Origin of the sequence: Pseudomonas sp. zfem004, assembly GCF_032621715.1 — a bacterium.
Classification (GTDB): domain Bacteria; phylum Pseudomonadota; class Gammaproteobacteria; order Pseudomonadales; family Pseudomonadaceae; genus Aquipseudomonas; species Aquipseudomonas sichuanensis.
This window is the reverse complement of sequence record NZ_JAVYJF010000015.1, coordinates 1-55204: the sequence shown is the minus strand read 5'-3', so window position 1 is coordinate 55204 and position 55204 is coordinate 1. Positions and strand designations below refer to the sequence as shown.

At 64.5% G+C, this 55204-nt stretch carries 58 protein-coding genes, 1 tRNA gene and 1 pseudogene (1 of these 60 cut by a window edge); 29 read left to right on the top strand and 31 right to left on the bottom strand.

The window, feature by feature from the left end:
- A protein-coding gene (locus RTH46_RS16950) for an amino acid permease (protein ID WP_125464526.1) crosses the window boundary here: on the bottom strand, window positions 1-199 show its beginning. 1211 nt of this gene lie to the left of the window's left edge; 199 of the gene's 1410 nt are visible here — the first part of the coding sequence; its start codon is at window positions 197-199; its stop codon lies off the left edge, out of view.
- Between the two features lie 440 nt (window positions 200-639).
- Here RTH46_RS16950 and RTH46_RS16945 point away from each other — a divergent pair, with 440 nt between their 5' ends.
- The gene (locus RTH46_RS16945; RefSeq protein ID WP_316906165.1) at window positions 640-2064 is read left to right on the top strand and encodes a PLP-dependent aminotransferase family protein; all 1425 of its coding nucleotides are present in this window, start codon (window positions 640-642) and stop codon (window positions 2062-2064) included.
- A gap of 187 nt (window positions 2065-2251) precedes the next feature.
- Here RTH46_RS16945 and RTH46_RS16940 read toward each other — a convergent pair whose 3' ends face one another.
- The 5 genes from RTH46_RS16940 to RTH46_RS16920 all read right to left on the bottom strand — a co-directional run bounded on the left by RTH46_RS16940 (window position 2252) and on the right by RTH46_RS16920 (window position 7153).
- Window positions 2252-2521, bottom strand: a complete 270-nt coding sequence (locus RTH46_RS16940) for a DUF3077 domain-containing protein (RefSeq protein WP_316906164.1) — start codon at window positions 2519-2521, stop codon at window positions 2252-2254.
- Window positions 2522-2585: 64 nt separating this feature from the next.
- On the bottom strand, window positions 2586-2828 hold the full coding sequence (locus RTH46_RS16935; protein ID WP_153787208.1) for a hypothetical protein: 243 nt from the start codon (window positions 2826-2828) through the stop codon (window positions 2586-2588).
- A gap of 729 nt (window positions 2829-3557) precedes the next feature.
- Window positions 3558-4580, bottom strand: coding sequence for a histone deacetylase family protein (locus tag RTH46_RS16930; protein WP_316906163.1), 1023 nt, complete (start codon window positions 4578-4580; stop codon window positions 3558-3560).
- On the bottom strand, window positions 4580-5821 hold the full coding sequence (locus tag RTH46_RS16925) for a Zn-dependent hydrolase (protein WP_316906162.1): 1242 nt from the start codon (window positions 5819-5821) through the stop codon (window positions 4580-4582). The genes RTH46_RS16930 and RTH46_RS16925 overlap by 1 nt, the downstream gene beginning before the upstream one ends.
- Window positions 5822-5848: 27 nt before the next feature.
- Window positions 5849-7153: an MFS transporter gene (locus RTH46_RS16920; protein ID WP_316906161.1), complete on the bottom strand. Its 1305-nt coding sequence runs from the start codon at window positions 7151-7153 to the stop codon at window positions 5849-5851.
- 285 nt (window positions 7154-7438) lie between these two features.
- Between RTH46_RS16920 and RTH46_RS16915 the strand changes: the two genes are divergently transcribed.
- Window positions 7439-8347 carry a LysR family transcriptional regulator gene (locus tag RTH46_RS16915; protein ID WP_279847945.1) on the top strand — a complete coding sequence of 303 codons (909 nt, stop codon included), beginning with the start codon at window positions 7439-7441 and terminating at the stop codon, window positions 8345-8347.
- Between the two features lie 23 nt (window positions 8348-8370).
- Here the strand turns inward: RTH46_RS16915 and RTH46_RS16910 are convergent, their stop codons facing one another.
- A complete protein-coding gene (locus tag RTH46_RS16910; protein ID WP_279847944.1) occupies window positions 8371-9531 on the bottom strand; it encodes a sensor domain-containing diguanylate cyclase in 1161 nt (386 codons plus the stop codon).
- Between the two features lie 248 nt (window positions 9532-9779).
- Here RTH46_RS16910 and RTH46_RS16905 point away from each other — a divergent pair, with 248 nt between their 5' ends.
- Window positions 9780-10736 (top strand): DMT family transporter, encoded by a 957-nt coding sequence (locus RTH46_RS16905; protein WP_279847942.1) that lies wholly within the window; start codon window positions 9780-9782, stop codon window positions 10734-10736.
- 13 nt (window positions 10737-10749) lie between these two features.
- Here RTH46_RS16905 and RTH46_RS16900 read toward each other — a convergent pair whose 3' ends face one another.
- The 4 genes and pseudogenes from RTH46_RS16900 to RTH46_RS16885 form a co-directional block, all read right to left on the bottom strand.
- Window positions 10750-11451: a DUF2063 domain-containing protein gene (locus tag RTH46_RS16900; protein WP_153787217.1), complete on the bottom strand. Its 702-nt coding sequence runs from the start codon at window positions 11449-11451 to the stop codon at window positions 10750-10752.
- On the bottom strand, window positions 11444-12277 hold the full coding sequence (locus RTH46_RS16895) for a DUF692 domain-containing protein (RefSeq protein ID WP_316906160.1): 834 nt from the start codon (window positions 12275-12277) through the stop codon (window positions 11444-11446). The genes RTH46_RS16900 and RTH46_RS16895 overlap by 8 nt, the downstream gene beginning before the upstream one ends.
- 81 nt (window positions 12278-12358) lie before the next feature.
- Window positions 12359-12613, bottom strand: a pseudogene (locus RTH46_RS16890) (EF-hand domain-containing protein); the annotation flags it as partial.
- Window positions 12614-12781: 168 nt separating this feature from the next.
- Window positions 12782-13345 (bottom strand): DUF4174 domain-containing protein, encoded by a 564-nt coding sequence (locus RTH46_RS16885; protein WP_153787219.1) that lies wholly within the window; start codon window positions 13343-13345, stop codon window positions 12782-12784.
- A gap of 242 nt (window positions 13346-13587) precedes the next feature.
- Here RTH46_RS16885 and RTH46_RS16880 point away from each other — a divergent pair, with 242 nt between their 5' ends.
- On the top strand, window positions 13588-13806 hold the full coding sequence (locus RTH46_RS16880; protein ID WP_153787220.1) for a hypothetical protein: 219 nt from the start codon (window positions 13588-13590) through the stop codon (window positions 13804-13806).
- 42 nt (window positions 13807-13848) lie between these two features.
- Here the strand turns inward: RTH46_RS16880 and RTH46_RS16875 are convergent, their stop codons facing one another.
- Window positions 13849-16209, bottom strand: a complete 2361-nt coding sequence (locus RTH46_RS16875) for a DNA polymerase II (RefSeq protein WP_316906159.1) — start codon at window positions 16207-16209, stop codon at window positions 13849-13851.
- A 54-nt stretch (window positions 16210-16263) separates the two neighbouring features.
- Complete coding sequence (locus RTH46_RS16870) at window positions 16264-17460, bottom strand: MFS transporter (RefSeq protein WP_316906158.1); 1197 nt, start codon at window positions 17458-17460, stop codon at window positions 16264-16266.
- Window positions 17461-17577: 117 nt separating this feature from the next.
- Between RTH46_RS16870 and RTH46_RS16865 the strand changes: the two genes are divergently transcribed.
- On the top strand, window positions 17578-18489 hold the full coding sequence (locus RTH46_RS16865) for a LysR family transcriptional regulator (RefSeq protein WP_279847938.1): 912 nt from the start codon (window positions 17578-17580) through the stop codon (window positions 18487-18489).
- Here RTH46_RS16865 and RTH46_RS16860 read toward each other — a convergent pair.
- The gene (locus RTH46_RS16860) at window positions 18470-19390 is read right to left on the bottom strand and encodes a LysR substrate-binding domain-containing protein (protein WP_316906157.1); all 921 of its coding nucleotides are present in this window, start codon (window positions 19388-19390) and stop codon (window positions 18470-18472) included. The genes RTH46_RS16865 and RTH46_RS16860 overlap by 20 nt on opposite strands.
- A gap of 170 nt (window positions 19391-19560) precedes the next feature.
- On the opposite strand from RTH46_RS16860, the gene RTH46_RS16855 reads away from it, so the two are divergent.
- From RTH46_RS16855 to RTH46_RS16820, 8 genes are all read left to right on the top strand, one after another.
- Window positions 19561-20337, top strand: a complete 777-nt coding sequence (locus RTH46_RS16855; RefSeq protein ID WP_316906156.1) for a YqcI/YcgG family protein — start codon at window positions 19561-19563, stop codon at window positions 20335-20337.
- A 2-nt stretch (window positions 20338-20339) separates the two neighbouring features.
- On the top strand, window positions 20340-20966 hold the full coding sequence (locus tag RTH46_RS16850; protein WP_153787226.1) for a LysE family translocator: 627 nt from the start codon (window positions 20340-20342) through the stop codon (window positions 20964-20966).
- A gap of 34 nt (window positions 20967-21000) precedes the next feature.
- Window positions 21001-22092, top strand: coding sequence for a hypothetical protein (locus tag RTH46_RS16845; RefSeq protein WP_316906155.1), 1092 nt, complete (start codon window positions 21001-21003; stop codon window positions 22090-22092).
- Between the two features lie 92 nt (window positions 22093-22184).
- Entirely contained in the window at window positions 22185-22904 is a 720-nt protein-coding gene (locus tag RTH46_RS16840) for a sel1 repeat family protein (protein WP_316906154.1), read from the top strand.
- Window positions 22905-22987: 83 nt separating this feature from the next.
- A complete protein-coding gene (locus tag RTH46_RS16835) occupies window positions 22988-23686 on the top strand; it encodes an AzlC family ABC transporter permease (protein ID WP_125859123.1) in 699 nt (232 codons plus the stop codon).
- The gene (locus RTH46_RS16830) at window positions 23683-23997 is read left to right on the top strand and encodes an AzlD domain-containing protein (RefSeq protein WP_011534512.1); all 315 of its coding nucleotides are present in this window, start codon (window positions 23683-23685) and stop codon (window positions 23995-23997) included. Before RTH46_RS16835 ends, RTH46_RS16830 begins: the two co-directional genes overlap by 4 nt.
- On the top strand, window positions 23994-24827 hold the full coding sequence (locus RTH46_RS16825) for an AraC family transcriptional regulator (protein WP_316906153.1): 834 nt from the start codon (window positions 23994-23996) through the stop codon (window positions 24825-24827). The genes RTH46_RS16830 and RTH46_RS16825 overlap by 4 nt, the downstream gene beginning before the upstream one ends.
- A 75-nt stretch (window positions 24828-24902) precedes the next feature.
- Window positions 24903-25130, top strand: coding sequence for a hypothetical protein (locus RTH46_RS16820; RefSeq protein ID WP_110996175.1), 228 nt, complete (start codon window positions 24903-24905; stop codon window positions 25128-25130).
- A 67-nt stretch (window positions 25131-25197) separates the two neighbouring features.
- Here the strand turns inward: RTH46_RS16820 and RTH46_RS16815 are convergent, their stop codons facing one another.
- The 6 genes from RTH46_RS16815 to RTH46_RS16790 all read right to left on the bottom strand — a co-directional run bounded on the left by RTH46_RS16815 (window position 25198) and on the right by RTH46_RS16790 (window position 31467).
- The gene (locus RTH46_RS16815) at window positions 25198-25680 is read right to left on the bottom strand and encodes a copper chaperone PCu(A)C (protein WP_279847928.1); all 483 of its coding nucleotides are present in this window, start codon (window positions 25678-25680) and stop codon (window positions 25198-25200) included.
- Complete coding sequence (locus RTH46_RS16810; RefSeq protein WP_110996177.1) at window positions 25681-26289, bottom strand: SCO family protein; 609 nt, start codon at window positions 26287-26289, stop codon at window positions 25681-25683.
- 188 nt (window positions 26290-26477) lie between these two features.
- On the bottom strand, window positions 26478-27182 hold the full coding sequence (locus tag RTH46_RS16805; RefSeq protein WP_316906152.1) for a hypothetical protein: 705 nt from the start codon (window positions 27180-27182) through the stop codon (window positions 26478-26480).
- Between the two features lie 119 nt (window positions 27183-27301).
- Entirely contained in the window at window positions 27302-27886 is a 585-nt protein-coding gene (gene nfuA, locus RTH46_RS16800; RefSeq protein WP_110996563.1) for a Fe-S biogenesis protein NfuA, read from the bottom strand.
- A 57-nt stretch (window positions 27887-27943) separates the two neighbouring features.
- Entirely contained in the window at window positions 27944-28978 is a 1035-nt protein-coding gene (locus RTH46_RS16795; protein WP_316906151.1) for an acyltransferase, read from the bottom strand.
- Window positions 28979-29166: 188 nt separating this feature from the next.
- Window positions 29167-31467: a fatty acid cis/trans isomerase gene (locus RTH46_RS16790; protein WP_316906150.1), complete on the bottom strand. Its 2301-nt coding sequence runs from the start codon at window positions 31465-31467 to the stop codon at window positions 29167-29169.
- A gap of 175 nt (window positions 31468-31642) precedes the next feature.
- Between RTH46_RS16790 and metH the strand changes: the two genes are divergently transcribed.
- Together metH and RTH46_RS16780 are read left to right on the top strand one after the other, a co-directional pair.
- Complete coding sequence (metH, locus tag RTH46_RS16785; RefSeq protein WP_316906149.1) at window positions 31643-35350, top strand: methionine synthase; 3708 nt, start codon at window positions 31643-31645, stop codon at window positions 35348-35350.
- A 91-nt stretch (window positions 35351-35441) separates the two neighbouring features.
- Window positions 35442-35660 (top strand): DUF2970 domain-containing protein, encoded by a 219-nt coding sequence (locus tag RTH46_RS16780; protein WP_316906148.1) that lies wholly within the window; start codon window positions 35442-35444, stop codon window positions 35658-35660.
- Window positions 35661-36060: 400 nt separating this feature from the next.
- Here RTH46_RS16780 and RTH46_RS16775 read toward each other — a convergent pair whose 3' ends face one another.
- Window positions 36061-37137, bottom strand: coding sequence for an ABC transporter substrate-binding protein (locus RTH46_RS16775; RefSeq protein ID WP_153787235.1), 1077 nt, complete (start codon window positions 37135-37137; stop codon window positions 36061-36063).
- 216 nt (window positions 37138-37353) lie between these two features.
- Here RTH46_RS16775 and RTH46_RS16770 point away from each other — a divergent pair, with 216 nt between their 5' ends.
- The 3 genes from RTH46_RS16770 (at window position 37354) to RTH46_RS16760 (ending at window position 41168) form a co-directional block, all read left to right on the top strand.
- A complete protein-coding gene (locus RTH46_RS16770; protein ID WP_153787236.1) occupies window positions 37354-39006 on the top strand; it encodes a nitrite/sulfite reductase in 1653 nt (550 codons plus the stop codon).
- Window positions 38990-39484, top strand: coding sequence for a DUF934 domain-containing protein (locus RTH46_RS16765; RefSeq protein WP_153787237.1), 495 nt, complete (start codon window positions 38990-38992; stop codon window positions 39482-39484). The genes RTH46_RS16770 and RTH46_RS16765 overlap by 17 nt, the downstream gene beginning before the upstream one ends.
- Before the next feature lie 124 nt (window positions 39485-39608).
- Window positions 39609-41168, top strand: a complete 1560-nt coding sequence (locus tag RTH46_RS16760; RefSeq protein WP_316906147.1) for a hypothetical protein — start codon at window positions 39609-39611, stop codon at window positions 41166-41168.
- Between the two features lie 76 nt (window positions 41169-41244).
- On the opposite strand, the gene RTH46_RS16755 is transcribed toward RTH46_RS16760, so the two are convergent.
- The 3 genes from RTH46_RS16755 to RTH46_RS16745 form a co-directional block, all read right to left on the bottom strand.
- Window positions 41245-42093, bottom strand: coding sequence for a c-type cytochrome (locus RTH46_RS16755; RefSeq protein ID WP_371923709.1), 849 nt, complete (start codon window positions 42091-42093; stop codon window positions 41245-41247).
- 62 nt (window positions 42094-42155) lie between these two features.
- A complete protein-coding gene (locus RTH46_RS16750; RefSeq protein WP_316906222.1) occupies window positions 42156-42818 on the bottom strand; it encodes a c-type cytochrome in 663 nt (220 codons plus the stop codon).
- 146 nt (window positions 42819-42964) lie between these two features.
- Entirely contained in the window at window positions 42965-43324 is a 360-nt protein-coding gene (locus RTH46_RS16745; RefSeq protein WP_153787240.1) for a hypothetical protein, read from the bottom strand.
- Between the two features lie 161 nt (window positions 43325-43485).
- Here RTH46_RS16745 and RTH46_RS16740 point away from each other — a divergent pair, with 161 nt between their 5' ends.
- The 8 genes from RTH46_RS16740 (at window position 43486) to csrA (ending at window position 49228) form a co-directional block, all read left to right on the top strand.
- Window positions 43486-43788, top strand: coding sequence for a DUF1883 domain-containing protein (locus RTH46_RS16740; protein ID WP_046855131.1), 303 nt, complete (start codon window positions 43486-43488; stop codon window positions 43786-43788).
- Window positions 43789-43795: 7 nt separating this feature from the next.
- Window positions 43796-43966, top strand: coding sequence for a hypothetical protein (locus tag RTH46_RS16735; RefSeq protein WP_167409850.1), 171 nt, complete (start codon window positions 43796-43798; stop codon window positions 43964-43966).
- A 36-nt stretch (window positions 43967-44002) separates the two neighbouring features.
- Window positions 44003-45088, top strand: coding sequence for a nitronate monooxygenase (locus RTH46_RS16730; protein ID WP_316906145.1), 1086 nt, complete (start codon window positions 44003-44005; stop codon window positions 45086-45088).
- An 83-nt stretch (window positions 45089-45171) separates the two neighbouring features.
- Window positions 45172-45930 carry a molybdate ABC transporter substrate-binding protein gene (modA, locus tag RTH46_RS16725; protein WP_153787242.1) on the top strand — a complete coding sequence of 253 codons (759 nt, stop codon included), beginning with the start codon at window positions 45172-45174 and terminating at the stop codon, window positions 45928-45930.
- Complete coding sequence (gene modB, locus RTH46_RS16720; protein ID WP_125859135.1) at window positions 45930-46610, top strand: molybdate ABC transporter permease subunit; 681 nt, start codon at window positions 45930-45932, stop codon at window positions 46608-46610. Before modA ends, modB begins: the two co-directional genes overlap by 1 nt.
- A 1-nt stretch (window position 46611) precedes the next feature.
- Window positions 46612-47703: a molybdenum ABC transporter ATP-binding protein gene (gene modC / locus RTH46_RS16715; protein WP_316906144.1), complete on the top strand. Its 1092-nt coding sequence runs from the start codon at window positions 46612-46614 to the stop codon at window positions 47701-47703.
- Window positions 47704-47759: 56 nt separating this feature from the next.
- Window positions 47760-48779 carry a DNA topoisomerase IB gene (locus RTH46_RS16710; protein ID WP_316906143.1) on the top strand — a complete coding sequence of 340 codons (1020 nt, stop codon included), beginning with the start codon at window positions 47760-47762 and terminating at the stop codon, window positions 48777-48779.
- A 251-nt stretch (window positions 48780-49030) separates the two neighbouring features.
- The gene (gene csrA, locus RTH46_RS16705) at window positions 49031-49228 is read left to right on the top strand and encodes a carbon storage regulator CsrA (RefSeq protein ID WP_110995367.1); all 198 of its coding nucleotides are present in this window, start codon (window positions 49031-49033) and stop codon (window positions 49226-49228) included.
- 71 nt (window positions 49229-49299) lie between these two features.
- Here the strand turns inward: csrA and RTH46_RS16700 are convergent, their stop codons facing one another.
- The 4 genes from RTH46_RS16700 to RTH46_RS16685 form a co-directional block, all read right to left on the bottom strand.
- Entirely contained in the window at window positions 49300-49671 is a 372-nt protein-coding gene (locus RTH46_RS16700; RefSeq protein WP_153787245.1) for a response regulator, read from the bottom strand.
- A 12-nt stretch (window positions 49672-49683) separates the two neighbouring features.
- Window positions 49684-51129, bottom strand: coding sequence for an ATPase domain-containing protein (locus RTH46_RS16695; RefSeq protein WP_316906142.1), 1446 nt, complete (start codon window positions 51127-51129; stop codon window positions 49684-49686).
- 6 nt (window positions 51130-51135) lie between these two features.
- The gene (locus RTH46_RS16690; RefSeq protein ID WP_256671366.1) at window positions 51136-52293 is read right to left on the bottom strand and encodes a two-component system sensor histidine kinase NtrB; all 1158 of its coding nucleotides are present in this window, start codon (window positions 52291-52293) and stop codon (window positions 51136-51138) included.
- A 62-nt stretch (window positions 52294-52355) separates the two neighbouring features.
- Entirely contained in the window at window positions 52356-52619 is a 264-nt protein-coding gene (locus RTH46_RS16685; protein WP_371923708.1) for a hypothetical protein, read from the bottom strand.
- A gap of 148 nt (window positions 52620-52767) precedes the next feature.
- Here RTH46_RS16685 and RTH46_RS16680 point away from each other — a divergent pair, with 148 nt between their 5' ends.
- From RTH46_RS16680 to RTH46_RS16670, 3 genes are all read left to right on the top strand, one after another.
- Entirely contained in the window at window positions 52768-52980 is a 213-nt protein-coding gene (locus RTH46_RS16680; RefSeq protein ID WP_153787247.1) for a hypothetical protein, read from the top strand.
- Window positions 52981-53073: 93 nt separating this feature from the next.
- A tRNA-Leu gene (locus RTH46_RS16675) sits at window positions 53074-53158 on the top strand.
- Window positions 53159-53263: 105 nt separating this feature from the next.
- On the top strand, window positions 53264-53677 hold the full coding sequence (locus RTH46_RS16670) for a DoxX family protein (RefSeq protein WP_110995371.1): 414 nt from the start codon (window positions 53264-53266) through the stop codon (window positions 53675-53677).
- A 30-nt stretch (window positions 53678-53707) separates the two neighbouring features.
- Here RTH46_RS16670 and RTH46_RS16665 read toward each other — a convergent pair whose 3' ends face one another.
- From RTH46_RS16665 to RTH46_RS16655, 3 genes are all read right to left on the bottom strand, one after another.
- Window positions 53708-53896 carry a hypothetical protein gene (locus RTH46_RS16665; protein WP_110995372.1) on the bottom strand — a complete coding sequence of 63 codons (189 nt, stop codon included), beginning with the start codon at window positions 53894-53896 and terminating at the stop codon, window positions 53708-53710.
- A gap of 399 nt (window positions 53897-54295) precedes the next feature.
- A complete protein-coding gene (locus tag RTH46_RS16660) occupies window positions 54296-54652 on the bottom strand; it encodes a VOC family protein (protein WP_153787248.1) in 357 nt (118 codons plus the stop codon).
- A 98-nt stretch (window positions 54653-54750) separates the two neighbouring features.
- Window positions 54751-55204, bottom strand: a 454-nt coding sequence (locus tag RTH46_RS16655) for a thiamine pyrophosphate-dependent enzyme (RefSeq protein WP_316906141.1), incomplete at its 5' end; no start/stop codon positions are given.

Below are 55204 nucleotides of genomic sequence, written 5' to 3'. Positions count from 1 at the left end.
CCACCAGGATGCCGCCTGCCAGGTAGGCCAGTACTGCGGCCGGGCCGGCGCTGTGGATGACACTGCCGGAACCGACGAACAGTGCGCCGCCGATCACCCCGGCGATGGACATCATCGTCAGGTGGCGCGACTTGAGCGAGGCACTGAGCTTGCTCTCGTGCCCGTCGTTCGCGGTGGTGGATGTGGATGTTGCGTCCATCAGTTATTTACCCCGTGCTTCTTTTTATCCAAGGAAAAACTGTGAAACCCCGATGGTTATCGGTCTCACCTGTACATCAGTGCTAAATGCGGGCAGGGAGGTGTGCGCGAGCACACGCAGGCCATCCGTGGCGGCCTGCTTACGCGGCCAGAGGTTGTCCTCTGAACGAACTGAACCATGCTGGGTCCGAACCAAAGGCGGCCGGCCGGGCAGAAAGAAGGTGCGAGGCGAACCCCGACGGTAAAGCAGCGAATTTATGATTATTCATGACGCTGGTTCGTGCTGTGTTGGCGATTTCTGACACGTAATGTAAAAATGTCGAACACTTTGAGCCATGCACAGCGGTGCGAAATCTGTACTGCACTGTACAGGCCGCCGATGCAATACACCCCGAATTCCCGGCCGGCGCTTGGCGTTACGCACCCCCGAAGGCACCCCGAATGCTCCAGCTACACCCGGACTCCTCCACCCCGCTGGTCAATCAGATCATCGACGGGCTGCGCGCGCTGATCGACAGCCAGGCGCTCAAGCCGGGGGCGAAGGTGCCATCCATTCGCGCCTTTGCCGCCACCTACTCGGTGAGCACCTTCACCGTGGTCGAGGCCTACGACCGGCTGGTGGCCCAGGGCCTGCTGGTGAGCAAGGGCAATGCGGGCTTCTTCGTCAATCGTGCGGCGAACGAGCTGGTGGATAAAGCCAACGTCGAGACGGACAGCGCCCGCCCGACGTTCAATTCCGAGTGGTACCTGCAGCAGATCTTCGAGACGCGCCAACTGCCCTTCAAGCCCGGTTGCGGCTGGCTGCCCAACGACTGGATGTACGAGGAAGGCCTGCGCCGCGGCATGCGTCAGGTGGCCGGCAGCCCGCTGGAACTGTCCGGTTACGGCGACCCGATGGGCCTGCCGGAGCTGCGCGCCCTGACCGCGCAGAACCTGCAGCAGGAACTGTCGATCGTCGCCAACCCGGCGCAACTGATGCTTACCCACGGCGCCAGCCAGGCCCTGGACCTTGCCGTGCGCACCCTGGTGCGCCCCGGCGATGTGGTGCTGGTGGACGACCCCGGCTACCCCAACCTGATGAGCATCCTGCGCACCCAGGGCGCAACGCTGGTGGGCGTGCCCCGCACCCCGGCCGGCTACGACCTCGACCATCTCGAGCGGCTGCTGGCACACCACCAGCCCACGGCGTTCTTCACCCAGCCGCACCTGCACAGCCCGACCTGCTCACGCACCCCGCTGGCCCAGCTGCACCGGCTGCTGCAACTGGCCAGCCGCCACGGCTTCCGGCTGGTGGAAAACAACCTGTACGCCGACATGATCACCGACCCGCTGCCATGCCTGGCCAGCCTCGACCACCTGCAGCAGGTGGTGTACGTCGGCAGTTATTCGAAGAGCATCTCGCCCAACGTGCGGGTCGGCTACCTGATGGCCAACCCCGAATTGATGCAGCAGTTGCTGCACTTGAAGATGCGTTCGGGCCTGACCACCTCGCAGGTAATGGAGCGGGTGGTGTACGCCGCGATCATCGACGGCCGCTGGCGCAAGCACCTCAAGCGCCTGCGCCAGCGCCTGGCCGAGGCGCACCAGGAAGTGGGGCGGCATCTGCATCGGCTGGGGTTCGAGCTGTTCATCGAGTCGGACGAAGGCATGTACATCTGGACCCGGCATCCGGCGATTCCGGACAGCGCGGCGTTGCTCGACGATGCGCTGGAGAAAGGCATCATGCTCGGGCCAGGGCAACTGTTCATGGTGGATGCCAAGGCCACTGGGTGGATGCGTTTCAATGTGGCGTTCAGCACCGATCCTGCGATGTGGGAGTTGCTGGAGAAGGTGTTGGTCAAACATGTGCGGCGGGGTGGGGTTTGAATCTGCCTCGCTTTCATCGCTGGTAGCGCTTCTACCGCCCCAATTGACGCAAGCTTGTACAGGGCTGCTGCGCAGCCCATCGCCGGCAAGCCGGCTCCCACAAGAGCAGCGCATGGCTGAGTTTGGTGCGGTAGGGGTGGGAGCCGGCTTGCCGGCGATGGGCCGCTCGGCGGCCCCTATTATCGGCTCAATGCGCCAAGCCCAGCTCGGCGTCATCGAGCAACGCCTTGGCCATGGCGCTCAGGTAATACGCCGCCCAGACCATGCGCGGGTCTTCCTCCATGACCCCGAGCAGGGTCAAGTGGCGCACGCATTCCAGCAGTTCAGAGGCCTGTTCGCGGGCGTGATCGCAGGGTATGCCCGGTTCGATGCGAAACAGCGGCTGGGGGCTGTCTTGCCCCTGGCAGAAGCGGGTTGTGCCGGCAGTTGTGGGGGGTGTTGGGTTGTTCGTGGTCATGCCGTAATCCTCGAAGTCATGGCGTTGGGTGTGGCGGCCCGTTCGCTGGCGAACGGGCTCGGCCTCAATGCAAGGGCTTTGGCATCACCGCCTGTTGCACCTGCGCCAGTGCAGATTCCAGCAGCGCGCGCAGCGTTTCCATCTCGTGCACGGCGGCCAGCATCAGCATCGAGCCGGGGGACTTGGAGCAGAGCAGGACGGATTGGTGGGCGACGGCCAGGGCGCAGTGCAGGTGTTCGCTGATCTGGACCAGGGTGTCTTCGAGGAAGGCGTGGGAATGGGGTGGGTCGGGGACGATCTTGAGCATTAACAGTTCCTCAAGTGGGCAACCGTCCACTCTGCTGTCAAACAGGTGGGTGGCCGCTGTACGTAGGTTGACAGACCGGAGGAACTGTTAAGACCGGCGCACGCGAGCGTGCCCTACGTACAGCCGCCATTGAGGACGACACCATACGCATTCAGTTCATCGCGGCCTGTCAAAGCCATGTCGCTGATGTGCAGCGACCCGGCGAGACTAGTAGGCGGAAATTGCCACCGCAACGGAAAAAATGCGCGGGCATTATCTTTGGGAAATGGACTACAGGGAAGGTGTGAAATCTGATTGATAGGCTGGGGCTGGCAAGGGCCTGTCTGAAGATTGCATGTGGGCGACAAGGTGCCAGGCGACAGATTTGCAGCGCCCTTGAGATCGAGCGCCGCCCGCGCGGCGCATCGCTGGCAAGTCGCAGCGGCGAACCGCAGCTCCCACATCTGTTTCGGGCCAGTCACTCCTGTGAATTCATCACTGTCCGCCTTGTTTGTACGACGCGGTATTGAGGTGGGCACCACTGGCGCCTCACATGACTTGAGACATGCACCAAGGCGGGCAGCGGTACCTTCACAGGCATAACTGGCCCGAAACAAACTGTGGGAGCTGGCTTGCCAGCGATGCGCCGCGCGGGCGGCGCTCGATCTCAAGAGCGCTGCAGATCTTTCGCCTGGCACCTGGTGGCCCACATGCGATTTCAAGACAGGCCATAGGATTTATCGACTGCCGCTAGCGCCAGTCTTCCTTCGCCGCAAAAAACGCCCGCGCATTCGCCTCCAGGCTCTCCAGGTGATACCCCCCCTCCTGCACAATCAAACACGGCAAGCGCAACCCACGAATCTGCTCACCCAAACGGGCAAAGCCTTCAGTGGTTACCGCTACCTTGCTCTGCGGGTCCAACTCATAGATATCGAAGCCCAACGACAACACCAGCACTTCGGCGCCAAAATCCTTCACCGCAGCCAACGCCACCTCCAACTGGCCCATGAAGTCAGCCTCACTGGCACCATGGGCCATGGGCAGGTTGAGGTTGTACCCCTCCCCCGCACCACTGCCGCGCTCGTCCGCAAAACCCGCAACGCCCGGGTAGAAATTGGTCGGATCGCCATGCACCGAGACATACAGCACATCACTGCGGTCGTAGAAGATCTCCTGAATGCCCTGCCCGTGGTGCATATCGGTATCGAGGACCGCCACCCGCCGATAACGGCTGCGCAGGGCCTGGGCGGCCACGGCAGCGTTGTTGATGTAGCAGAAGCCGCCTGCGGCGTCGAAGCGCGCATGGTGCCCCGGCGGGCGGCACAGGGCATAGGCAGCGGGCTCTCCGTCGAGAATCGCCTGGGCACCTGCGACGGCACTCTGCGCCGACCAGTAGGCCGCGTGCCAGGTCTGCTCGCCCACCGGGCAACTACCGTCGGCCAGGTAGCGCCCGGCCTGGGCGAGGATGCCGCGCAGGGCGTTGGGCTCGCGCACGAAGATGTTCGACATTACCTCGTCGCCCCAGTCTTCAGGCACTTCCTTCCAGCGCGCATGGGCCTCCTCGAGGAACGCCAGGTAAGCCTCGCCATGCACCGCCGCCAGCGGCGCAAGGCCTGCATCGTCAGGCTGGCGAATGTCGAAGCCCAGGCCCTTGGCGGCCTGCAGCAAACGCTGGGCGCGCTCGGGGACTTCCTGCGGGGTGCGCATGGCGCCGCGGGAATAGTAGCTGCGTGGATGGTGCAGCAATTGTTCGGGGTGGAAGTAGCAACGCATCAGGCTTCTCCTTGTTGCACACGGCCCGCGCGGGCCAGCACCGCGTTGAGCAGCACATCGGCGCCCTGGCGGGCATCTTCGGGCAGCACGTCTTCGGCCTCGTTGTGGCTCAACCCGCCTACGCAAGGGATGAACACCATGGCCGTCGGGCAATAACGGGCCAGCAGGATGGCGTCGTGGCCGGCGCCGCTGATGATCGACTGCTGGGCGTAACCCAGGCCGTCCACCGCCTGCTGCACAGCTGCCACGCAGTCGGCGTCGAAGGGCGTGGCCGGGCTCACCCAGTGGCGTTCGATACGCACTGCAAGGCCGCGCTGGGTGGCGATGGCTTGCAGCTTCAGGGCAAGGTCGCGCTCCATGGCTTCGATGGCCTCGTCGCGGTGATGGCGCAGGTCGACGGTAAAGCTCAGCACGCCGGGAATGGTGTTGCGCGAGGACTTGGCGATCGACAGTTCGCCGACCGTGGTCAAGCCTTGCGGGGCGAAATCCGCCGCCAGCTGCTCCACCGCCTGGATCATCCGCGCGGCGCCGTACAGGGCATCCTTGCGCAGTGGCATGGGCGTGGTGCCGGCGTGGGCGGCCATGCCTTCGACCGTCACGTCCAGCCAGCGAATGGCCTGGCCACCGCTGACCACACCGATGGCCTTGGCGTTGTCTTCCAGGATCGGGCCCTGCTCGATGTGCGCCTCAAAGTAGGCATCCACCGCGCCACCCAACGGGCGCTGGCCGGCATAGCCGGTGCGGCGCAGCTCATCGGCCACGCTGATGCCGTCGGCATCGCGGATCGCCAGGGCCTGCTCCAGCGCAAGGGTACCGGTGAACACCGCCGAGCCGAACATGGCCGGGGTGAAGCGGGCGCCCTCCTCGTTGGTCCACACCGCGATCTCCAGCGGCTTGCGGGTCTGGATGCCCAGGTCATTCAGGCGGCGCACCACTTCCAGGCCCGCCAGCACCCCGTAGACGCCATCGAAACGCCCGCCTTCGGGCTGGGTGTCGAGGTGACTGCCCATCATCACCGGCGCGGCATCCGCCTCGACGCCCTCGCGGCGGGCGAACAGGTTGCCGATGGCGTCCACGCTCAGGCTCAACCCGGCTTCGCGGCACCAGTGACCGAACAGTTCGCGGCCGGCCTTGTCCTCGTCGCTCAGGGCCAGGCGGCAACTGCCGCCACGGGCGGTGGCGCCGATTTCGGCCATGGCCATCAGGCTCGCCCACAGGCGTTCGCCGTTGCTTTTCAACATTGCAGGTACTCCAGGCAAATCAGGGATTCAGGCCAGTTCGAGCTGGCGGCTGCGGGCGTACTGGCGCGCCAGGCCCAGTACGCAGACCAGCGAAATGGTGGCAATCAGGGTGTAGAACAGCGCCATCGGCCACCATTGGCCGGTGAAGGTATGCGCAAGCCAGGTGCCGATCAGTGGCGTCAGGCCACCGGCGATGGCGCCGCACACCTGGTAGGCCAGAGAAATGGCGGTGTAGCGCACGCGGGTGTCGAACATGCCGCTGACGTAACCGGCGATCACCGCATAGAACGAGGCCATGCACGCCGCAGCCAACGCGATCCCGAGCACGATCAGCGGGCCCTGGCCAGTGCTGACCAGCACGAACATCGGGTACGGCGAGGCCATCGCCAACAGCGCCACCAGGGCCAGGAAGCGCGTGGCGCCGAGCTTTTCCGACAGCCAGGCAGCCAGCGGCTGCACGCAGAACTGGATGCACGCGACGAAGAACAGGCATTCCAGGATCAGCGAGCGCTCAAGGTGCAGTTGCTGGGTGGTGTAGCTGATCATGAAGGTGTTGGTGAAATAGACCCCGGCAATGCCCAGGGTGTTGGCGCCGATGCACAGCAGCAGCGGGCGCCAGGCGGTGCGCAGCACTTCCAGCACCGGTGCCTGTTCCTTGCGCTGGTCCTTGGCGGCCTGCTCGCGGCTGGCGATGAACTCGGGCGATTCATTGACCCCCAGGCGTATGGCCAGGCCCACCAGCAGCAACAGCGCGCTGGCCAGGAACGGCACACGCCAGCCCCAGCTCATCAGGTCTTCCTCGGGCAGGCGGGTCACCGCGCTGAACGCCAGCAGCGACAGGATCAACCCGGCCGGGCTGCCCAGCTGGGCGAACGAGGCGAAGAAGTTGCGCCGCCCCTTGGGGGCGTGCTCGCCGGCCATCAGCACCGCGCCGCCCCACTCACCGCCCACGGCGATGCCTTGCACCACCCGCAGCAGGATCAGCAGCACCGGCGCGGCGACGCCGATCTGCGCGTAGGTGGGCAGCAAGCCGATGCACACGGTGACCACGCCCATCATCAGCAAGGTGATGATCAGCGATTTCTTGCGCCCGATGCGGTCACCGATATGGCCGAACACGATGCCGCCCAAGGGCCGCGCAAAGAAGCCCACGGCGAAGGTGCCGAAAGCGGCCATGGTGCTGAACAGGCTGTTGTCGGAGGGGAAGAACAAGGCACCGAACACCAGGGCGGCGGCGGTGGCGTAGATGTAGAAGTCGTACCACTCGATCATGGTGCCGATGAACGCGGCGGCGGCGGCACGGCGCGGTTGGGGCGAAGCGGCGGGCTTCATGGGGTGGCTCCTTTGTTTGTTGTTCTGGCAGGAGTTGGGGACACGGTTTGCGCTCTTGTGGCGCTTCGCAGTGCGGACCTGAAAGATCAAGTTGCTTGCTTCGCGGGTAAACCCGCTCCCACAGGTCTTGCGCCTACCCTGTGGGAGCGGGTTTACCCGCGAAGCAAGCGACGCCGAACTGGCAGGCCTGCGCTTCAATGACTGTGATTTTTCGGCCCACCCCTATGATTAGTCAATTTTCTATTTATTATTCGAAGTATTAACCCTGCTTATACAGAGCCCACCATGCCCGACCGCCTGCTCAACGACCGCCTCGACTGGAATTTGCTGCGTACCTTCCGGGTAATCGGCCAGGAGCTGTCGATCAGCCGTGCAGCCGCCCGCCTTCACCTCACGCAACCGGCAGTAAGCCAGGCGCTCAAGCGCCTGGAAGAGCAACTCGGGCGCCAGCTCATCGCCCGCCGTGGGCCGCGCTTCGTGCTCACCGAGGTGGGCGAGCAATTGTTCGAACTGGCCGGCGAGGTGTACGGGCAGATGTCGCAGATCGGTGGGTTGCTGGAGCAACCGGCGGACGAACTGGTGGGCAAGGTGCGCCTGCTGATGATCAGCCGCATCGTCAGCGAGCGCTTCGACGACTTGCTTGCCGACTTCCATCGCCAGCACCCGCGGGTGGAGCTGGAGATCGACGTGATGCGCAGCTCGGACATCGTCGCGGCACTTCAGGAAAAGACCGCCACCGCCGGGCTCAGCCTCAATCGCCGGCCACAGCCGCGCCTGGAGCAGCAGCTGTTCCTGCGCCAGCGCTACGCGTTCTTCTGCGGCAAGCACCATGCCCTGTTCGGCCAGCACCAGAGCGACCTGCAGCGGGAGAATTTCGTCAGCTTCACCAGCGACCAGATCGGCGGGATGCTCTCGCCGCTGACCATCTTCCGTGACCAGCAAGGCTTTGCCGGGCGCATCGTCGCTTCGTCGCCGAGCCTGGAGGAAGTGCGGCGCCTGGTGATCGCCGGCTTCGGCATCGGCTGCCTGCCCGAGCATGTGGTGGCGGCGGATGTGGCGGCAGGCCTTTTGTGGAAGCTGCCGCCGCTGGAGGGGATCGCCGATGTGGATATCCACTTGCTATGGAACCGCGAGCAGCGGCTGAGCCGCGCAGAGAGTGCCTTCATCGAGGCACTGCAAAAAAGCCTGATCTGACCTTGGCCATGGGCCTTGCCTGGTCAGACAGTGCTGCGCGATCCATCCATCAACTGCACGCTGTTGCGCCCGGCACGCTTGGACGCGTACAGCAACCGGTCGCCCTGCTCGATCAGTGCCGCCAGGCTGGCCGGCGGGCGGTCGAACAGGTGGGCGCCGATGCTCAGGGTCACCGCTTCGGGGGTGGCGCAGGCGTGCGCGGCAGTGTGCTGGAATTGCTGGCGCAAGGCCTCGGCCAGGGCCTCGATCCGTACCCGTGACGCATCGACCAGCAGGATCACGAACTCGTCGCCGCCCAGGCGTGCGGCAATCGAGCGTTCCGGCAACAGCGCGCGAATCATCTCGCTGAGGGCGATCAACAGGCGGTCGCCGGCGGCATGGCCGTGCAGGTCGTTGACCAGTTTGAAGTGGTCGATGTCGATCAGCAGCAAGGCGCCGGGGCGCTCGGGTGAGACTTCCTTGAACAGCGCAGGCGCGCGCACTTCCAGGGCGCGGCGGTTGTATAGCGCGGTCAGTGGGTCGCGCGCGGCCAGGCGCTCGATGCGCTCTTCACGGCGATAGCGCACGGTGCCGGTCATCGACAGGGCGATCAGCATGATCGCCATCGCGCCTTCCACCAGGGAGATCTGGATGATCTGGCCACGGAAGGCAGTGAGGTCGATCAGTGTGCCCGGCAGCAGCGCCGGCAGGGTCTTGGCCAGGTAGAACAGGCCGTGGAACAGCAGGATGAAACGCAGCTGTACCGCGCCGACGCTGAACGATTTGCCATGGGGACGCAGCAGCCAGCTGGCCTGCAGGGTGAGCAGCGCGATCATGCTTGACTGCACCACCAGCAAGGTCTTCGACCACTGCGGCCAGTCCGGCAGCAGCAACATCGCCAGCCAGGCGGGGATGATCAGGTACCAGGCCCGTGACAGGCGCGTTTCGGTGAACCGCGACACCCCCAGCAGGAACAGCCAGTGAGCGCTGATCAACATGCCGTTGGCAAACCACACGCCGATGAACAGGTAGCCGCTGCTGCGCAGCAGAGCCAGGGAAGAACCAACGCTGATGATGGCGAAGCTGGCGCTCCAGCACAGCAGCGAAGACTCGCGCACGCTGCTCCACTCCACCGCCAGGTACAGGGCGGCGGCAGCCGCAAGGGCGATGGTGAGCGTGAGGATGGTGGAAGCGTCGAACGCCATGAACGGGGTAGCCTGTGTCTTACGTTTCTAAAGGAAGGATTGTATGCGTTCGTAGGGATTTTCACAGGAGGACTGCCATCCAAATGATGGCACTCATCCGATTCATGCATGCGAATGCAGGCCGCAGCAGACTGGATCAGTGTGCTTGCGTGCGGCGCAGGGTGATTTGTGCAGTTCGGCAGGTTATGGTCGCAACGGTCGTCGGCCGGCACATCGTTGGCCACTACTCATTTCGTTACGGACCCGCCATGCCCCGCCTGCCCGCCCCGCTCGACCGCGCCCTTGCCAATGGCAGCCTCTACGCCGTACTCGCGGCGCTGGGTTTCAGCTTCAAGGCGATCTTCGTCAAGCTCGCCTACGCCGCGGGGCCTGTGGATGCGATCAGCCTGCTGGCGCTGCGCATGGCCATGTCCTTGCCGTTGTTCGCTTGGCTTGTGTGGTTCAGCCGCAAGCAAGGCGGTAGCGCGCTCACGCCCGGGGACGGGCTGCGCGTGGCGCTGCTCGGGCTGTTCGGTTATTACCTGGCGAGCCTTTTCGACTTCTACGGTTTGCAGTACATCAGCGCCGGGCTGGAGCGGTTGATCCTGTTCACCTACCCCACCCTGGTACTGCTGATCCAGGCCGTTGCCCAACGCGAGCGCCCCACCCTGCGCACCCTGGCGGCCATGGGCCTGTGCTACCTGGGGCTGGGTGTCGCCTTTGTCCACGACATCAGCGTCGCGGGGGTGGGCAGCCAGGTGGTGCTTGGCGCGTTGTGGGTGTTTGCCAGCGCGGTGACCTATGCGCTGTATTACGCCGGGACCGGGGTGATGCTCAAGCGCATGGGCTCGATGCGCCTGGCGGGGTTGTGCGGCACGGCCTCGTCGCTGATGGTGCTGGCCCATTACCTGTCGGTAGCCGAGGTGGCGCCACTGTTCGAACTGCCCGCAGCGGTATGGGGGAATGCGGCGCTGATGGCGCTGTTCTCCACGGTGCTGCCGATCTACTGGGTGGCCTTGGCGATCCAGCGCCTGGGGCCTACCCACACCGCGGCAGTGGGCAACCTGGGGCCGGTACTGACGGTGCTGGCGTCATGGGCGATCCTGGGCGAGGCGATTTCGCTGTACCAGGTGATCGGGCTGGCCGTGGTGCTGTTCGCGGTGTCGCGCTTGAAGCCTGAAAAAAAAGCCGAGGCCGTAGCGCCGGGCAAGCAGACCGAGGTGTAGGTCGGCTGCCGGCTCAAAGCCTGGTCCCGACGATGACGCCCTGCCCGCGCAGCTGCTCCAGCAGCGCCAGGCCATCCGCCTCATCCTTGCCCAGCGCGCGCAGGCGTTGCCTTCCCGTGCCCGGCAAACCCACCAGCAACTGCCAGGCCAGTGGCGCCAGACGGGCGAAGCGAACCTGCAGGTCGATATCGCGGTACACCAGCAGCAAGGTCGGTGCCTCGGGCGCAACGCTCGGCTGGAAGTCCGGGCCGATACGCTCCACTGGCCAACGATAGGCCAGCACGCGGGCCACACAGGACAGCAACGGCTCGCCGGCCAGCAGGTCACCGTCGGGGTGATGGGGCGGGTCTTGCGCATCGCTCAGGTACAGCTGCGCCTCGACCCATTCGTAATGCGCCAGCTCCAGCTGCCAGGGCGTATCGAGGTCGATGCCTTGCAGGTAATCGATGAACGCCTCGGCGATTTCGGTGAACAGCGGCGTCTGGCTGCGGTAATTGGCGTAGAAGTCGTGGACCCGGGCATGCCAGCGTTGCTCGCCTAGGGTTTGCCGCAACACCGGGAAGCTGCCCGCCAGCAGACTTTCGATAGCACCGTAGAACAGCTCGCGATAGACCTTCAGGCGCCGCGCCTCGATACCTGGCGGTGGCGGGTTGGCGGCCGGGTCGCGCAGGTGCCGGGCCAGGGTGAACTGTTGCTCGCGCAGGGTTTCAGGCATGGCAGGGTGCTCCGTGGCGCTGTTGCAGGGCGCGGATGTGCGCCGTCTCGGCCAGCAGCTCGGCCAGCGGCGGGTAGTTGAAGTCGCGCTCGAGCACCGTGGGGTGGGCGCCGAAACGCTGGCAGGCGTTGGCGAACAAGGCCCACACATCCGCCTTGACCGGTGCGCCATGGGTGTCGACCTTGAGGTCCGGTGCCTCGTCGTAGTGCCCCGCCACATGCATGCCCACCACCCGCTCGCGGGGGATGCCGGCGAGGAACGCCTGGGCGTCATAGCGGTGGTTGCAGGCATTGACGAAGACGTTGTTGACGTCAAGCAGCAGGTCGCAATCGGCCTCGTCGAGCACCGCGCGGATAAACTGCAGTTCGCTCATGGCCTGGTAGGGGGCGGCGTAATAGCTGATGTTCTCGACCGCAATGCGCCGGCCCAGCAGGTCCTGGGCCTGGCGGATACGTGCCGCCACATGGCGCACGGCCTCGTCGGTGAACGGGATCGGCATCAGGTCGTAGAGATGGCCGTCGTCACTGCAGTAGCTCAGGTGCTCGCTGTACAGGCGCACTTGGTAACGGTCGAGGAACTGCCGGGTGCGGGCGAGAAAGGCGACGTCCAGCGGTGCGGTGCCGCCCAGCGACAATGACAGGCCGTGGCAGGCAATGGCGAAGCGCTCGGCCAACTGCGCCAGGCCCTGGCCGTAAACACCGCCGACCCCGATCCAGTTTTCCGGCGCGCATTCGAGAAAATCGACCGCGCCGGCCGGCATCGCCAGCAGCTCAGGCAGCAGACCGCGACGCAGGCCAAGGCCTGTGTGCAAGGGTTGCGAATTCATGGGTCAGCCTCCAGAAAGGTGCGCGGCGCCCCAGGGCGCCACGCTACAGCCAGGGGATCAGGCTTTGCCTTTGCCTTCGGCGCCGCACTTGCCTTCGCCGCACTTGCCCTCGGCCTTGTCGGCCTTGGCGTCAGCACCACACTTGCCTTCGGCCTGGCTGGCCTTGCCGTTGCCGCCACATTTGCCCTCGCCGCACTTGCCTTCACCGGCGGCCTTGGCCGCTGCCAACTGGTAGCCCTGGCTCAAGGGCTCAACGGCAAACGCGCTGTTGCCCAGCACCAGGCCACCGAGCAGGGTGGCGCCGAGCAGGCTGAGGGTCTTGGGGGTCGTTTTCATGGTGTCGCTCCACTTGTGGTTGGAAAGTGGAGCCATTGAAACGTCGCGCTGTGTCGTGGGTGTATCGCGATGAACGGCGTTTTGTATGCCAGTCGGTCGTGATGAGGTGCAGATACACAGTGATACAGAGAAGGCCCCCTGCTGGCGCAGAGGGCTGTGGCAGAGCGGTCAGTCTTCCAGAGGCTTGGGCGGTTCGGCAGGCTTGGCCGGTTTGGCGGGCTTGCCTGGCTTGCTGTCCTTGGCCTTGGGTTCGGCCGGTGCCACCGCCACCGGCTCAGGCGCGGTGACTGCCTTTTCACTGGCCGGCAGTTCGTCGACGGCCTTGAAGATCACCTGCGGGTCGATTTTTTCACCGCTTTCATCATCCTTGAGGACATGGCGTTCGCCATCCTTGCCCACCAGGATCACCTTGGTGCCCTTGCTGGCGCCGAGTTGCAGCTCGCGAATCAGGGCCATGGTGGTCTGCTGCTCGAGGTTCTTGTCCTCACGCTTGCCCATCATCTGGGCGACGCTGTACAGCACCAGCCCACGCTCCTTGAAACCGGCTTGCACGGCCGGGTCTTTCAAGGCCTCGTTGAGGCCGCGCAAAGTCGGGTCGGCGCTGCTGGGCGCAATCACCACCAGCGGCCGCGCCTTGCCCTGCTCCTTGGCCAGGGGGGCATCGCTGTCGGCGGCAAGCAGGGGGCCCGCGAAGGCGAACAGGGTGGCGAGGGTCAGTGACCTGACGAGCATGGGCATCTCCTTGTTAATTCTCATGACTACAGATCCTGGCGAAAGATCCGACATGCGAGCCTAAACCACCGAACCCGGCGGACAACGCGGGCAAAAGTAACTTGCGATGTCTGAGCGGTAACGGGGTGCGACACCCTGAGCATAGTCCAACCGCCCGCGGGCCAATGGCTGGAGGCATTGTGATAGCATGCGCGCGCCTCGGGAGAGGCATTGCTTGTTCACATTCAGTAAGGAATACGCCCGTGAAAGATTTCGTCATCAGCGTCAACAACATCGTCCTGTACGTTTCACTGGCCTTGATCTGGCTGGTTGCTCTGATCACCCTGTTCAGCGTTGGGTTCCTGCAAGGGCTGGGTATTTTCGTCGGCGGCAGCCTGATGTGGTGCATCGTCTCGGGCTTCTGGTTCGTCCAGTCGGCCACCTACGAAGAACTGCGCAAGCTCAACGCCAGCAAGGGCTGAGCCATCCAGGGCTACGCCGCGATGGCGTCGCCCTCCCCGACGCTAGAACAGCGGCAGTTGCTGGCCGGTCAGCGCCGCGAAGTCATCGCCCACGAACGGCAGGATGGCATCGGCCACCGGCTGCAACTGACGGCTCAGGTAGTGCTGATGGTCAATGGGGGATTGGCGGTTCTCCAGCGGTTCGGGACCTGAGGTGGTGATCAGGTAGCTGATCCAGCCGCCGTTCTGGTACTGCTTGGGCCGCCCCAGCCGGGCGTTGTATTCATCGGCCAGGCGCGCGGCGCGCACATGGGGCGGCACGTTGCGCTGGTAGTCGGCCAGTGGCCTGCGCAGGCGCTTGCGGTACACCAGCAGCTCGTCATCCTCGCCCGCCAGCAGGCGCTGCACGGTTTCACGCACATAGTCGCGATACGGCTGGCCACGGAACACCCGGCCGTAGAGCGTTTGCTGGAACTGCCGGGCCAGGGGCGACCAGTCGGTGCGCACCGACTCCAGGCCCTTGTAGACCACGTCCTCGCTGCCATCCTGGCGCTGCACCAGGCCGGCGTAGCGCTTCTTGCTGCCCTCTTCGGTGCCGCGGATGGTGGGCATCAGGAAGCGCCGGTAATGGGTTTCGAACTGGAGTTCCAGGGCACTGTCCAGCCCCATGGTTTCGCCCAGGTGCCGGCGCCACCATTGATTGACCTCGGCCACCAGCGCGCGGCCGATGCGCGCCGCGGCCTCCTCGTCATGGGCGCCCTTGAGCCAGACGAAGGTGGAATCGGTGTCGCCGTAGATCACGTCGTAGCCACGCGCCTCCACCAGTGCCCGGGTCTGGCGCATGATCTGGTGGCCGCGCATGGTAATCGACGAGGCCAGGCGCGGGTCGAAGAAACGGCAACCACTGGAACCGAGCACGCCATAGAAGGCGTTCATGATGATTTTCAGCGCCTGGGACAACGGCGCATTGCCGTCGCGCTTGGCGGCCTCGCGCCCTTGCCACACGCGCTCGACGATGGCCGGCAGGCAGTGCTCGCTGCGCGAGAAGCGCCCGCCCCGAAAACCCTCGACCGAGTGCGCGTCGTCCGGCTGGCGCAGGCCCTCGACCAGGCCGACCGGGTCGATCAGGAAGGTGCGGATGATCGACGGGTACAGGCTCTTGTAGTCGAGCACCAGCACCGAGTCGTACAGCCCCGGGCGCGAATCCATGACGAAGCCGCCAGGGCTGGCTTCGTCGGGGCGGCTGCCCAGGTTGGGCGCAACGAAACCCAGGCGGTGCATGGGCGGGATGTACAAATGACAGAACGCCGCCACCGAGCCGCCGCTGCGGTCCACCGGCAGGCCGGTGACGCTGGCGCGCTCGAGCAGGAAGTCGAGCAGCCGGGTGTGGGCGAAGATCCGCGTGACCAGCTCACAGTCCTTGAGGTTGTAGCGGGCCAGCGCCGGCTTGTCCTCGGCGAACTGGCGGTTGATCTCGTCCATGCGCTGGTAGGGGGTGCTGATGGCCTTGCCCTCGCCGAGCAACTGCTGGGCAACGCTCTCCAGGCTGAACGAGGGGAAACTCCAGGTGGCTGAACGCAGCGCCTCGATGCCATCGATCAGCAGCCGCCCGGGGGCTTCGGCGAAGAAGTGGCTGCGGCTGCCATGCTCGCGCAGGTGCAGCGGCGCGCCGTCACGGCCCAGGCACAGCGGCACGTTCAGCCGCTTGGCGTGTTCATGCAGCAGGCGCAGGTCGAACTGCACCAGGTTCCAGCCGATGATCGCATCGGGGTCGTGGCGCGCCAGCCACTGGTTGAGGCAGTGGATCAGGCCGGCACGGTCGTCACAGTAGTGCAGGTCGAAATCCACCTGGCTGGCATCACCATTGGCCGGGCCGAGCATGTACACCGTGCGCTGGCCGCAGCCTTCCAGGCCGATGCTGTACAGCTCGCCGCGCTCGCTGGTCTCGATGTCGAGGGACACCAGACGCAGCGGCGGGCGATAGTCGGGGTCGGGCTTGAGCTGGGCGTCGATCAGCGTGCCGTTGGCATCGGGCCGGCCATCGAAACGCACCGGGGCGGTGATGAAACGCTCCATCAGGTAGCGCTCGGGCGGACGGATATCGGCTTCGAACACCTCGATGCCGGCAGCGCGCAGGCGCTTGTCGAGGGCGATCAGCTGACGGTGCTGGCGGCAGTACAGGCCCAGCACCGGGCGCTGGTCGAAGTCGCGCAGTTGCAGCGGTTTGAGCTCGACCCCTTGCTCACCGGCCAGCAGCACCTTGGCATGCTCGGCCTGGGCGACGGGGATGAACGCCACCGACGGTTGCGGCGCCAGGCGCAGGTGGCGTGGGCCCTGGTCGGTGGCCAGCCAGAACTCGACACAGGTGCCTTCGGGCGTGTCGTGCCAATGGCGGGTGAGGACAAAGCCCTGTTGACGCTGCACTGCGTGGTCCTTGCTGGGTTGCTGGAGGGCGATTCTACACCCTGCAGGGGCCGATCAGCGTGCGCCTGCGACGAATCCGGCGCGGCGCCCGGCAAACACCAGCAGCCAGGCCAGCCCGGTGAGCGCCAGCACCACGCCACCGAACGAGCCGACCCCGGCCCCGGTCAACAGCAGCCCGCCAATGATCCCGCCCAGGGCGATCGCGCTGTTCCACACCGTCACCAGCATCGACTGCGCCACATCGCCCCCCTCGCCCGCCGCATCGGCGCAGGCGGTCTGCAGCAGGGTCGGGGCGCCGCCGTAGGTCATCCCCCAGAGTGCCACGCTGGCATGCACCAACCAGGCCGAACCCTGGGTGTGCCCCAGGGCCAGGGTGGCCACGGCGAAACCGGCCAGGCACAGCAGCACCAGGCCGCGCAGATGGCGGTCGACGCCAAGCCCGACCAGGGCGATGCCCGCCAGCGAAGCCAGGCCGAAGGTCATCAGCACCTGGCCGACATCGGCGCCCATGCCGGCCGCCGCCAGCAGCGGCACGATGTAGGTGTAGAGGATGTTGTGGCCGAGGATCCACGCCAGGATCACCAGCAGCACCCGCGCCACCCCTGGGGTACGCAGCACGCCCAGCGCGGCAGGCCGCTTGCCGGCGGCCTGGCCGGGGAAGTCGGGCACTGCGCGCAGCACCCAGGCCACCAGCAGCACGGCCGCCAGGGTAACCACCACGAAGGCGGCGCGCCACCCCAACCAGGCGCCCAGCCAGGTGCCGATGGGCAGGCCCAGCGACAATGCGATGGGCTGGCCGAGCATGGCCAGCGCCATCGCCTTGCCTTGTTGCGCCGGTGCCACCATGCGCCGCGCATGCCCGGCGATCAGGCCCCAGGCCAGGCCGGCGGCGGCGCCGGTGAGAAAGCGCAGCAGCAAGGTCAGTTGATTGTCGCTGGACAGTGCGGTCAGGCCGTTGAACAGGATGAAACCGACGACGGCCAGCAGCAGCGCCCGGCGCCGCCGCCAGCCTTGGGTCAGGGTGACCAGCGGGATGGCGGTGAGCAACGAGCCCAGCGCGTAGGCGGTGACCCACTGCCCGGCCATGGCCTGGCTGATGTGCATGCCGTTGGCGACCTGGTCGAGCAGGCCGGCGGGCAGGGTTTCGCTGAGGATGGCGATGAAGCCAGTCAGGGCCAGGGCCAGCAGCCCGCTCAAGGGCAGGCGCGTGGCGTTGGCGGACGCCTCTGCGGCGGTGAAGGTTGAGTTCATGGGGTGTCGTCCTGGGCAGTGATCAAGGCCGGCATCTTGCGGCGCCGAGGCACTACGGAAAAAGATGGGTAGAATTCCGCTCAGCCAGGACATCAAGGTCCGCAATCGGAGCACGACATGGACAGCCTCAGCGGTTTCGTGGTTTTCAACCGGGTTGCCGAAACCCGCAGCTTCGTCGCCGCCGGCCAGTCGCTGGGCATCAGCGCCTCGGCGGTGGGCAAACGCGTGGCGCGCCTGGAAGGCCGCCTGGGCGTGCGCTTGTTCCACCGCAGCACCCGCAGCATCACCCTGACCGCCGAGGGCGCGCTGTTTCTCGAGCGCAGCCGGCGCATCCTCGCCGAGATTGAAGCTACCGAGCAGGAGCTGTCGCAGGCCAACGGCGCCCCGCGTGGTCGGCTGCGGGTGAGCCTGCCGCAGGTGACCGGGCTGGTGATGCCGGCACTGGCCGAGTTCATGGCGCGCTACCCGGACATCGAGCTGGACCTGGACTTCAGCGACCGCATGGTCGACATCATCGGCGAGGGTTTCGACGTGGTGATGCGCGGTGGCCAACCGCTGGATTCGCGCCTGAACGCCAAGTTCCTCGGCCATTTCCAGCATCGCCTGGTGGCCTCCCCCGACTACCTGCGCGAGCATGGCCAGCCAGCGCATCCGCGCGAGCTGGCCGGGCACCGCTGCCTGCACTACCGCTTCCCCAGCAGTGGCAAGCTGGAAACCTGGCCGCTGCGCCGCGAACACCCCGAGCAGGACTACGAAATTCCCATCTCGATGGTCTGCAACCACGTCGAGACGCGCATCTGCTTTGCCCTCAACCACCGCGGCATTACCTGCCTGCCGGACTTCAGCGTGCGCGCCGCGCTGGCCAGCGGCAGCCTGGTGAGCGTGCTCGACGACTTCATCGAACGGCGCGGCAGCTTCTACCTGCTGTGGCCGTCGGGGCGGCAGGTGCCGCCGCGGTTGCGGGTGTTCATCGACTTCATGCTCGAACGGGTGTTCCCCGGCAACGCGGTCAGCCGTACAGGTAACTGATGTCCTTGTGCGCCAGGGCCGGCACCCGGGCCAGCAGGTAGTCGCGCAGCTTGTGCATCTGCCGGGCCTTGGGGCTGGACTTGAGCCAGGTCATGTAATAACCGTCGCCGGTGGCGACCGCCTGCGGGAAAGGCGTGACCAGGTTGCCGGCGGCCAGGTCGGCGCTGGCCAGCACCAGGTCGACCACCGAAATGCCCAGGCCCTGCTGGGCCGCCGAGATGCCCTGGTCGAGGGTATCGAACACCTGGCCCTGGTCGATGCTGATGTCCGGCGCAGCCACCCGCGCCAGCCAGCGCCGCCAGTCGCGCCGGTCCGGTGAGGGGTGAAGCAGCTCGCAGCCTTCGAGCACGGCCAGGTCCGGGGCGGGCCCGGGCAGGTAGTCGGGGTGGCAGACCGGGATCAGCCATTCATCGAACAGCTTCAGGCTCTCGACGTCTGCCGGGAAACGCCCGTTGCCGAGCAGGATGGCGCAGTCGTAGGGCTCTGAGTAGAAGTCCACGGCGTCGATGTCCATCCACACGCTCGACAGCTGCACCGCGCAGCTGTTGTCGACCTTCTTGAAGCCGTCCAGCGCACGCAGCAGCCAGCGTACCGTCAGCGTGGACGGCGCCTTCAGGCGCAGGCCGTAGCGGTCCTGGCGCAGCAAGGCACAGGCGTTTTCGATGATCTTGAAGCCGACCTTGAGCTCCTCGGCCAGCAGCCGGCCATGCTCGGTCAGGCGCAGCTTGGGGCCGCGCCGCTCGAACAGGTCGCAGCCGAACAAGGCTTCAAGGGTCTTGATGTGATGGCTGACCGCGCCCTGGGTCAGCGCCAGCTCCTGGGCGGCGCGGGTGAAGGAGCCATAGCGCGAGGCAACTTCGAAGGCACGCAGCGCGTGCAGGGCCTGAATCCGTTCCGACATGGGGCTTTCCAAAGCATGAGTGAGACTAATAGTTGGTCATAGTTCCAGGCGTTTTACAACCTATGACCCTTTTCGGAAAATGCCGGAAACAACAAATATAGAGCGGTTAACCGTATGGATATGCCGGTAAAACCACCTTAACTGCCAATTTGCGACTACCTGGGGAAATCATGTTTACGGGTTATGGAAATTGCTACCGCCTGGATGCGCTGGAGCTGGCCGATGAACATGTTCAGAACCCACACCACTGGACACACAAGGCCATAGAACACTTCAAGGAAACCCTCGCCAACCCCGACTTCCCTTGCCTGTTCGGGCGCAAGGCGGTGAATGCGCGCACCTGCCACATCCTCTTCGCCCGTGCAGAGCAACTGGCCGACGACATCGCCCGCGGCCTTGCCGACTACATCGCCACCATCGAGCCCATACCGCTCAAGCAGCGCATCGGCAACCCGTTGCTGGTGTTCCTGCAAACTGCCGCCGACACCTCGCTGCAACAGCAGCAGGCCCTGGCCTGGGACGTACTGCGCCAGGTAAACGGCCGTGACCCCCTGCCCTGGCCAAACGAGGTGCCACAGGACCCGCACGACAACCAGTGGTCGTTCTGCTTCGCCGGCATGCCGCTGTTCATCAACATGAACTTCCCTGCCCACCGCCTGATGAAAAGCCGCAACCTGGGCCGACACATTGCCTGGGTGATCAACCCGCGGGAAAGTTTCGACGAGGTGGCCAGCGCCAACACCGCCAGCGGCCAGCGGATCCGCGCACGCATTCGCGAGCGGGTGCAGCACTACAACGATGGCGTGATGCCGGCCTCGCTGGGCTTCTTCGGCCAGCACGACAACTTCGAATGGCAGCAGTACCAACTGCAGGAACCCGGCTCGCTGAACCCGGCCCGCTGCCCCTTCCATACCTGCGCAACACCCGACCCTTTGATCGAGAACTGAACGTGAATACCGCACTGACCGCCACCTACGCCCTCACCGTCCTGCTGCTGATCGCCACACCCGGCCCGGTGGTGGCGTTGATCGTCAACACCGCCGCCGCTGCCGGCTCGCGCAAGGCCCTGTTCACCGCCATCGGCACCAACTGGGCCTCGCTGGTGCTGATCGGCGTCGCGGCCTGGATCATCATGACCAGTGCAGCCATCGACAAAACCTGGCTCAACGGCATGAGCCTGCTGGGCTGCCTGTTCATCGGCTACATCGCCGTGGGCACCCTGCGCGAAGCCCTGCAGGCCCCGGCACAGCCAGCCGCAGTCGAAGCGCCAGCAGCTACCCGCGGCGGCCTGCTGCAGGGGTTCATGGTCGGTATTTCCAACCCCAAGGACATCATTTTCTTCATCTCGTTCTTCCCGCAGTTCATCCAGATCACCGAGTCGTTCGGCAAGAGCATGGTGGTGCTGTCACTGCTGTGGATCGCCATCGACTTCGCCGTGCTCAGCCTGTACATCTTCGCCATCGGCAAGATCGCCTCGCAGCGCAGCAACCGCCTGATCAGCCTGGCTTCGGGGGTTGCCCTGCTGCTGATCGCCGGCGTGGGCCTGGCCTACAACCTCAAGGCCCTGGCGGCCTGAGCCCTGCCGTGCGGCACGCCGCCAAGGAGCGTCCATGACCCTGATCGCCAAGCCCTCGGCGGGTGCTGCGCAGCCGTTGCAGGACAGCTATCAGCGCTTCCTGCAACTGGGCAGCCGCCGCGCACCGCAAACACTGTACGTGCACGAACAGGGCTATCGCTCCAGCACCATCAACACCGACGCACAGGGCATGCGCTACAGCCATCGCGCCGGCAAGCGCTTTTCGGTGGCCGAATGCGCAGGCGCAGGGCGCATCAACCTGCTGGTGGGGGGCTCCACCGCGCTGGGGGTCGGTGCCAGCTGCGATGAACATACGGTGGCGTCCAAGCTGTCGCTGCTGACCGGCGAGACCTGGCTGAGCCTGGCCGGATGCGGGCTCAACGCCACACAAGAGCTGCTGCTGTTCCTCACCCATCAGCACCGCTTTGGCCAGCTCGGCCATGTCGTGGTACTCAGCGGGTTGAATACCCTCGCCCAGGAGGCGCTGGTCGAGATACTCGCCGCTACCCATGACCCGCAGCACTCACAGGCCCACCTGGCATTTCTCAATCGCTTCAACGAGGGGGTGCAGGACACCGCGCCGGCGCGGCGCGCCTCATTGTGGCAGCAGCTGCGCCATGCCGTTGCGCCTCGCCAGGCGCCGCAGTGGCCGACGCTCGATGCGTTGTCGCCCGCGGACAAACGCCTGGCCCGCGCCGCCGACAGCATCGGCCGTTCCTTGCGCCAATGGGAGCGCCTGCTGGCAGACGACCATACCAGCCTGACCTTCATCCTCCAGCCGCTGCTGCCCTGGTGCCGCGAGACGCTGCCCGCCGGCGAGCAATCGATGCTGGCCGGGCTGGCGAAGCAACCGACCAACTTCGATCGCCTGCTCGGTGACAGCTATGACCGCCAGCTGCACTCGGCATTTTTTCGACGCATCAGAAGCCAGGCCGAGCCAGTCCCTTGCTACGACATGAACTGCATGCTCAGCAGCTCACCGGTTTTTGCCGAAGACCTGTTCGTCGATCGCCTGCATTTCAACGATCAAGGCAACAATGCCCTGGCCAAAGTGATCACCGCCAAGCTGGGCCTGGCCCAGGAAAAACACGCACAACGCCGAGTGCCGCCGGTCAGGCAGGGCTGATAGGGGTTTCCCGGGCTTCCGGCAAGCGGACGAGGATGGCTAGAATACGCTGTCGTCGCACCTGATTCGCCTGAGGCACACCCACACCTGCCATGACCATTCAAGCCGTCTACCCACGCCAAGGGCTCAACGCCCTGCGCGCGGCCTGTCTGCCGCTGCTGCTGACGACGTTCCCTGCCCAGGCGTTGGAGGTGAGCATCGACCCGCATGCTGACCTGCTGTACCGCCAGGCCCTTCCGTTACTGGAACAGGCGGACGTGACAGACGACAGCGCCAACCTGATGCGTACCGTGGCAAGCGACCCTGAACTGAGCCGCCAGGGCCAGGCCATGGCCCGCACCCTGCCCACGGCGGTGACGCTACTGAAGAAATCAGTGGCACTCGATCACCCGGTCGCGCAGTACCGCCTGGCGCTGTACTACATCACCTTCCTGCCTACCGCGCAGATCCCGGACGCTGCCTGTCCACTGCTGGAAGCCAGCCTCAAGCAAGGCTTTGCCCCGCCTGCCTTGGCCATCGCCCGTTGGTGTCGGCCGTACAACAGCAGCCCTGCCTACCGCGAGGCGCTGGAGTCGATCCCGCGCATGGCCACCCTGTATGCGCCCTACTACCCGCAGCCGGCCACCCGCCTGGCCTGCAGCCGCAGCCGGCCACAAGGCCTGGCGCTGCAATGGGGGCGCCAGAGCGACTACCAGGCCGAAGTCCTGCGCCTGCTCAGTGACCTCGACCCGGTGCGGCGCCAGGCCTTGCTGCAGAAGGCGGTGGAAATCAACGGCTGCGCGACGGCGCAACAGCACTTGAGCAATCGCTGAGCCGCAAACCAGCAAGAACGTTCAAGCCAGCGGGCGGCACCTCTGGCATGCTGGCCCACCCTGTCGATTCGTTGTCGTGCCCCATGCCCAACCCTACCCTGGCCCGCCAGGCATTCGTCCATGGCGCCATCGCCATCCTGCCGCTGTCACTGGCCGTCGCCCCCTGGGGGCTGCTCGCCGGCTCCATGGCCATCGAAGCCAACCTCAGTGCCTGGCAAGGCCAGGGCTTATCGGCCATTGTCTTCGCCGGTGCCGCGCAGTTGGTGGCGATCGGCATGCTCAAGGGCGGCGCCAACCTGTTCTCGATCCTGCTCACCACGCTGCTGCTGACCTCGCAACACCTGCTTTACGGACTGTCGATGCGGCCCGTGCTGTCGGGGTTGCCGACGCGCTGGCGGCTGGGGTTGGGTTTTTTACTCACCGATGAGTTCTTCGCCCTGACCAGCCACCACGACCAGCAGCAGTTCAACCGCTGGTACGCCCTGGGAGTAGGACTGACCTTCTACGTGGCGTGGAACCTGTTCACCCTGGCCGGCATCATCCTCGGCCAGAACATCCCGCACCTGGATCAGCTGGGCCTGGATTTCTCCATCGTCGCCACCTTCGTCGCGCTGATCGCGCCGCTGGTGCGCAACCTGCCCACCGTGGTGTGCGTGGCGGTGTCACTGTTCTGCTCGGTGCTGTTCAGCTTCTGGCACTGGGAAACCGCGCTGGTGGCGGCCGGCCTGCTGGGCATGGCTGCGGGCTTTATCTGTCAGAAATTCTCCGGAGGCCGCCCATGATCTGGCTGCTGATCTTCGCCATGGGAGCGGTGGTGTTCCTCAACCGCTATGCCTTCCTGGAGCCGCGCCTGCCCTTGCGGTTGAGCTCCAACGCCCGGCAGTTCCTCGGTTTTGCCGTGCCCGGCATGCTCACGGCAATCTGCGGGCCGATCATCTTCCTGCCTGGCCACCAGCTCGATCTGAGCCCGCTCAACCCCTACCTGCTCGGCTCGCTGGTGGCCATCACCCTGGTGCTGTTGACCCGCAGCGTATTGCTGAGCATGCTGGCAAGCATGTTGATCTTCTTCCTGCTGCGCAGCTGGCTGGCATGACCACGCCCCAACGCGAACAGACTCACCTGTGGCAAGCACCGGCGCTGGGCGACGTCGAGATGCTGCACGCCCGTTACTTCCAGCAGCGCTTCGCCCCGCATGTGCACGAAGGCTACGTGTTCACGGTGATCGAGTCCGGCGCCCAGCGCTTCTGGCACCGTGGCAGCGAGCACCTGGCGCCGGTGGGCAGCATGGTGTTGATCAACCCCGACGAGCTGCACACCGGTGCCACCGCCCACGAGGCCGGTTGGCGCTACCGTGGGTTCTACCCCGAATGCGCACGGGTCACCGGGGTGCTCGACGAGCTGGAACTGGGCCGCCACGGCATGCCCCTGTTCAAGGCCAGCGTCATCCAGGACCCGGCACTGGCCGCGGCCTTCAGCCAGCTGAACCAGCGTTCGGAGGCCGGTGCCAGTGCCCTCGAACAACAGACCGCCTGGCGCCAGGCGGTATTGGCGCTGGTGCAGCGCCACGGCCACTGCGCTGAGCCCACCGCCCCCGGTCATGAACCACTGGCAGTAGCCCGCGCCCGCGAGTTGCTGGAAAGCCAGTTGGCCGACCCACCGTCGCTGGAAACCTTGGCGGCGGCGGTGAATCTCTCGCCCTTCCACTTCGCCCGGGTGTTCCGCCAGGCCACCGGCCTGCCACCCCATGCCTGGCTCAAGCAACGCCGCCTGGCCCGTGCCCGGGAGTTGCTGCGCAGCGGCCTGCCGGCCCTGGAAGTCGCCTTCAACCTGGGTTTTGCCGACCAGAGCCACCTCAGCCGACAGTTCAAACAGGCCTATGGCGTCACCCCAGGCGCTTACCGCCAGGCCTGCCTGAACCCCTGACGGCGTGCGGCAATCCACCCCAGGCAGCCTGGCAGGCCACTGCTACACTCAAGGGGCTGAACGGAGGATCTCGCCATGTCCGAACGTGAAATCACCAACCTGCTGTCGCTGATGACCCAGCGCCAGGCCAACTTGAGCAGCGCCTGCAAGGAAATCGCCGACTGGATCGATCGCCAGGGCGACGTGCCTGCCGCCGGCAAGATCCGCGCAAGCCTCAAGGCGCTGGAAGCCGACGAAGCGCAGGTGCGCAAGACGCTGACGTCACTGAGCATCGAACGCCCGCTGCCGCGCTTTCGCAGCTGAAAGCACACGGCTTGAGCCTGTGCACCCGGCTGAAAAAGTGAGGGCCGCATAAGCGGCCCCTACTCGATCAGTGCTGCATGTGCATATGATCATGCCCGCCGCCCGCCTCGGCAGTGAGCGGACGCACTGTTGCCTGCACCTGCAGGGTTTCCTTGGCACCCTTGGCATCTTCGATGGTCAGGGTCAGTGGCACCTGCTCACCGTCCTTCACCTGCTGGTTCAGGCCCATCAGCATCACGTGCAAGCCATTCGGGTCGAGAGTGACCGGCTTGCCGGCCGGCAGTTCGACCGCCTTGACCTCACGCATGCCCATCACGTCGCCGTTCATGGTCATTTCGTGCACCTGCACGGTCTTGGCTACCGGTGATGCCACGCTCAGCAGTTTGCTGTCGCTGCTGGCGGTGAGGGTCATGAAGGCACCGGTGGATTGCTGGTGCGGCACGCTGGCGCGTACCCAGGCGTCACTCACGGTGGTCTGGGCGAAGGCCGGCAGGGCCAGGCCGAACAGCGCCAGGGCAGCCAGGGTGCGTTTGATCGGTTGCATCGACATTCAGCAGATCTCCATCAGGGTGAGCAGGTCTTCGGTGCATTCCTTGGCGTTGAGGGAATGGCCGAGGCTCAGGCGCAGGGTGCCACGGGTATCGTAGACGTAGCTGGTGGACGAGTGAGAGATGGTATAGGTGTCGCCGACCGGGACTTTTTCGTAGAACACCTTGAACTCCCGGGCCACTTCGGCGATTTCCTCGGGGGTGCCGGTGAGGGCGATGATCGACGGGTCGAACGCCTTGACGTAGGCATCGAGCACTTCGGGGGTGTCGCGTTCCGGATCCAAGGTGATGAGCACCGGCTGGAACAGCTCGAGGTCACGGCCCCGGAGCATCTTGCGGATCTGCGCCACACGCGCCAGCGCGGTCGGGCAGACTGCCGGGCACTGGGTGAAGCCGAAGAAGATCATCGGCATGCTGCCGTAGAAGCTCGACAGGGAACGTTCGTTACCCTGAGTGTCCTTGAGCTTGAATTTGCGCCCGAGGATCTCGTTGCTCATGTTCTTGCCGTACTTGAAGTCCAGGCCGCGGGCCGGGTTGCAACCCGCCAACAGGCCAAGCCCCAGTACGCCCATCCCGGCGACTACCGCGCGCCGGGTCAACAGATCAGTCATGGAACCATCCTTTACAGGGAAGGTGCCGGCCCTTGGGGTGGGTCGGCCAGAAAACCGGGGCATTCTGTCATGCCACCCCCTGGCCATCCACCCGACCTAGGCCTGATCGGCCGCAAGCCCTTGATTTCCGGGATGCGGCCTGTTGTCGCAGGGGTTGAATTGGTAACAGTTTATTGCTAGCTGCGACTTCAGTTCTGCAACCTGTCCATACGCCTGGCGACCGCGGGGCAACCATTGATATCGATTGCCTTCTGCCAGAACTCGCGGCGCAGCGGGCTGTGTCGATCACTGGCAAAGCCGAGCAGACGGTAGAGCTCGGCCTGGTAGGCCGTCGCATCGCCCCATTGCAACTGGATGTCTTGTGGGTTCGGCTTGGCACACTCCAGCGTCACCGTTGGCTGCGGGTAATAGGCCGTGAACTGGGAAAAGTCGGAAAGCGCCTTGTTCAATGCTGGCGCATAGGCCGGTCCGTCGACATAACCAATACATAGGTTGACCATGCGCCCAGCAGCTGGCGCGAAGCCTTGCTCCAGGCTCTTGGTCAGCAGTGCGCACTGGTTGGGGTCGTTGAGCTCGATGGCATCTGCCTGATAGGCGAACAGGTAAAGCGCCATTCGATACTGGGCCACGGCATGGCCTGCATCGGCTGCGCGCTGGAGCTGTTGCAGCGCCGGCGTCCATTGGCCACGCAGTTGGCCAAGGCGTGGCTCAAGATCCTGGGCGGGGGTGCCTTGGGCGAGCTTCTGGACCATCACCATCAGCTGTGGCTCGACCACGTCGAGACTGGCGACGGCCTGGCGATAGTCGGCCTCACTGCCAGCAGGGGGCTGGTAGGCGCCCAAGGCTTGGGTCGAGAGCATCAGGGCGATGAGTGCGGGCAGGGTGCGGTGCATACCGAGCGTCCTTGTTCAGTCGTTGGGCTGGCGGGGCAAACGCAATCGCGGGGCAAGCCCGCTCCCACGCAGGTCTATGTGCGTGGGAGCGGGCTTGCCCCGCGATAGGAAGAAACACCTTAGTAGTAGGCGTTTTCTTTCTGACTGTGGTCAGTCACGTCACGCACACCCTTGAGCTCCGGAATGCGCTCGAGCAGGGTGCGCTCGATGCCTTCCTTGAGCGTCACGTCGGCCTGGCCACAACCCTGGCAACCACCGCCGAACTGCAGCACGGCAATGCCGTCATCGACCACGTCGACCAGGCTCACGGCGCCGCCGTGGCTGGCCAGGCCCGGGTTGATCTCGGTCTGCAGGTAGTAGTTGATGCGCTCGTTGATCGGGCTGTCTTCGTTGACCATCGGCACCTTGGCGTTAGGGGCCTTGATGGTCAGCTGGCCGCCCATGCGGTCGGTGGCGTAGTCGACCAGCGCGTCTTCGAGAAACGGCACGCTGACGGCGTCCAGATAAGCGGTGAAGCTCTTCAGGCCCACCGGCTCGTCGTCGGGTTTTTCTTCGCCTGGCTTGCAGTAGGCGATGCAGGTCTCGGCGTACTGGGTGCCCGGCTGGGTGATGAAAATACGGATGCCGATCCCCGGCGTGTTCTGCTTGGAGAGCAGATCGGCCAGGTAATCATGGGCGGCGTCGGTAATAGTTATAGCGCTCATGGAAGTTCCTCACAGACTTGCCGGCAGTGTACGCCAACCCGTGCCCCGAACAAAGTCCTAGTATTTGACTCGGGATAGCGCCAGCGCGGGTTCCGCGGCCACCGGAGCCGCCAGCCAGGCCTTGAGCCGCCCGTACAGGCCACGTTCCAGCCAGTGATAGCTGAACCAAGACATTAGTCCGATTGACGGCACGCACAGGGCGAATACCAGGTACGGGTTCAGGCGCAGCCGTTGGCTGGCGAACAAGCCGGCGTAAAGCACCAGCACATGGATCAGGTACACCGAGTAGGAGCAGTCGCCCAGCATCTTGAGCAGCCGGTTGCCTTTGAAGTACGGCTCCAGCGCAATGAATGCCAGCACCACAAGCGCGCTGGGCAGGCCCCAGTGCAGCAGACGCTGCGAGGCATCCAGGTGATAGAGCGCGAAGCCCGCCAGCGCCAGCAGCCCCAATGGCAGCCATAGCCCCTCGCGGATCAGCCCGCGTCGGTACAGCACCCCCAGGCCGATACCCAGCAGGAATTCGTAGACGATGTCGTTGCTGTAGAAGCGGCTGAGCACACCCAGGCGGCCGAGCACTTCGCTGACCAGCAATAGCGCCGCCGTCACCAGCAACAGGTGATGGCGCTGGCGCACCAGGAAGGCCAGGCCGAACAGCAGGTAGAAGAACATCTCGAAATTCAGCGTCCAGCCGACGTTAAGCGTGGGGTACAGGCCATAGCCACCGGGGTTCTCGGCCGGGATGAACAGCAGCGACAACAAAAGGTGCTGCCACTCGAATACCTGGTGCGGCATCCAGCGGCTGGCGATCAGCATCAATACCGCCATCAACAGGGTGTAGAACCAGTAGGCCGGGACGATGCGCAGGGCGCGGTTGAGCAGGAACTGCCCGGGGGCGATGTCCTTGTCGCGGGTGGACAGGTAGATCACCAGCCCGCTGATCACGAAGAAGATGTCCACCCCCACCGCACCTCGCTCGGCGAGCAGCTGGCCGATCGGGCCGCTGGCGTGGAAGTCGAAGAAGATCTGCCGGAAGTGGTGGCAGACCACCACCCAGGCGGCGAATGCCCGCAGAGCTTGAAGCGAATACAGCATGAAATACCTGCGATTGCCGGTGCATTGAGGCTCTGGCGAACATCCATCGCGGGGCAAGCCCGCTCCCACGCAACAGGTAACTAGCGTGGGAGCGGCGGTGCGCCGTTGCGACTTGCCCCGCGATGGATGCATGCGGAACCACCCTGCCTGTCCGACCGCAGGATGCCGGGAATGTCCCGGCCAACCGATCAGAGGTTCTCGTAGCGGTTCATGTCCAGCACGCCCTCTTCCACCGGATCGGTCTCCTGGAGGTAGCGGCTCAGGTCATGGAAGTAGCGCCAGAACTCGGGGTGGCTGCGGCGCACGCCCCAGCGCATGACCACTCGCTCGAACTTCGCCGTGTCGTCACGGGCGGCCTCCAGGTCTTCGACAAACTCAGGCACATCCTTGGCCGACATATTGAAGATGAAGTTGGGGTAACTGCTTAGCACCCCGGGGTACAGCGTGAGGGTGTCCAGCCCAGGCTGGTAGCGGTACGCCTCGCCGAGCAGGAACGCCACGTTGCTGTGGGCGCGGTTGCGCAGCAGGCTGTAGACCTGGCGCTGGCCGCCCTGCCCTTCGATACGCAGCATCGTCGCCTCGGGCAACTGGCCGATCACCTTCAGGCCGGCGGCCGGGCGCGAGACCAGACGGCTGAGCGACTGTTCGACATCACGGAACTCCTCGCTCATCTGCGGCCGCGAGCAGAAGGCCCCCTGACAACGGTTGATCGGGTCGGGCGCGGCATTCAGGCTGCCGGTGCGCTGCAGCAACTTGAGACCGAAATCGCGCTTGGGGTCGTGCTTGTCGAGCTTGAGAGCGCTGGGGGTGTCGGTGTCGATGTCGGTGTAGTCCATCCACATCTTCACCTTGCCGCTGTTCTGGTACCAATTGCCGAGGATCTCGCCGCGTTTGTTGGCCGGCATCAGGCGCAGGAAGTTGACCTCGGCACCGTTGCGGATCAGGTCGAAGTACAGGCGGGTCTGCAACTGGTGCGAGACGTTGCCGAACACGTCGAAATTCACCGCCAGCTGGTAATAGGTGCGCTCGAACAGCGGGTAGTCGAACAGCCACATGGTCAAGGGCACGTCGCCGATCAGGCCCTTGGTGACCGAGGCGCTGTCGAAGTGGCGGAAGATGCTCAGCAGGGCATTGTCGTTACCCGCCCACAGGGTCGACCAGCTCGGCGCGGGCTGCTCAGCATAGGCCTCGCGGCGCAGCGCCTCGTAGTCGTTGCGCTTGTCGCGGTAGGCGTGCCACAGGCTCAGCACGCTGCCGACATCGTCGATCTGGCCCGGCATGGCCAGCAACGGCGTGGCCTCGCCACGGTAGCGCGCATCGGTGATATAGAGGTCGTGGGCCGGCTCCTGGAACAGCGCCCAGAAGTTGTCACGAATCACGTCGGTGGCGATCTGCCCGCGACACACCGGGCCCCGGATGAAGGTCCGCACGAAATACTCGGCGTTATCCAGCATGAACTGGTAACGCGCCACTGCCGGGATCGCCTCGAAGGTTTCGAACGGGTTGGCGCGGTGGCGCGGGCCGTAACCGGGCAGTGCCTCGGCGTGCCAGTCGCCGCTGTAGAACAGCTGCTTGACCCGCTTGAGCTTCTGCGGGCCCATCGGGTAGGTGATGTGGGTCTTGTGCACGATCACGCCCTGCACCGGGATCAGCCGGTAGTAGAAGTCGGTGCCGGGCGGGTCGTTGGGGCGGCGAGTGGCGATCAGGTCGACCGGCTGGCCGCTGGGCGTGCGCGAGCGCACCCACTGGAAGAAGTGGCCCTGCTCGCCGCCCTTGAAATAGATGTGGGCGAGGAACAGGTGCTCATACAGCCAGCGGCCGACCAGCGCTTCGGTCGAGCCCGGGCGGTTGAGCAGTTCTTCCCAGTCGGCGATCTGCTGCGCTTCGACGGCGCTGGGCTGGATCCGGGTTTTCTCCACCGGAGCACCGGCCGCCAGCCAACGCTGCAGGGTCTGGTACTCCTTGTCGGTCAGCCCGGTCACCGCCAGCGGCATGCCTTCCTTGGGGTGGGCGCCGGCGTAGGCGTCGAACTCGTGGGGCATGGGGCACATGTTGTTGCGGTTGAGCCCCAGCACGATCTCTTCGGGCAACTTGGCGTTGGGCGTGAGCGGGGTCTTGTGGCCCAGCTCGAGCATGCGTGCCATCAGCGCTGCCTGGCTGCCCTGCTTGTCCAGCACCGAATAGAAGCCCTGCTTGCGCCAGCCGGCCTCGTCACGGGCGTCGTAGAACAGCCGGGTGGTGGGCACCGCCTTGCTGCGCTCGCCCTGATAGACCGGCACCTTGGAGGCGCCGCGCTCGGCGCCTTCGGCACTGCCCAGGTTGAGCTGGCAGGCGGCATCGTTGCAGGCGTGGCAGGCCACGCACTTGTCGGTGAAGATCGGTTGAATGTCCCGGGTGTACGAAACCGTCGGGCTGGATTGGGGGGCCTGCGCGAACGCCGCGCCACTGATCAGCAGTGCGAAGGCGCTGGCGAGAATGCGAAACAGCATGTGCCGAATGTCCTGGTTACTTGAAGCCATCACGATGTGCCTGGCGGGTCCTGAGGTGTGGGTGACGCGCCGCACTAACATGAGGGAATTTCATGCAAGTGGGCAGAGCGCCTAAAATCCATGCAGCTTTGTTATTATTCGGCACCTTCTGATTTTCGCCCGACCAGGTAGTCCTATGTCCGACCGCAGCGCTCGTTACCAAGCACTCCAGAAAGCACTCAAAGAGCGCATCCTGATCCTCGACGGCGGCATGGGTACTATGATCCAGAGTTACCGCCTGGAGGAACACGACTATCGTGGCACGCGCTTCGCCGATTGGCCAAGCGACGTGAAGGGCAACAACGACCTGCTGCTGCTCAGCCGCCCGGATGTGATTGCGGCAATCGAGAAAGCCTACCTGGACGCCGGCGCCGACATCCTCGAAACCAACACCTTCAACGCCACGCAGATTTCCCAGGCCGACTACGGCATGGAAGCGCTGGTGTACGAGCTCAACGTCGAGGGCGCGCGCATCGCCCGCCAGGTGGCCGATGCGAAAACCCTGGAAACCCCGGACAAGCCGCGCTTCGTCGCCGGCGTGCTCGGCCCGACCAGCCGCACCTGCTCGATCTCCCCCGACGTCAACGACCCAGGCTATCGCAACGTCACCTTCGACGAACTGGTGGTGAACTACATCGAGGCCACCCGCGGCCTGATCGAGGGCGGCGCCGACCTGATCCTGATCGAAACCATCTTCGACACCCTCAACGCCAAGGCGGCGATCTTCGCCGTGCAGCAGGTGTTCGAGGAAGATGGTGTGGAACTGCCGATCATGATTTCCGGCACCATCACCGATGCCTCCGGCCGTACCCTGTCCGGGCAGACCACCGAAGCGTTCTGGAACTCGGTGCGCCACGCCAAGCCGATCTCCATCGGCCTGAACTGCGCCCTGGGCGCCAAGGACCTGCGCCCGTACCTGGAAGAGCTGTCGGGCAAGGCCGACACCTTCGTTTCGGCGCACCCCAACGCCGGCCTGCCGAACGCCTTCGGCGAATACGATGAAACCCCGGCCGAAATGGCGGCAGTGGTCGAGGAGTTCGCCGCCAGCGGCTTCCTCAACATCATCGGCGGCTGCTGCGGCACCACCCCGCCGCACATCCAGGCCATCGCCGAGGCCGTGGCCAAGCACAAACCGCGTGCAATTCCGGACATCCCCAAGGCCTGCCGCCTGTCGGGCCTGGAGCCGTTCACCATCGATCGCCAGTCGCTGTTCGTCAACGTCGGCGAGCGCACCAACATCACCGGCTCCGCCAAGTTCGCCCGGCTGATCCGTGAAGAGAACTACACCGAAGCGCTTGAGGTCGCCCTGCAGCAGGTCGAGGCCGGCGCCCAGGTGATCGATATCAACATGGACGAAGGGATGCTCGACTCCCAGGCCGCCATGGTCCGCTTCCTCAACCTGATCGCGGGTGAGCCGGACATCTCCCGCGTGCCGATCATGATCGACTCCTCCAAGTGGGAAGTGATCGAAGCGGGCCTCAAGTGCATCCAGGGCAAGGGCATCGTCAACTCCATCTCGATGAAGGAAGGCGTCGAGCAGTTCAAGCACCACGCCCGCCTGTGCAAGCGCTACGGCGCCGCCGTGGTGGTGATGGCCTTCGACGAGGTCGGCCAGGCCGACACCGCCGCGCGCAAGAAAGAGATCTGCCAGCGCAGCTACGACATCCTGGTCAATGAAGTGGGCTTCCCGCCGGAAGACATCATCTTCGACCCGAACATCTTCGCCGTCGCCACCGGTATCGAGGAGCACAACAACTACGCCGTCGACTTCATCGAGGCCTGTGCCTATATCCGCGACCACCTGCCCTACGCCCTGAGCTCGGGCGGTGTGTCCAACGTGTCGTTCTCGTTCCGTGGCAACAACCCGGTGCGCGAGGCGATCCACTCGGTGTTCCTGTACCACGCCATCCAGAACGGCCTGACCATGGGTATCGTCAACGCCGGCCAGCTGGAAATCTACGACGAGATCCCCGCCGCGCTGCGCGAGAAGGTCGAGGACGTGGTGCTCAACCGCACCCCGGAAGGCACCGACGCCCTGCTGGCCATCGCCGACGACTACAAGGGCGGCGGCGCCACCAAGGAAGTCGAGAACGAAGCCTGGCGCTCGCTGCCGGTCGACAAGCGCCTGGAGCACGCGCTGGTCAAAGGCATCACCGCGCACATCGTCGAAGACACCGAGGAGTGCCGCCAGCAATGCGCGCGCCCGATCGAGGTGATCGAAGGCCCGCTGATGAGCGGCATGAACGTGGTCGGCGACCTGTTCGGCGCCGGCAAGATGTTCCTGCCCCAGGTGGTGAAATCGGCCCGGGTGATGAAGCAGGCCGTGGCCCACCTGATCCCGTTCATCGAGGCAGAGAAAGGCGACAAGCCCGAGGCCAAGGGCAAGATCCTCATGGCCACGGTCAAGGGCGACGTGCATGACATCGGCAAGAACATCGTCGGCGTGGTGCTCGGTTGCAACGGCTATGACATCGTCGACCTGGGCGTGATGGTGCCGGCCGAGAAGATCCTGCAGACCGCCCGCGAGCAGAAGTGCGACATCATCGGCCTGTCCGGCCTGATCACCCCGTCGCTGGACGAGATGGTCCACGTAGCCCGCGAGATGCAGCGCCAGGACTTCCACCTGCCGCTGATGATCGGTGGCGCCACCACCTCCAAGGCGCACACCGCGGTAAAGATCGAGCCCAAGTACTCGAACGATGCCGTGGTCTACGTCACCGACGCCTCGCGCGCGGTAGGCGTGGCAACCCAGCTGCTGTCCAAGGAGCTCAAGGCCGGCTTCGTCGAGAAGACCCGCGAGGAGTACGTGGAGGTGCGCGAGCGCACCGCCAACCGCAGCGCCCGCACCGAGCGCCTGAGCTATGCCCAGGCCATCGCCGCCAAGCCGCAATACGACTGGGCCAGCTACCAGGCCGCGGTGCCATCCTTCACCGGCGTGAAGGTGCTGGACAACATCGACCTGCGCACCCTGGCCGAGTACATCGACTGGACCCCGTTCTTCATTTCCTGGGACCTGGCCGGCAAGTTCCCGCGCATCCTCACCGACGAAGTCGTCGGCGAGGCGGCCACCTCGCTGTACCAGGACGCCCGCGAGATGCTCGACAAGCTGATCGACGAAAAGCTGATCAGTGCCCGCGCGGTGTTCGGCTTCTGGCCGGCCAACCAGGTCAAGCATGACGACATCGAGGTATATGGCGACGACGGCAAACCGCTGGCCACCCTGCACCACCTGCGCCAGCAGACCATCAAGCCCGACGGCAAGCCGAACTGGTCGCTGGCCGACTTCGTCGCGCCGAAAGACAGTGGCGTGACCGACTACGTGGGTGGCTTCATCACTACCGCCGGCATCGGTGCCGAGGAAGTGGCCAAGGCCTACCAGGACAAGGGCGACGACTACAGCTCGATCATGGTCAAGGCCCTGGCCGACCGCCTGGCCGAGGCCTGCGCCGAATGGCTGCACGAGCAGGTGCGTAAAGAGCACTGGGGTTATGCCAAGGACGAGCATCTGGACAACGAGGCGCTGATCAAGGAGCAGTACAGCGGCATCCGCCCTGCCCCGGGCTACCCGGCGTGCCCCGACCACACCGAGAAGGAAACCCTGTTCCGCCTGCTCGACGGCAGCGCCATCGGCGAAACCGGCCCGAGCGGGGTGTTCCTCACCGAGCACTTCGCCATGTTCCCGGCGGCGGCGGTCAGCGGCTGGTACTTCGCCCACCCGCAGGCGCAGTACTTTGCCGTGGGCAAGGTGGACAAGGACCAGGTCGAGCAGTACAGCGCACGCAAAGGCCAGGATCTGAGCGTGAGCGAGCGCTGGCTGGCACCGAACCTGGGTTACGACAGCTAAGGCTGCTGCGGCCCCATCGCCGGCTTGCCGGCGATGGGGCCGATACATTCACCTACACTGTCCCTGATTGCCTCTGACCAAGGAGCCACTCATGGACGACCGCACCCCGGGCAAACCGCCCACCTTCTGGCAGATGCTGCAGAGCATCCTCGCCGCCGCCTTCGGCGTGCAAAGCGGCAAAAACCGCGCACGCGACTTCACCTACGGCAAGGCCAGCCATTTCATCGTGATGGGCACGCTGTTCACCCTGGTCTTCATCTTCGTACTGATCGGGCTGGTGCAGCTGGCGATGCATCTGACTGCGCGCTAGACAAACATGCAACCCCTGTAGGAGCGGCCTTGTGCCGCGATGGGCTGCAGAGTGGAGTGAAGATCGCTGGGGCTGCTGCGCAGCCCTTTCGCGGCACAAGGCCGCTCCTACACAGGGTGGGCAAGGCCATCAAACGCAAACCGCCCGCGGATATCCACTCCGCGGGCGGTTCAGGTTTGTTTCACGGTTTATGGCGGCCCGTTACTGGTGGCTGACCCAATACACGGCGGTGACCACCACCAGCACGATCAGGCACAGGATCGCCCAGGCGTCGACACTGCTGTCAGCTTTGCGGACCTTGGTTGAGTTTCCCATTGCATTGCCTCTTGTAGTGGTTATGGGAATGCACTTCACAAGCAGCAGTTAAGTCCAGCAATGTCCTTCGCTCAAGCAGGGACTTTCAATAGTCGACGGGCGACGTGAGAAACGGGTAGCGGTAGTCGGCCGGCCGCCCTTCGGCGCTGTAGTGATGAAAGTCGACGCCGTGGCCGCCCTGCTCCAGCAACTTGAGCCAGCGCCGGGCCTTGGCCGGGTCGATCAGTTGCAGGACCGGCACCTGGTGCTCGCGCGATCCGTCGCGATTGACCGCCAGGCCCATGGCATCGTCGTGCAGCATGACCATGGCCCAGCCGCCAAGGGTGAAATGGCCGCCCATCAACACGCCCAGGCGCCCGTCGATCAGTGCGCGCAAGGCTTCTGGCGAGCTGTTCACCGCACTGAACACGGCATCGCGCCCCGGCACCTTGCCCGCCTGCTCGAAGGCGCGCATGGCGCCGAAGGCCATTTCATCGTTGGCCGACCACACCAGCCGGGTCTCGGGGTAGCGCTCCAGCAGCACCTGCGCCTGTTCGAAGGCGCGCTGACGGCTCCAGCCGCCATACACCACCTGGCGCAGGCGCACCTGCGGGAAGTCTGCCAGCGCGCGGCGCATGCCCTGCTCGCGCAGCTGCGAGGCCGGGGTAGTCTTGACCCCGGCAAAGGCCAGCAGGTCGACCGGCCCGGACGAGGGCGGCAGTTTCGCCACCATCGCCTTGAGCATCTGGTAGCCGGCCACTTCGTCGTTGCTGGTCAGGGTGCCGAGCACTTCGGGGTACTTGTCGGGCTGGGCCTGGATGCTGCGCGCCTGGCTGTCCGTCAGGCCGTTGTTGACCAGGAACAGCTTGACCCCGGTGCCGCGGGACAGGCGGATGATCTCGGGGGCGACGTACTGTTCGTTGACCAGCACCAGGTAGTCCGGGCGTTCCGGCCCCTGCAGCACGGCGCGGGCCTGGGTCAGGGCGAGGTCGGCCCGGCGCTCGCTGTACTGCACGCGCAATTGCATGCCCAGGTCCGTGGCGGCGGCCTGCATGAAGCGTGAGTAGTCGACCCAGAACGTCTCGTTGGACAAGCCTGGGTTGAGAAATACCACCGAAGCGGCCTGTGCGCCCGCCACCAGCGGCAGGCTCAGGCACAGGCCCTGGCACAAGGCCTTGAGCATGCGGTTACATCCCTGGGGAGCAAACGGCGGAGTATACGCGCAGCGCGGTGTAGAGCGGGCAAATGGCAGTCAGTCTCACTTAGTCCAAATGGTTCTTTTCATATGCAAAAACATCACTTTAGCGCATAAACCCACTCTGCTATCGTTCCCCCGCTCCGCTCCGGAGTGCGCGGCCGTGCGCGCGATTAGCTGCATGCAGCCTGAGACAGGACTTTTATGTACGTATACGACGAGTACGATCAGCGGATCATCGAGGACCGCGTCAAGCAGTTCCGTGATCAGACCCGCCGCTACCTGGCCGGTGAGCTGAGCGAAGAAGAATTCCGCCCGCTGCGCCTGCAGAACGGGCTCTATGTCCAACGCTTCGCCCCGATGCTGCGCGTCGCCGTGCCCTATGGCCAGCTGAACGCAACGCAGGCCCGTATGCTGGCGAAGATCGCCCGCGACTACGACAAGGGCTACGCGCATATCAGCACCCGCCAGAACGTGCAGTACAACTGGCCGGCGCTGGAAGACATCCCGGATATCCTGGCCGAGCTGGCCACCGTGCAGATGCACGCGATCCAGACCAGCGGCAACTGCCTGCGCAACGTCACCACCGACCAGTTCGCCGGTGTCGCCGCCGACGAACTGGTGGACCCGCGCCCATGGTGCGAGATCGTTCGCCAGTGGACCACCTTCCACCCGGAATTCGCCTACCTGCCGCGCAAGTTCAAGATTGCCGTCAACGGTTCGAGCGACGACCGCGCCGCCATCGAAGTGCACGACATCGGCCTTGAGCCGGTGCGTAACGCTGCCGGCGAGCTGGGCTTCCGCGTGCTGGTAGGTGGCGGCCTGGGCCGTACCCCGGTGATCGGCGCGTTCATCAACGAGTTCCTGCCGTGGCAGGACCTGCTCAGCTACCTGGACGCCATCCTGCGCGTGTACAACCGTTACGGACGCCGTGACAACAAGTACAAGGCGCGGATCAAGATCCTGGTCAAGGCCCTCACCCCGGAAGTGTTCGCAGAGAAGGTCGAGGCCGAGATGGCCCACCTGCGCGGTGGCGAGACCACGTTGACCGAGGCCGAAGTGCAGCGCGTGGCGCGCCACTTCATCGACCCTGAGTACCTGGCGCTCGACAACCAGGACTACAGCGCGCTGGATGCCGAGCACCCAGGCTTCGCCCGCTGGCGTTCGCGCAACACCCGCGCGCACAAGAAGCCGGGCTACGTCGCCGTCACCCTGTCGCTCAAGCCCACCGGCGTCGCCCCGGGCGACCTGACCGACAAGCAGCTGGACGCCGTCGCCGACTTCGCCGAGCGCTACAGCTTCGGCTACCTGCGCACCTCGCACGAGCAGAACATCATCCTCGCCGACGTCGAGCAGCGCCAGTTGCACGCCCTGTGGCTGGAACTGCGCGAGAACGGCTTCGCCACGCCGAACATCGGCCTGCTGACCGACATCATCTGCTGCCCGGGCGGTGATTTCTGCTCGCTGGCCAACGCCAAGTCGATCCCGATCGCCGAATCCATCCAGCGCCGCTTCGACGACCTGGACTACCTGTTCGACATCGGCGAGCTCGACCTGAACATCTCCGGCTGCATGAACGCCTGCGGCCACCACCACGTCGGCCACATCGGCATCCTCGGGGTGGACAAGAAAGGCGAGGAGTTCTACCAGGTGTCGCTGGGCGGCAACGCCGCGCGCGACGCCAGCCTGGGCAAGATCCTCGGCCCTTCGTTCGCCCAGGATGACATGGCCGACGTGATCGAGAAGCTGATCAACGTGTATGTCGAGCAACGCACCGAAGACGAGCGTTTCATCGACACCTACCAGCGGATCGGTATCGACCCCTTCAAGGAACGCGTCTATGCAGCGAATCATTAAGAACAACCAGATCGTCGACGAAACCTGGCACCTGCTGCCCAAGGACGTCTCGATCGACGAGCTGACCAACTGCGACGACTACATCGTGCCGCTGCAACTGTGGCGTGACCATCCGAGCATGCTCAAGGCCCGCGACGGCGGCCTGGGCATCTGGCTGGACAGCGACGAGGAAGCGGAAGAGATCGGCGCGGACGTTGAGCACTTCCAGGTCATCGCCCTGAACTTCCCGGCCTTCACCGACGGGCGCAACTATTCCAATGCGCGCCTGCTGCGTGACCGCTACAAGTTCAAGGGTGAGCTGCGCGCCATCGGCGACGTGCTGCGCGACCAGCTGTTCTACATGGCCCGCTGTGGCTTCGATGCGTTCGCCATCCGTGCCGACAAGGACCCGGAAGACGCGCTGCAGAGCCTGAAGGACTTCTCGGTGACCTACCAGGGCGCCACCGACGAGCCGCTGCCGCTGTTCCGCCGCCGCTGATCGTCAGCTGCTGCATCGACCGGCCCGCCTTATGGCGGGCCGGTTCGTTTCGCACTTATCGCTCAGGTTTGACGATGGCATGCCGATATCATCGGTAGACCCATTCCCTCGCAAGGACAGCGATATGAACCCGATCAGCGCCGCGCTGCGCCCCCCCCTCGCCTACAGCAGCTCCACCCCCCAGCAGACCGTCAGCCTGCACAAGGCCGCACACCCCGCCGACAGCCCAAGCGCTCAGGTCAACCTCGGCCTGGATACCCGCGTTGCCGATGCCCAGACATACTCCGCCAGGGGCTCGCTGGGCACACCGCAAAGCCGTTACCTCTGGCAGCAGGAAAACACCGACCCGCTCAGCCTGCTCATGCAGGGCAGCCTCAGGAGCAGTACGCTGAGCGGGAGTTTCCAGGGCCTGGGCGCAACCCTCATGGAACAACTGGTCGCCAACGGCGGCCAGCGCGTGTCCCAATCGGCGCTGCTGGCAGGCGCAAACAGCCAAGCCGACGCCGTGCTGCTGGCCCAGCAGCAGTCAGAGCTGCGTAAGTACGCCAGCAACCACGTGACCTTGAACCTGACCACCGCTTCCGGGGCAACTGTCACCCTCGGCCTCTACAGCAGCGAGAAAGGCCTGGCCGTCGATGCCGAGGTGCAGAACGGCACCCTCAGCGACACCGAACTGAAGAGCCTGGCGAGCCTCGCCAATGGCTTCGAGTCGGTGATCAGCGGCCTGAACCAGCAGCCGCCGCGCCTCAAGCTGGACGCTATGCTCAAGCTCGATCAGAACCTGTTCACCGGGCTGCAGATGAATGCCAGGCTCGATCTGGTCGACGGCAAGCAGCAGACCTTCGATCTGCGTCTGAATCAAATCACCCGCAGTGTCAGCCTGCAGGGGCCGAACGGCGACCTGCAACTGAACCTCGACACCCAGGGGGGTAGCTTGCTTGGTGGCACGGCGCAGCGACAGGCGGCGCTCAACAACTACCTGGCCCAGTTCGATGCTGCGCAGGAGCGCGGCAAGGGCGATGCGCACTTGATGACGCTGTTCAAGGACGCCTTCCGCCAACTCAACCAGGTGGACGACAATAGCCCGCGCCCGGCCGGGCACAGCATGCCAAGCCACACGTTCAGCCGCTCGCTGCTCAGCGGTCTGGCCGACTTCAGCGCCTCGATCAGCCAGACCAGCACGCGACCAAACCCGCTAAGACTGAATGAAGAGGACCGCTTCGACTACCAGGTCTCGCAGTCCACCTCGACCCAGAGCAAGGGCAACAACGTCACTCGCCAACAGCAGCAGCAGGCCACCCTCGACGCCGCCTGGCACAGCAGCCTCGACTCGTCGGCACGGCTTACCGACGGCGTTGTTGGCGGTGACTACCACTACCGTGTGCTGCGCGAACAGGCCAGCAGCATCAGCCGGCTGTCGATACTCGACGGCGAACTGGCCGAGGCAGGGGTCAGCCAACAAGCAAGCAGCAAAAAGCGCGTGCTGACCATGCGCGATGGGGCCGTGCAATCCGATTTCAGCACACCGCGCTCGGCAAGCAAGTCCCGTGACCTGATGGCGCTGCTCGACCAGCTGTTCAAGCAGGAAAAGGCCCGCGTAGAGGGGCTTGAATCAACCCTGGACCAGCAACTGGCAAGCAACAGCCAGCTGTGGTTGCTGCAGACGGACCCAGCGCGAATCTAGCGCGGCACTGCTGGAACACACCTGACCGCCTTTGCGGGGCGGCCCACGGCGTCATGGCCGTGGGCCGCTGCCACGCTCAGCCGCCGGTGCCCTGCCCGACCAGCACACCGTCGACCTTTTGCCCGTACAGGTTGACCCCGTCATTGGCATGGAACTTCAATCGCGTCTTCTCGATCGAGCCCTCCACCAAGCGTGGATCCTGTGGCCGCTCGTGGCGGTTGATCCACGCAGCCACGTCCCAGGCCTGCTGGTCGCTCAGGCTGCCAGGCTTGCCCAGCGGCATGTTGTACTTGATGAACGACGCCGCGGTGTTGATGCGGTGCATGCCCGCCCCCCAGTTGTACGAGTCCTTGCCCCACAACGGCGGCATCACGTATTCCCCGGCGACCTTCTGCCCCTCACCGTTGTCGCCGTGGCAGATCGCGCATTGCTCGCGGTACACCTGCTGGCCCCGCTTGAAGTCGTAGCCGCCCGCGGGCTGCGCAACGTCGGGGTAGCCACGGCCGGCGATCTCGACGCCGGTCGGCGCCTGGGTCGAAAGCCAGTAGGCGTACACACTCAGCGCTGTCATCTGCGGGCTGTCGGCCGCCGGTGGCTTGCCGTTCATGCTGAACTGGAAACAACCCTGGATGCGTTCGGCGAAGGTGTTGACCTTGTCGTTTTTCTTGCGATACGCCGGGTACATCGGATAAGCACCCCATAACGGCGCCGAGTGGGCCATGCGCCCCTGGTCGAGGTGGCAATTGCTGCAGTTCAGGCCATTGCCCACGGCATCGGGCATCAAGCGGCGGGTATCGACGAACAATGCATGGCCTTGGCGGACCATCTTGCCAAAGGCGTTGTCGGGGATGGCGCTTTCGGCGGGCGCCACGAACTGCGGCGCGGCCTGCACGCCCGGCACCTTGAGCTGCGATTGATCTTCCATGGCAATCGGCGCGGCCTGGGCACTGCCCATGGCCAGCAACAGCACAGCGGGGATCATGGTGTTCATGGCTTGACCTCCTGGCTGGCCGACGGGCTTGTTGCCTTGGCGAAATACTCGGCTATCGCCTTGACCTCGGCATCGGTCATGGCCTTGGCCACGTTGACCATCAATTGGTTGGGGTCGTTGCTGCGGCTGCCGTCGCGCCAGGCGTTGAGCTGGGCCACCAGGTAGCCGGCCGGTTGCCCGGCCAGGGGTGGAAAGTGTTCGCCGACCCCGCTGCCACCCGGTCCATGGCACTGCACGCAGCCTGGGATCTGCCGGCTCCAGTCGCCATACAGGGCCAGACGGGATACCGCATCGCCGGCAATCTGCTGGCGGCGCAGGTCGGCGGCGCCATCAGCCGGGAGCGCTGCCAGGTAGGTGCTGACGGCGTCGATTTCCGCGTCACTCAGCGCCTTGGCCAGCGGCTCCATCACCGCCTGCTTGCGGCTGCCCTGGCGAAAATCCCGCAGTTGCTTGGCAAGGTAGCCGGCAGGCAAACCGGCAAGGCGGGGGAAGCCGGCGGCGGCAATGCCTTTGCCGTCCGGCCCATGGCAGCCCAGGCAGGCCATGGCGGCGGGGTTCTGCCCGCCCTGGTTGAAGACCTGTTGTCCGTCGGCGGCATACGCCGAGGGCCAGGCCAGGATCAGCCAACCGCCGATCACGACACGACTCAGGGATATCATCACGGAAGACTCCATTTCCTTGTTATAAGCTTAGGCTCAAACGACATAAGCCCATAAATACTAGGGCTTATCCCCGGTATGCGACAACGTGCCACCGGGATGGAAATGGGCAATCTGCCTTTTAATCGATCAACAACTGCGCTGGATCAAGAACCCGAGATGCACTCGGTCGCCGCCGTGCGCACATCTCCCAGGCGCAGGGGGAAATTGCTCAAACGCTCATGAACCTTGATCGCACTGCCGCTGCCACGTTTGTCGATGTCCAGCAGCGCCGCCGGCCCTGCGTTCGCAGACAGTTTTTGCGGCACGATCAGGCGCAGGCCATCGCCGCGCACTTCTTCACCCAAGGGGTCACGACTGTCCGCCAGCTTGCGCTTGACGCAATCAGCGTATTCACGGGGCGTCTTGCCAGACATCACATCCATGGTTTCGTGGGACTGCTCCAGCTCCGTCACGCTTGCGCAGCCCCCAAGCGCCAGCGCCACCGCCGCTACCAGCCATTTCATTTACGCTACTCCAATTGCAAAGGTCACCCTCTGACCGCAGCCAGGCGCAATTGCTCCCCGATCTGGCAGAAATCTCCCCGCCCGCTCGAGCCCGGACGCAAGTGTAGCGCCACATCGTGGTATCTTTCGCCTTTGCAGAAACAACCCTTGCGGAGCACCCCATGAAATTCGTACACCAGCGCGAGCACCTGAACGAGGACGACATCGTCGTCATCGAGTGCTCCCAGCGCTGCAACATCCGCCTGATGAACGACGCCAACTTCCGCAGCTTCAAGAATGGCGGCCGACACACTTACCACGGTGGCCACTTCGAGAAGTTCCCGGCAAAAATCACCGTGCCCAGCACCGGTTTCTGGAACATCACCATCGATACCGTGACCACGCGCCCGATCTCGGTGACCCGCAAGCCGACCCTGACGCACAAGATCAAGATCATTCGCCGCTCCTCGTCGAAACTCGGATAACGCCCGCATGACCCAGACCATCAAGTATGTGATCAAGTACAAGCTCGACGGCGAACGCCGCTGGGATTTCGCCCTGATGCCCGATGCCTCCCTGGAGCAGGCGCAGCAGGCCCTGCGCAAGATCCACGGCGACGACGCCGAGAAGATCAGCGACATTCAGGTCAGCAAGGCCCTGTAAGACCGCCCCGATCCCGCCGCACTCAAGGAGTCGCCCATGAGCACCTGGCCAGACCGCCGCATCCTCGACCTGTTGAACATCGAGGTGCCCATCCTCCAGGCGCCCATGGCCGGCGCCAGCGGCTCGGCGATGGCCATTGCCGTCGGCAACGCCGGCGGCCTGGGCGCCCTGCCTTGCGCCATGCTGACCCACGAACAGATACGCGGGGAAATCGAGGCCTTCCGCGGCGCATGCAGCGGCCCGCTCAACCTCAATTTCTTCTGCCACCAGCCGCCAGCACCGGACCCCGAGCGTGATGCGCGCTGGAAGCAGGCGCTCAAGCCCTACTACGACGAAACCGGCGCCGACTTCGACGCGCCCACGCCGGTATCCAACCGTGCGCCGTTCGACGAGCAAAGCTGCCAACTGGTGGAGGCAATGCGCCCGGAGGTGGTCAGCTTCCATTTCGGCCTGCCCGCCGCCGCATTGCTGCAACGGGTCAAGGCAACCGGGGCCAAGGTGCTGTCCAGCGCCACCACGGTCGAGGAAGCTATCTGGCTTGAGCAGCACGGCTGCGACGCGATCATCGCCATGGGCTTTGAAGCGGGCGGCCACCGCGGCATGTTCCTCAGCAACGATATCACCAGCCAGATCGGCACCTTCGCCCTGGTGCCCCAGGTGGCGGACGCGGTGCGCGTACCGGTGATCGCCGCCGGCGGCATTGCCGATCACCGCGGCCTGGTCGCCGCCCTCGCCCTGGGCGCCTCGGCCGTGCAGATCGGCACCGCCTACCTGTTCTGCCCGCAGGCCAAGGTCTCACCGGCGCATCGCCGTGCACTGGACTGCGCCCCGGCCAGCGATACCGCATTGACCAACCTGTTCACCGGGCGCCCTGCACGCGGCATCAACAACCGCATCATGCGCGAGCTGGGGCCCATGAGCGCACTGGCCCCGCATTTCCCCCTGGCAGGCGGCGCCTTGATGCCGCTACGGGCGATTACCGACCCGCAGGGCAATAGTGATTTCAGCAACCTGTGGTCAGGCCAGGCCCTGCGCTTGGGCAAACACCTCGACGCGGGCGAGCTGACGCTTGAAATTGCCAACGGGGCGCTTAAAATCTTGACCCATAGATCAATTTTTTAGCCGCGCAGCTCTTCCCGACGGATGGCTTATCGCTATATAGTCCGCACCATAACGATAAACACCCGCCCCTAGGAGCCTTCTCGATGCGTATTCGCCTGTCCCACCTGGCCGCCGCTACCCTGGCCAGCCTGTTCACCCTCAACAGCGCCTGGGCCGATGAAGTCCAGGTTGCCGTGGCAGCCAACTTCACAGCGCCGATCCAGGCCATCGCCAAGGATTTCGAGAAGGATACCGGCCACAAACTGGTCGCCGCATACGGCGCCACCGGCCAGTTCTACGCACAGATCAAGAACGGCGCGCCGTTCGAAGTGTTCCTCGCCGCCGACGACAGCACCCCGGCCAAGCTCGAGCAGGAAAAAGAAACCGTTGCAGGCTCGCGCTTCACCTACGCCATCGGCACCCTGGCGCTGTGGTCGGCCAAACCCGGCTACGTCGACAGCAAGGGCGAGGTACTGAAGAAAAACGACTTCAAGCACCTGTCCATCGCCAACCCCAAGACCGCCCCTTATGGCTTGGCCGCCACCCAGGTGCTGGACAAGCTCAAGCTGACCGAGGCCACCAAGGCCAAGCTCGTCGAAGGCCAGAACATCACCCAGGCGTTCCAGTTCGTTTCCACCGGCAATGCCGAGCTGGGCTTCGTCGCCCTGTCGCAGATCTACAAGGACGGCAAGGTCGAGAATGGCTCGGCCTGGATCGTCCCGGCCTCGATGCACGAGCCGATCCGCCAGGACGCAGTGATCCTGAACAAGGGCAAGGACAACCCGGCGGCCAAGGCGCTGGTCGACTACCTCAAGGGCCCGAAGGCAGCCGCCGTGATCAAGTCCTACGGCTATGAAATCTGATGCCACTCGACGCCAGTGACCTGGGTGCGATCTGGCTGACCATCAAGCTGGCCAGCCTGACCACTGCCATCCTGCTGGTGGTGGGCACGCCTATCGCCTGGTGGCTGGCACGCACCCGCTCCTGGCTGCGCGGTCCGATTGGCGCGGTGGTGGCGCTGCCCCTGGTGCTGCCGCCGACGGTGATCGGTTTCTACCTGCTGCTGATGCTTGGCCCCCATGGCTGGATCGGCCAAGCCACCCAGGCGCTGGGCCTGGGCAGCGTGGTGTTCAGTTTCGCCGGGCTGGTGATCGGCTCGGTGGTGTATTCCATGCCGTTCGTGGTCCAGCCACTGCAGAACGCCTTCAGTGCCATTGGCCAGCGCCCCCTTGAGGTGGCCGCGACCCTGCGCGCCAGCCCCTGGGATACCTTCGTCCATGTGGTGCTGCCGCTGGCACGCCCTGGTTTCATCACCGCCAGCATTCTCGGCTTTGCCCATACCGTGGGCGAGTTCGGCGTGGTGCTGATGATCGGTGGCAATATTCCCGACAAGACCCGCGTGGTCTCGGTGCAGATCTTCGATCACGTCGAGGCCATGGCCTATGACCAGGCCCACTGGCTGGCCGGGGCCATGCTGCTGTTCTCCTTCCTGGTACTGCTGATGCTTTACGCCGGCCGGCGTGGCAAGGCTGGCTGGAGCTGAAATGAGTGCTTCGATACAGGCGCGCCTGATGCTTGCGCGCGACGATTTCACCCTGGATGTCGACCTGCGCCTGCCCGGGCGCGGCATCAGCGCGCTGTTTGGCCATTCCGGCTCGGGCAAGACCTCGTGCCTGCGTTGCCTGGCGGGCCTGGAGCGTGCCGCCAGCGCCTACATCGAGGTCAACGGCGAGGTCTGGGAAGACAGCGCGCGCGGGCATTTCATGGCTCCGCACAAACGTCCTGTGGGTTATGTGTTCCAGGAAGCCAGCTTGTTCGCGCACCTGTCGGTGCGCGGCAACCTGGAGTTCGGCTGGCGCCGCATCGCCCCCAGTGAGCGCAAGATCAAGCTGGAGCAGGCATGCCAGCTGCTGGGCATCGGCCATCTGCTCGAGCGCAAACCAGCCACCTTGTCGGGCGGCGAGGCACAACGGGTCGGCATCGCCCGGGCACTGCTCAGCAGCCCGCGCCTGTTGCTGATGGACGAGCCGCTGGCGGCCCTGGACAGTGCGCGCAAGCGCGAAATCCTGCCCTATCTGGAACGCCTGCACGACGAGCTGGATATCCCGCTCATCTACGTCAGCCATGCCCAGGACGAAGTCGCGCGCCTGGCCGACCACCTGGTGCTGCTGGAACAGGGCAAGGCCCTGGCCAGCGGCCCGATTGGCCAGACCCTGGCCCGCCTGGACCTGTCGCTGGCCCAAGGCGAGGATGCCGGCGTGGTGCTCGAAGGCGTGGTGGTCGGCCACGACCCGCACTTTGAGCTGTTCGACCTGCGCTTGCCCGGCGGTGAAGGCCCGCTGTTGCGCATCGCCCATCCTGCCTTGCATATGGGCAGCACCCTGCGGCTGAAGGTGCAGGCCCGCGATGTGAGCCTGGCGCTGAGCGCCGACGGCGCCTCAAGCATTCTCAACCGCTTGCCGGTGCGGGTGCGCGAATGCCGCGCGGCAGACAACCCGGCCCATGTGATGGTGAGCCTGGACGCCAGCGGCAACCCCCTGCTGGCGCGCATTACCCGCTACTCGGCGGAGCAACTCGGCGTGCAACCAGGCCAGAATCTGTGGGCGCAGATCAAGTCGGTGGCGCTACTCGGTTGAGCAACGCCGCAGTGGCGGTTGTCCATTGCTGCATGACCGCTCGATGGACTGCACCGATGCCCGACAGCCCGCTACCCGCCGGCCTGCATTATGTCGACGACAACCAGCCCGGGTTGAGCCGGCGCCGGCGAGGCGAACGCTTCCTCTACTTCGATGCCTTGGGCCGGCAGGTGCGCGATGCCGCGACCCTGGCGCGCATCGCGGCGCTGGTGATCCCGCCAGCCTATACCGAGGTGTGGATCTGCAGCGACCCGCTGGGCCATTTACAGGCCACCGGCCGCGATGCCCGAGGGCGTAAACAGTACCGCTACCATCAGCAATGGCGCGAGCAGCGTGACCAGTACAAATACGGGCGCCTGCTGGCCTTCGCCCAAGCCCTGCCCGCCTTGCGCAAGCGCCTGGACGAACACCTGGCACGCCGCGGGATGGACCGGGAAAAAGTGATGGCGCTGGTGATCAGCCTGCTCGACGCGACGCTCATTCGCATCGGCAACCGCCAGTACCTGCGCGACAATCGCTCCTACGGGCTGACCACGCTGAACTGCCGTCACGTAAAGGTTCGGGGCAGCACCATCCGCTTTCAGTTCCGCGGCAAGCGCGGTGTCGAACACGACGTCACGCTGCATGACCGACGCCTGGCGGCGTTGCTCAAGCGCTGCATGGAACTGCCCGGCCAGGCGTTGTTCCAGTACCTGGACGATGATGGGCAACGCCACAGTATCGGCTCGACCGAGGTGAACCAGTTCCTCCAGCAGTTGACCGGCGCCGACTTCACCGCCAAGGACTATCGCACCTGGGCCGGCAGCAGCCTGGCCCTGAGCCTGCTAAGGCCATTGGCCTGGGAGCCCGACAGCGAAGCCCGGCGCCAGGTGGCGGCAACCGTGCGCCAGGTGGCCAACCGCTTGGGCAATACGCCAGCCGTTTGCCGCCGCTGCTATATCCACCCTGCGTTGTTCGAACATTTCCAGCTCGGGCGCCTGGCTCAGCTGCCGCGGGCGCGCCAGCGCAAGGGATTGGAGCCCGAGGAAGCGGCGCTGCTGGTTTTTTTGCAGGCACTGGATACAAACGATCATTGAGCCCGGCTATTTCACTTATCAAACAAGGAAATTTCCCATATGACGTCAACCACCCTATCCTTGCCACCGAGCACCTCCGCTGATGGGCAGCAACCTATGCCCAGCAGCACCTGCAACTAGAGACAGACATAAATTGTCTGACGGAGGAATTACTATCCGCCGAAAGCGTCTTTAATGGAAAGGAAGAGGGACAAAGCTCCCACCGTTGTGGTAAATGGCCCGGCGGTTTTTACATCACCAAGGAGAACTACATGCTGATACTCACCCGTAAGGTCGGCGAAAGCATCGTCATCAACGACGACATCAAAGTCACCATTCTGGGAGTCAAGGGGATGCAAGTGAGGATCGGCATCGATGCGCCGAAGGATGTCCAGGTGCACCGTGAAGAAATTTACAAGCGAATCCAGGCAGGCAGCCCTGCCCCGGAGAAAGGCGACGAGAAACACTGATTACCCACGCATCAAGCCGCACGGACGCGTCTGATCGATTGCCCGCCCACGCGGGGCGCCCACCCTGACCCTCAGGTGCCCAGCAGTTCGCGCACCTTGGCGATCATTCTGTCCATGTCGAATGGCTTGTCGAACACCGCGGCGAACAGCTCGGGGCGGATCAGCTTTTTGTCGGCCTGCGCACCACTCATGAGAATGACCGGCAGGTGCGGAAGATCCAGCTCGGTGCGAATGGCCCGCACCAGTTCCACACCACTCATGACCGGCATCATGTAGTCGGTGATGACCAATTCCACATGCCTGCCTTCGCGCCTCCCTTTCAAGGCCTCCAAGGCTTTGCGCCCGTTACTGGCCTTTTCCACCTGATAGCCTTCGTCCTCCAGGGCAAAACCGAGGATATCGGCGATCAGGTACTCGTCATCGACGATCAGGATGGTATTCATGGCGTCATCCCATCAGCGATCACCTTGCGGGACCGCTGTGCCGCTGAGCACGCCGCTAGCGCCATCGAAAACCCGCCCCAGAGTGATCCCCAGCGGCCCCAGGTGCAGCGCCTGCAGCGTTGGGTCGTGGTCGCTGTCGCGCACCTTGACGATCGACAGCACGCGGTGCAGCTTGGCATCGAGTTCGGCGAAGCGCATCAGCACCAGGTTGTCGACGATGCTCGACAGGTCCGGTGCCGGAGCGGTGATCTCGGCGCCGAAAATATCACGCATCTCCCAGGTGAGCAGGACGGTCACCTCACGTGCGCGCAGCTCACCGGTCAGGGCGCGGAAGAACGCGTTCAAGCGCCCCGGCTCCAACGCCAGGCGTCCGAACGCGCCGAGGCTGTCGATCACTACGCGCCTGGCGCCCAGAGCCTGCACCTGCTCAAGCAAACGTGCGCCGACCTCATCCAGCAGCCCCTCGGTGGTGGGTTGCCAACTGAGTTGCACGACCCCGTCACGCTCCTGCCCGGCGATGTCGAAGCCTAGTGCCTGGGCCTTGAGGCGCAAGCGAGCGGGCGTCTCGTAGAACCCGAAATGCAGCCCGGGTGCGCGCTCATCGGACGCGGCCAGGAACGCGATGCCCAAGGCACTTTTGCCGACCCCGGACGGCCCCATAAGCAGGCTAACGGAACCTTCGGCCAAACCGCCGCCGAGCATGCTGTCCAGGTCGCTCACCCCGGTAGTGGCCCGGCTCAGCGCCTGAGCACCAGGCAGGCTGGGGTGGCTGTACAGTGACTCCAGCCGCGGGAATACCTGCAACCCTGCCTCGCTGATCAGGCATTCGTGGCGCCCCGACAACGCAGCGCTGCCACGGGTCTTGCGCAGTTGCACATGACGCACCGCCGTGCTGCCGACCATATGCTCGCCCAGCTCGATGACGCCATCGACCATGGTGTGCTCGGGGCTGCCTTCCTCCAGGCGTGCGCTGGTCAGCAGCAGAACGGTGCATCCGGCAAAAGCGGCATGCCCCTGCAATTCGGAAACGAACTTCTTGGTGTCGAGGCTGGTTTCCGCCCGTGAGCGGGCGTTGAGCAGGCCATCGACGATCAACAGGCTGGCCTGCTGCCGGGCAATCTCCTGGCGCAGCAACCGCACCACGGCGTCGAGGCCATCCTGCTCAAGGGTGTCGAAGGCGCTGACGAACTGAATGCTGTCGCCCACCATCGTCTGATCGAAAAACGTCAGGGTCGACAGGTACTGGAACAACCGTTCATGGGATTCACTGAGCAACGTGGCCACCAGCACCCGCCCGCCTTCGCGGACATGGTTGCAAGCAAGCTGGTTGGCCAGGATGGTCTTGCCCGAGCCCGGATGCCCCTGAACGATATAGGACGCCCCCACCACCAACCCGCCCTTGAGCAGGGCATCGAGGCCTTCAATACCGGTGGCCAGTCGCTTGAGGTGTTCGACCATGATGCTTTACTCGCTTGTCTGCGGTTGATCATCGGGGCATGCCGGCAGGTACAGGCTCATGCAGGTCCCCTTGCCGGGCTGGCTGGCAACACGGATGGCGCCATTGCTCTGCCTGGCGAACCCATAGGCCTGGCTGAGCCCCAGACCTGTGCCTTTGCCGAACGGCTTGGTGGTGAAAAACGGCTCGAAGATGCGTGGCAACACTTTCGGATCAATACCCTCGCCATCGTCCCGCACATCGAAACGCACATAGCGCCCTTGCAAGCCCTCCACTTCACCGGCCAGCTCCACACTGTCGACCACCAGCTCGATCCGTCCTGCCGTGCCGATCGCATCCCGGGCATTGAACATCATGTTCAGCAGCACCATCTGCAACTGCCCGGCATCCACGTCAATCGCAGGCAGCTCTGCCTGGATCTGCTCGACCAGTTCGATGTCGCGAGGCAATGCGTGTTCCGCCAGCGCGCGAATGGATCCGGCCACCTGGGCAGGCGGAATCCGTACGACGCTCAGCTGCCGATGGCGGGCAAAGCTGAGCAGTTGCTGGGTCAACTGGGTACCCCGCTGCCCGGCATCGAGAATGTGCTCAAGCATACGCCGCGTGCGGCTGGGGTCCTGACTGTTGATGGCCAGGCGGGCGGAGCTGAGGATGATGGTCAGCAGGTTGTTGAAGTCATGGGCCAAGCCGCCGGTCAGCTGGCCGAGGGCCTCGAGCTTCTGTGCCTGGAACAGCTGGGCGCGCATGGCATCCAGTTGCAGCGCGGAGTCCCGGCGATCGGTGATGTCGCGCGTGACCTTGGCCAGGCCGATGATCTGGCCCTGCTCGTCGCGAATGACGTCCAGCGCGGCCAAGGCCCAGAATTGCGTGCCATCCTTGCGTACACGCCAGCCCTCATCCTGCGCCACGCCCTGCTCCAGGGCCTGGCGCAACAGGCGTTCGGGGCGGCCCTCGGCACTGTCTTCGGCGGTGAAGAACAGGGAGAAATGCTTGCCTATCACCTCGTCGGCGCGATAGCCCTTGATCCGTTGGGCACCGGCGTTCCACGACACCACATGGCCATCTGGGTCGAGCATGTAGATGGCATAGTCGACCACCGCCTGAACCAGCTGTTCATAGCGCGCTTCGGGCATTACTGACTGGGCGGGCCGGTCCGTTGCTGGCATGCGAACTCCCCAAGCACCGCGATAAGGACATACTGAGCGTAGTCAAAAGTCCTGCAAGTACCCTACCCCATGCGACGACCGTCAACTTCAGGCTCACGCATCGTCGGCACCAGCCTGCGCGGCATTGCCACTTTGAGCAACCACAGGCCGACCAGCAGGATCAACGCACCGCCACCCAAGGCCATGAGCCGTTGAGACGCGGAACGCAATTCATCCAGGCCAAGCACCACAAGGTAGCTACCCAGCCCCACCAGGCCGACGAAGAGGAAGGCTGCCAGCAGGCAAACCAGCAGAAACAACACACGCCAAAACAGCTTCGGGCGCACAACACGCCCTGCTGAGCTGGCCTGGCCTGGGGAAAACGGGGGCATCACGGCTTACTCACTTGGATCCAATGGCGCAAAGGTGGCGCAATGACAGCCTGCTGTCAATTGGCCTATAGTGGCGCCACGCTTACCTGCAAGGACGCACCCCATGCCCGCGAATCAACGCCTGCAACGTCTTCAGGACGACCTGCTGCACACGGCTGCCGAACTCGACACACTGTGCCAGGCACTGGATGGCCACGCCCTGTTTCTGCGTCATTCAATCCATCAAACAGATGCTCGGGCCATGGATAATCATGTCGAAGATTTGCGCGGTTCTGCCTGTGAGCTACGGGATATTGCCCACACCATCACGCCCTGAACCTGCAGACCGGTTGACGCTTCTATAACAATGGGTTATAAAGCGCGCTTGATTGCCAAGGCCTTCTATTAATGAGGCACGGCGCTCAACTGTGCGAGTGTGGTGGAATTGGTATACACAGCAGACTTAAAATCTGTCGGCGTGAGCCTTGCGGGTTCGAGTCCCGCCACTCGCACCATCTGTTTTCGATGAAGGCGCCCTTGCGGCGCCTTTTTCATGCCCAGCGGAATTCCGCCAGGCAGCTGCTAGAGTGGAAATTGTCACCGTCCATCGGAGCGCCACCATGCGCTATGCACTGCTCGAAGGCCAACGCGACTTCATTCTGCTGCTTGCCCGAATCTTCCTGATGATCCTGTTCGTACTTGCGGGCTGGGGCAAGCTGACCGGCTTCGAGGGCACGGTCGGCTACATGACCTCCCTCGGCGCACCGGCCCCGATGCTGGCTGCCGGGGTGGCGGTGATCATGGAGTTCCTGGTCGCGATCCTGCTGATCCTGGGCTTCTATACCCGGCCACTGGCGCTGCTGTTCGCCCTGTTCGTGCTGGGCACCGCGCTGCTCGGCCACCCGTTCTGGAACATGGTCGACCCCGAACGCAGCGCCAACATGACTCAGTTCCTGAAAAACCTGAGCATCGTTGGCGGGCTGCTGGCACTGGCCGTCAGCGGCCCCGGGCGTTTTTCCCTCGACCGCCACTGAGCGCCGGATCAATACGCGATTGCTGCGACGTCAATCGTCGCAGTCATCGTGCCAGGCCGGGTGATCTTCCTCGTCATCGAAATCATCCTGCAGCTCCTCGTCCTCCTCGACTTCATCCAGCGCCCCCTGCGCATCCGCCTCAGGGTCGAAGCTGTCGTGAAATTCGTGGTCAAGCAGGTGGTCGTGCTCGGGCTCTGGCAAATCGTCTTCTTCGTACATCACACACTCCATACACTACAGGCCGCCTATATAGGCCCTCCGGCGCCAGCGGTCAATGCAGCGGGTAGTTAACCCTGACTTAACCGACCAGGCGCAACCTCAAGGCTCTCCCTTCAAGCACGTTCCAGCCCGCCGGCCCTGGCGGGCTTTTTTTGCCTTGAGCCCGAAAGCCCACAGGTACGCGCCAGCAGCCAAGCCGGACACCCTAGATCCAAAGCTCTTTGCCGTTAATAGATGCATGATTGATGAAAAATTCAGTAACGGTTATTGAAGCCTGACCTGCGGGGCCTTCACAAAATTCTGACATCTGTGACGGCAGACTGGCCTTGCTTCGATACGTTCTGTTTAACCCGCCTAGATGGCGGGTTTTCTTTTATTCGCTGTTTCAGCCTGATCGCTTCAATCCACAGAAGTCCAGACCGCGAGCTCGTAACCATCCGGATCGATGAAGTGGAACCGCTTGCCACCCGGAAATGCGAATACAGCCCTGCTGATCTCTGCCCCTGCTGCCTCAAGCCGATGCTGTGTCTCGGCCAGATCATCCGCATAAAGGATCACCAACGGGCCACCAGGCCTGACGGGCTCACCCGTGGTGAAACCGCCCGTCAATCGCCCATCCGTAAACTCGGTATAGGTCGGCCCATAGTCCACGAACTGCCAGTTGAAAACCGTACCGTAGAACGCCTTGCTGCGGTCAATATCGCTGACATTGAATTCGATATTGTCGATCTGATGATCCTTGCCTCTGGTTGCCATGTATCACCTCCTTGTTGATGGCGGGAATCTATCACAACCGGGGGGGCACTTCGGGCCATGGCACCAGAGACTTGCCAGGATCTTGCCTATCGCGGGCTTCACACCGCTGCGCTGCGCGCGCGCAGATCAATGTTCAATATACGGTCGTTATCGCTGTAGTCGACCGGACAATCAATCACGTGCACCCCTGGGTTGGAGACACAGTGGTCAAGTAGCGGAATCAACGAGTCGGCGCTTTCTACGCAATATCCATTGGCGCCATAGGATTGCGCATATTTGACGAAGTCCGGGTTGCCGTAGTCCAGGCCGAAATCGGTGAAGCCCATGTTGGCCTGCTTCCAGCGGATCATGCCGTAGCCGTCGTCACGCAGGATCACCACGGTCAGGTGCATGCCCAGACGTACCGCGGTTTCCAGCTCCTGGCTGTTCATCATGAAGCCGCCGTCGCCGCACACCGAAATTACCGGACGGTCCGGGTACACCAGGTGCGCCGCCATGGCCGATGGCAGGCCGGCGCCCATGGTCGCCAGGGCGTTGTCGAGCAGCACGGTG

Coding starts and splice junctions, on each gene's coding strand:
- RTH46_RS16945 (WP_316906165.1), top strand. CDS start 640: ATGCTCCAGCTACACCCGGACTCCTCCACCCCGCTGGTCAATCAGATC.
- RTH46_RS16940 (WP_316906164.1), bottom strand. CDS start 2,521: ATGACCACGAACAACCCAACACCCCCCACAACTGCCGGCACAACCCGC.
- RTH46_RS16935 (WP_153787208.1), bottom strand. CDS start 2,828: ATGCTCAAGATCGTCCCCGACCCACCCCATTCCCACGCCTTCCTCGAA.
- RTH46_RS16930 (WP_316906163.1), bottom strand. CDS start 4,580: ATGCGTTGCTACTTCCACCCCGAACAATTGCTGCACCATCCACGCAGC.
- RTH46_RS16925 (WP_316906162.1), bottom strand. CDS start 5,821: ATGTTGAAAAGCAACGGCGAACGCCTGTGGGCGAGCCTGATGGCCATG.
- RTH46_RS16920 (WP_316906161.1), bottom strand. CDS start 7,153: ATGAAGCCCGCCGCTTCGCCCCAACCGCGCCGTGCCGCCGCCGCCGCG.
- RTH46_RS16915 (WP_279847945.1), top strand. CDS start 7,439: ATGCCCGACCGCCTGCTCAACGACCGCCTCGACTGGAATTTGCTGCGT.
- RTH46_RS16910 (WP_279847944.1), bottom strand. CDS start 9,531: ATGGCGTTCGACGCTTCCACCATCCTCACGCTCACCATCGCCCTTGCG.
- RTH46_RS16905 (WP_279847942.1), top strand. CDS start 9,780: ATGCCCCGCCTGCCCGCCCCGCTCGACCGCGCCCTTGCCAATGGCAGC.
- RTH46_RS16900 (WP_153787217.1), bottom strand. CDS start 11,451: ATGCCTGAAACCCTGCGCGAGCAACAGTTCACCCTGGCCCGGCACCTG.
- RTH46_RS16895 (WP_316906160.1), bottom strand. CDS start 12,277: ATGAATTCGCAACCCTTGCACACAGGCCTTGGCCTGCGTCGCGGTCTG.
- RTH46_RS16885 (WP_153787219.1), bottom strand. CDS start 13,345: ATGCTCGTCAGGTCACTGACCCTCGCCACCCTGTTCGCCTTCGCGGGC.
- RTH46_RS16870 (WP_316906158.1), bottom strand. CDS start 17,460: ATGAACTCAACCTTCACCGCCGCAGAGGCGTCCGCCAACGCCACGCGC.
- RTH46_RS16865 (WP_279847938.1), top strand. CDS start 17,578: ATGGACAGCCTCAGCGGTTTCGTGGTTTTCAACCGGGTTGCCGAAACC.
- RTH46_RS16860 (WP_316906157.1), bottom strand. CDS start 19,390: ATGTCGGAACGGATTCAGGCCCTGCACGCGCTGCGTGCCTTCGAAGTT.
- RTH46_RS16855 (WP_316906156.1), top strand. CDS start 19,561: ATGTTTACGGGTTATGGAAATTGCTACCGCCTGGATGCGCTGGAGCTG.
- RTH46_RS16845 (WP_316906155.1), top strand. CDS start 21,001: ATGACCCTGATCGCCAAGCCCTCGGCGGGTGCTGCGCAGCCGTTGCAG.
- RTH46_RS16840 (WP_316906154.1), top strand. CDS start 22,185: ATGACCATTCAAGCCGTCTACCCACGCCAAGGGCTCAACGCCCTGCGC.
- RTH46_RS16835 (WP_125859123.1), top strand. CDS start 22,988: ATGCCCAACCCTACCCTGGCCCGCCAGGCATTCGTCCATGGCGCCATC.
- RTH46_RS16830 (WP_011534512.1), top strand. CDS start 23,683: ATGATCTGGCTGCTGATCTTCGCCATGGGAGCGGTGGTGTTCCTCAAC.
- RTH46_RS16825 (WP_316906153.1), top strand. CDS start 23,994: ATGACCACGCCCCAACGCGAACAGACTCACCTGTGGCAAGCACCGGCG.
- RTH46_RS16820 (WP_110996175.1), top strand. CDS start 24,903: ATGTCCGAACGTGAAATCACCAACCTGCTGTCGCTGATGACCCAGCGC.
- RTH46_RS16815 (WP_279847928.1), bottom strand. CDS start 25,680: ATGTCGATGCAACCGATCAAACGCACCCTGGCTGCCCTGGCGCTGTTC.
- RTH46_RS16810 (WP_110996177.1), bottom strand. CDS start 26,289: ATGACTGATCTGTTGACCCGGCGCGCGGTAGTCGCCGGGATGGGCGTA.
- RTH46_RS16805 (WP_316906152.1), bottom strand. CDS start 27,182: ATGCACCGCACCCTGCCCGCACTCATCGCCCTGATGCTCTCGACCCAA.
- nfuA (WP_110996563.1), bottom strand. CDS start 27,886: ATGAGCGCTATAACTATTACCGACGCCGCCCATGATTACCTGGCCGAT.
- RTH46_RS16795 (WP_316906151.1), bottom strand. CDS start 28,978: ATGCTGTATTCGCTTCAAGCTCTGCGGGCATTCGCCGCCTGGGTGGTG.
- RTH46_RS16790 (WP_316906150.1), bottom strand. CDS start 31,467: ATGCTGTTTCGCATTCTCGCCAGCGCCTTCGCACTGCTGATCAGTGGC.
- metH (WP_316906149.1), top strand. CDS start 31,643: ATGTCCGACCGCAGCGCTCGTTACCAAGCACTCCAGAAAGCACTCAAA.
- RTH46_RS16780 (WP_316906148.1), top strand. CDS start 35,442: ATGGACGACCGCACCCCGGGCAAACCGCCCACCTTCTGGCAGATGCTG.
- RTH46_RS16775 (WP_153787235.1), bottom strand. CDS start 37,137: ATGCTCAAGGCCTTGTGCCAGGGCCTGTGCCTGAGCCTGCCGCTGGTG.
- RTH46_RS16770 (WP_153787236.1), top strand. CDS start 37,354: ATGTACGTATACGACGAGTACGATCAGCGGATCATCGAGGACCGCGTC.
- RTH46_RS16765 (WP_153787237.1), top strand. CDS start 38,990: ATGCAGCGAATCATTAAGAACAACCAGATCGTCGACGAAACCTGGCAC.
- RTH46_RS16760 (WP_316906147.1), top strand. CDS start 39,609: ATGAACCCGATCAGCGCCGCGCTGCGCCCCCCCCTCGCCTACAGCAGC.
- RTH46_RS16755 (WP_371923709.1), bottom strand. CDS start 42,093: ATGGAAGATCAATCGCAGCTCAAGGTGCCGGGCGTGCAGGCCGCGCCG.
- RTH46_RS16750 (WP_316906222.1), bottom strand. CDS start 42,818: ATGATATCCCTGAGTCGTGTCGTGATCGGCGGTTGGCTGATCCTGGCC.
- RTH46_RS16745 (WP_153787240.1), bottom strand. CDS start 43,324: ATGAAATGGCTGGTAGCGGCGGTGGCGCTGGCGCTTGGGGGCTGCGCA.
- RTH46_RS16740 (WP_046855131.1), top strand. CDS start 43,486: ATGAAATTCGTACACCAGCGCGAGCACCTGAACGAGGACGACATCGTC.
- RTH46_RS16735 (WP_167409850.1), top strand. CDS start 43,796: ATGACCCAGACCATCAAGTATGTGATCAAGTACAAGCTCGACGGCGAA.
- RTH46_RS16730 (WP_316906145.1), top strand. CDS start 44,003: ATGAGCACCTGGCCAGACCGCCGCATCCTCGACCTGTTGAACATCGAG.
- modA (WP_153787242.1), top strand. CDS start 45,172: ATGCGTATTCGCCTGTCCCACCTGGCCGCCGCTACCCTGGCCAGCCTG.
- modB (WP_125859135.1), top strand. CDS start 45,930: ATGCCACTCGACGCCAGTGACCTGGGTGCGATCTGGCTGACCATCAAG.
- modC (WP_316906144.1), top strand. CDS start 46,612: ATGAGTGCTTCGATACAGGCGCGCCTGATGCTTGCGCGCGACGATTTC.
- RTH46_RS16710 (WP_316906143.1), top strand. CDS start 47,760: ATGCCCGACAGCCCGCTACCCGCCGGCCTGCATTATGTCGACGACAAC.
- csrA (WP_110995367.1), top strand. CDS start 49,031: ATGCTGATACTCACCCGTAAGGTCGGCGAAAGCATCGTCATCAACGAC.
- RTH46_RS16700 (WP_153787245.1), bottom strand. CDS start 49,671: ATGAATACCATCCTGATCGTCGATGACGAGTACCTGATCGCCGATATC.
- RTH46_RS16695 (WP_316906142.1), bottom strand. CDS start 51,129: ATGGTCGAACACCTCAAGCGACTGGCCACCGGTATTGAAGGCCTCGAT.
- RTH46_RS16690 (WP_256671366.1), bottom strand. CDS start 52,293: ATGCCAGCAACGGACCGGCCCGCCCAGTCAGTAATGCCCGAAGCGCGC.
- RTH46_RS16680 (WP_153787247.1), top strand. CDS start 52,768: ATGCCCGCGAATCAACGCCTGCAACGTCTTCAGGACGACCTGCTGCAC.
- RTH46_RS16670 (WP_110995371.1), top strand. CDS start 53,264: ATGCGCTATGCACTGCTCGAAGGCCAACGCGACTTCATTCTGCTGCTT.
- RTH46_RS16665 (WP_110995372.1), bottom strand. CDS start 53,896: ATGTACGAAGAAGACGATTTGCCAGAGCCCGAGCACGACCACCTGCTT.
- RTH46_RS16660 (WP_153787248.1), bottom strand. CDS start 54,652: ATGGCAACCAGAGGCAAGGATCATCAGATCGACAATATCGAATTCAAT.